At 65.4% G+C, this 57671-nt stretch carries 51 protein-coding genes and 1 pseudogene (2 of these 52 running past the window's edge); 26 read left to right on the top strand and 26 right to left on the bottom strand.

The window, feature by feature from the left end:
- Positions 1-1102, top strand: partial view of a methylenetetrahydrofolate--tRNA-(uracil(54)-C(5))-methyltransferase (FADH(2)-oxidizing) TrmFO gene (trmFO, locus tag U1707_RS01685; RefSeq protein ID WP_332798421.1) — the 3' portion only. Its footprint begins 266 nt before the window's first position; only the last 1102 of its 1368 coding nucleotides appear in the window; its start codon lies off the left edge, out of view; its stop codon occupies positions 1100-1102.
- Here trmFO and U1707_RS01690 read toward each other — a convergent pair.
- Positions 1038-1508, bottom strand: coding sequence for an EF-hand domain-containing protein (locus tag U1707_RS01690; protein ID WP_332798422.1), 471 nt, complete (start codon positions 1506-1508; stop codon positions 1038-1040). The genes trmFO and U1707_RS01690 overlap by 65 nt on opposite strands.
- A 65-nt stretch (positions 1509-1573) precedes the next feature.
- Complete coding sequence (locus U1707_RS01695) at positions 1574-2263, bottom strand: squalene/phytoene synthase family protein (RefSeq protein ID WP_332798423.1); 690 nt, start codon at positions 2261-2263, stop codon at positions 1574-1576.
- A gap of 69 nt (positions 2264-2332) precedes the next feature.
- Here U1707_RS01695 and U1707_RS01700 point away from each other — a divergent pair, with 69 nt between their 5' ends.
- From U1707_RS01700 to U1707_RS01710, 3 genes are read left to right on the top strand one after another with little or no spacing between them, the layout of a single operon-like run.
- Positions 2333-4387: a pilus assembly protein gene (locus tag U1707_RS01700; protein WP_332798424.1), complete on the top strand. Its 2055-nt coding sequence runs from the start codon at positions 2333-2335 to the stop codon at positions 4385-4387.
- On the top strand, positions 4384-5034 hold the full coding sequence (locus U1707_RS01705) for a TadE/TadG family type IV pilus assembly protein (protein WP_332798425.1): 651 nt from the start codon (positions 4384-4386) through the stop codon (positions 5032-5034). Before U1707_RS01700 ends, U1707_RS01705 begins: the two co-directional genes overlap by 4 nt.
- A gap of 32 nt (positions 5035-5066) precedes the next feature.
- Positions 5067-5681 (top strand): TadE/TadG family type IV pilus assembly protein, encoded by a 615-nt coding sequence (locus tag U1707_RS01710; RefSeq protein WP_332798426.1) that lies wholly within the window; start codon positions 5067-5069, stop codon positions 5679-5681.
- A 22-nt stretch (positions 5682-5703) separates the two neighbouring features.
- Here the strand turns inward: U1707_RS01710 and U1707_RS01715 are convergent, their stop codons facing one another.
- Positions 5704-7131, bottom strand: a complete 1428-nt coding sequence (locus U1707_RS01715) for a pyruvate dehydrogenase complex E1 component subunit beta (RefSeq protein ID WP_332798427.1) — start codon at positions 7129-7131, stop codon at positions 5704-5706.
- Positions 7131-8183: a pyruvate dehydrogenase (acetyl-transferring) E1 component subunit alpha gene (gene pdhA / locus U1707_RS01720; RefSeq protein ID WP_443025631.1), complete on the bottom strand. Its 1053-nt coding sequence runs from the start codon at positions 8181-8183 to the stop codon at positions 7131-7133. Before pdhA ends, U1707_RS01715 begins: the two co-directional genes overlap by 1 nt.
- A 336-nt stretch (positions 8184-8519) precedes the next feature.
- Between pdhA and U1707_RS01725 the strand changes: the two genes are divergently transcribed.
- The 3 genes from U1707_RS01725 to U1707_RS01735 are packed head-to-tail and all read left to right on the top strand — an operon-like array spanning position 8520 to position 12135.
- Positions 8520-9872 carry an MFS transporter gene (locus U1707_RS01725; protein ID WP_332798428.1) on the top strand — a complete coding sequence of 451 codons (1353 nt, stop codon included), beginning with the start codon at positions 8520-8522 and terminating at the stop codon, positions 9870-9872.
- Positions 9869-10789: a cysteine synthase A gene (gene cysK / locus U1707_RS01730; RefSeq protein WP_332798429.1), complete on the top strand. Its 921-nt coding sequence runs from the start codon at positions 9869-9871 to the stop codon at positions 10787-10789. Before U1707_RS01725 ends, cysK begins: the two co-directional genes overlap by 4 nt.
- Positions 10786-12135: a cell wall hydrolase gene (locus U1707_RS01735; RefSeq protein ID WP_332798430.1), complete on the top strand. Its 1350-nt coding sequence runs from the start codon at positions 10786-10788 to the stop codon at positions 12133-12135. Before cysK ends, U1707_RS01735 begins: the two co-directional genes overlap by 4 nt.
- Before the next feature lie 81 nt (positions 12136-12216).
- On the opposite strand, the gene U1707_RS01740 is transcribed toward U1707_RS01735, so the two are convergent.
- Genes U1707_RS01740 through U1707_RS01750 form a run of 3 tightly spaced genes read right to left on the bottom strand, consistent with a single transcriptional unit; the run spans position 12217 to position 17825 of the window.
- Entirely contained in the window at positions 12217-14325 is a 2109-nt protein-coding gene (locus tag U1707_RS01740) for a S9 family peptidase (RefSeq protein ID WP_332798431.1), read from the bottom strand.
- The gene (locus U1707_RS01745; protein WP_443025632.1) at positions 14322-16412 is read right to left on the bottom strand and encodes a prolyl oligopeptidase family serine peptidase; all 2091 of its coding nucleotides are present in this window, start codon (positions 16410-16412) and stop codon (positions 14322-14324) included. Before U1707_RS01745 ends, U1707_RS01740 begins: the two co-directional genes overlap by 4 nt.
- Positions 16413-16454: 42 nt before the next feature.
- Positions 16455-17825: a cytochrome P450 gene (locus U1707_RS01750; RefSeq protein WP_332798432.1), complete on the bottom strand. Its 1371-nt coding sequence runs from the start codon at positions 17823-17825 to the stop codon at positions 16455-16457.
- 103 nt (positions 17826-17928) lie between these two features.
- Between U1707_RS01750 and U1707_RS01755 the strand changes: the two genes are divergently transcribed.
- A complete protein-coding gene (locus U1707_RS01755; protein WP_332798433.1) occupies positions 17929-18708 on the top strand; it encodes an SDR family NAD(P)-dependent oxidoreductase in 780 nt (259 codons plus the stop codon).
- Between the two features lie 237 nt (positions 18709-18945).
- On the opposite strand, the gene U1707_RS01760 is transcribed toward U1707_RS01755, so the two are convergent.
- Both U1707_RS01760 and U1707_RS01765 read right to left on the bottom strand, forming a co-directional pair.
- Complete coding sequence (locus U1707_RS01760) at positions 18946-20565, bottom strand: choline dehydrogenase (protein ID WP_332798434.1); 1620 nt, start codon at positions 20563-20565, stop codon at positions 18946-18948.
- 56 nt (positions 20566-20621) lie between these two features.
- The gene (locus tag U1707_RS01765; protein ID WP_332798435.1) at positions 20622-21176 is read right to left on the bottom strand and encodes a TetR/AcrR family transcriptional regulator; all 555 of its coding nucleotides are present in this window, start codon (positions 21174-21176) and stop codon (positions 20622-20624) included.
- A 117-nt stretch (positions 21177-21293) separates the two neighbouring features.
- On the opposite strand from U1707_RS01765, the gene U1707_RS01770 reads away from it, so the two are divergent.
- The 8 genes and pseudogenes from U1707_RS01770 to U1707_RS01805 all read left to right on the top strand — a co-directional run bounded on the left by U1707_RS01770 (position 21294) and on the right by U1707_RS01805 (position 32043).
- Positions 21294-22547: an acetyl-CoA C-acetyltransferase gene (locus tag U1707_RS01770; RefSeq protein WP_332799024.1), complete on the top strand. Its 1254-nt coding sequence runs from the start codon at positions 21294-21296 to the stop codon at positions 22545-22547.
- Positions 22547-24085: an acyl-CoA synthetase gene (locus U1707_RS01775; RefSeq protein WP_332798436.1), complete on the top strand. Its 1539-nt coding sequence runs from the start codon at positions 22547-22549 to the stop codon at positions 24083-24085. Before U1707_RS01770 ends, U1707_RS01775 begins: the two co-directional genes overlap by 1 nt.
- Positions 24082-25179, top strand: a complete 1098-nt coding sequence (locus U1707_RS01780) for an acyl-CoA dehydrogenase family protein (protein WP_332798437.1) — start codon at positions 24082-24084, stop codon at positions 25177-25179. The genes U1707_RS01775 and U1707_RS01780 overlap by 4 nt, the downstream gene beginning before the upstream one ends.
- 10 nt (positions 25180-25189) lie before the next feature.
- Positions 25190-26395: an acyl-CoA dehydrogenase family protein gene (locus tag U1707_RS01785; RefSeq protein ID WP_332798438.1), complete on the top strand. Its 1206-nt coding sequence runs from the start codon at positions 25190-25192 to the stop codon at positions 26393-26395.
- 392 nt (positions 26396-26787) lie between these two features.
- Positions 26788-28215, top strand: a pseudogene (locus U1707_RS01790) (coniferyl aldehyde dehydrogenase); the annotation flags it as partial.
- A gap of 187 nt (positions 28216-28402) precedes the next feature.
- On the top strand, positions 28403-28762 hold the full coding sequence (locus tag U1707_RS01795) for a hypothetical protein (protein WP_332798439.1): 360 nt from the start codon (positions 28403-28405) through the stop codon (positions 28760-28762).
- Between the two features lie 87 nt (positions 28763-28849).
- Positions 28850-30898 (top strand): TonB-dependent receptor, encoded by a 2049-nt coding sequence (locus U1707_RS01800; protein WP_332798440.1) that lies wholly within the window; start codon positions 28850-28852, stop codon positions 30896-30898.
- On the top strand, positions 30898-32043 hold the full coding sequence (locus tag U1707_RS01805; protein ID WP_332798441.1) for a PepSY-associated TM helix domain-containing protein: 1146 nt from the start codon (positions 30898-30900) through the stop codon (positions 32041-32043). Before U1707_RS01800 ends, U1707_RS01805 begins: the two co-directional genes overlap by 1 nt.
- A 19-nt stretch (positions 32044-32062) precedes the next feature.
- On the opposite strand, the gene U1707_RS01810 is transcribed toward U1707_RS01805, so the two are convergent.
- Together U1707_RS01810 and U1707_RS01815 are read right to left on the bottom strand one after the other, a co-directional pair.
- Positions 32063-32923, bottom strand: coding sequence for an NAD(P)-dependent oxidoreductase (locus U1707_RS01810; RefSeq protein WP_332798442.1), 861 nt, complete (start codon positions 32921-32923; stop codon positions 32063-32065).
- Between the two features lie 90 nt (positions 32924-33013).
- Positions 33014-33274 (bottom strand): hypothetical protein, encoded by a 261-nt coding sequence (locus U1707_RS01815; RefSeq protein ID WP_332799025.1) that lies wholly within the window; start codon positions 33272-33274, stop codon positions 33014-33016.
- A gap of 204 nt (positions 33275-33478) precedes the next feature.
- On the opposite strand from U1707_RS01815, the gene U1707_RS01820 reads away from it, so the two are divergent.
- Positions 33479-34915, top strand: a complete 1437-nt coding sequence (locus tag U1707_RS01820; protein WP_332798443.1) for an NAD-dependent succinate-semialdehyde dehydrogenase — start codon at positions 33479-33481, stop codon at positions 34913-34915.
- A gap of 46 nt (positions 34916-34961) precedes the next feature.
- Here the strand turns inward: U1707_RS01820 and U1707_RS01825 are convergent, their stop codons facing one another.
- Positions 34962-35435, bottom strand: a complete 474-nt coding sequence (locus U1707_RS01825) for a DUF1465 family protein (RefSeq protein WP_332798444.1) — start codon at positions 35433-35435, stop codon at positions 34962-34964.
- Between the two features lie 129 nt (positions 35436-35564).
- A complete protein-coding gene (locus U1707_RS01830) occupies positions 35565-35726 on the bottom strand; it encodes a DUF465 domain-containing protein (protein WP_332799026.1) in 162 nt (53 codons plus the stop codon).
- A gap of 269 nt (positions 35727-35995) precedes the next feature.
- Here U1707_RS01830 and U1707_RS01835 point away from each other — a divergent pair, with 269 nt between their 5' ends.
- Positions 35996-36151, top strand: coding sequence for a DUF465 domain-containing protein (locus U1707_RS01835; RefSeq protein ID WP_332798445.1), 156 nt, complete (start codon positions 35996-35998; stop codon positions 36149-36151).
- Between the two features lie 97 nt (positions 36152-36248).
- Here the strand turns inward: U1707_RS01835 and U1707_RS01840 are convergent, their stop codons facing one another.
- The 4 genes from U1707_RS01840 to U1707_RS01855 form a co-directional block, all read right to left on the bottom strand.
- Entirely contained in the window at positions 36249-36773 is a 525-nt protein-coding gene (locus tag U1707_RS01840; RefSeq protein ID WP_332798446.1) for a PilZ domain-containing protein, read from the bottom strand.
- Positions 36770-37210, bottom strand: coding sequence for an RNA polymerase-binding protein DksA (dksA, locus tag U1707_RS01845; RefSeq protein WP_332799027.1), 441 nt, complete (start codon positions 37208-37210; stop codon positions 36770-36772). Before dksA ends, U1707_RS01840 begins: the two co-directional genes overlap by 4 nt.
- A 667-nt stretch (positions 37211-37877) precedes the next feature.
- The gene (locus tag U1707_RS01850) at positions 37878-38507 is read right to left on the bottom strand and encodes a hypothetical protein (protein WP_332798447.1); all 630 of its coding nucleotides are present in this window, start codon (positions 38505-38507) and stop codon (positions 37878-37880) included.
- Positions 38508-38615: 108 nt separating this feature from the next.
- Positions 38616-39056, bottom strand: coding sequence for a host attachment family protein (locus U1707_RS01855; RefSeq protein WP_332798448.1), 441 nt, complete (start codon positions 39054-39056; stop codon positions 38616-38618).
- A 115-nt stretch (positions 39057-39171) separates the two neighbouring features.
- On the opposite strand from U1707_RS01855, the gene serS reads away from it, so the two are divergent.
- The 5 genes from serS to U1707_RS01880 all read left to right on the top strand — a co-directional run bounded on the left by serS (position 39172) and on the right by U1707_RS01880 (position 44133).
- Positions 39172-40449, top strand: a complete 1278-nt coding sequence (gene serS, locus U1707_RS01860; RefSeq protein ID WP_332798449.1) for a serine--tRNA ligase — start codon at positions 39172-39174, stop codon at positions 40447-40449.
- Positions 40449-41213, top strand: coding sequence for a 5'/3'-nucleotidase SurE (gene surE, locus U1707_RS01865; protein WP_332798450.1), 765 nt, complete (start codon positions 40449-40451; stop codon positions 41211-41213). The genes serS and surE overlap by 1 nt, the downstream gene beginning before the upstream one ends.
- 2 nt (positions 41214-41215) lie before the next feature.
- On the top strand, positions 41216-42367 hold the full coding sequence (locus U1707_RS01870; RefSeq protein ID WP_443025633.1) for a peptidoglycan DD-metalloendopeptidase family protein: 1152 nt from the start codon (positions 41216-41218) through the stop codon (positions 42365-42367).
- 118 nt (positions 42368-42485) lie between these two features.
- On the top strand, positions 42486-43709 hold the full coding sequence (tyrS, locus tag U1707_RS01875; protein ID WP_332798452.1) for a tyrosine--tRNA ligase: 1224 nt from the start codon (positions 42486-42488) through the stop codon (positions 43707-43709).
- 106 nt (positions 43710-43815) lie between these two features.
- Positions 43816-44133 (top strand): PilZ domain-containing protein, encoded by a 318-nt coding sequence (locus tag U1707_RS01880; RefSeq protein WP_332798453.1) that lies wholly within the window; start codon positions 43816-43818, stop codon positions 44131-44133.
- A 2-nt stretch (positions 44134-44135) separates the two neighbouring features.
- Here U1707_RS01880 and U1707_RS01885 read toward each other — a convergent pair whose 3' ends face one another.
- Both U1707_RS01885 and recG read right to left on the bottom strand, forming a co-directional pair.
- Positions 44136-44576: a DMT family transporter gene (locus U1707_RS01885; RefSeq protein WP_332798454.1), complete on the bottom strand. Its 441-nt coding sequence runs from the start codon at positions 44574-44576 to the stop codon at positions 44136-44138.
- A 46-nt stretch (positions 44577-44622) separates the two neighbouring features.
- Positions 44623-46674 (bottom strand): ATP-dependent DNA helicase RecG, encoded by a 2052-nt coding sequence (recG, locus tag U1707_RS01890; protein ID WP_332798455.1) that lies wholly within the window; start codon positions 46672-46674, stop codon positions 44623-44625.
- Between the two features lie 108 nt (positions 46675-46782).
- Here recG and U1707_RS01895 point away from each other — a divergent pair, with 108 nt between their 5' ends.
- Together U1707_RS01895 and mfd are read left to right on the top strand one after the other, a co-directional pair.
- Positions 46783-47049 (top strand): FAD assembly factor SdhE, encoded by a 267-nt coding sequence (locus U1707_RS01895; protein WP_332798456.1) that lies wholly within the window; start codon positions 46783-46785, stop codon positions 47047-47049.
- A gap of 120 nt (positions 47050-47169) precedes the next feature.
- Positions 47170-50640 (top strand): transcription-repair coupling factor, encoded by a 3471-nt coding sequence (gene mfd, locus U1707_RS01900; RefSeq protein ID WP_332798457.1) that lies wholly within the window; start codon positions 47170-47172, stop codon positions 50638-50640.
- A gap of 168 nt (positions 50641-50808) precedes the next feature.
- Here the strand turns inward: mfd and U1707_RS01905 are convergent, their stop codons facing one another.
- From U1707_RS01905 to U1707_RS01925, 5 genes are all read right to left on the bottom strand, one after another.
- On the bottom strand, positions 50809-51429 hold the full coding sequence (locus U1707_RS01905) for a CC0125/CC1285 family lipoprotein (RefSeq protein WP_131586612.1): 621 nt from the start codon (positions 51427-51429) through the stop codon (positions 50809-50811).
- Between the two features lie 127 nt (positions 51430-51556).
- Positions 51557-51973 carry a secondary thiamine-phosphate synthase enzyme YjbQ gene (locus U1707_RS01910; RefSeq protein ID WP_332798458.1) on the bottom strand — a complete coding sequence of 139 codons (417 nt, stop codon included), beginning with the start codon at positions 51971-51973 and terminating at the stop codon, positions 51557-51559.
- 296 nt (positions 51974-52269) lie between these two features.
- Positions 52270-55008, bottom strand: coding sequence for a preprotein translocase subunit SecA (secA, locus tag U1707_RS01915; RefSeq protein ID WP_332798459.1), 2739 nt, complete (start codon positions 55006-55008; stop codon positions 52270-52272).
- 97 nt (positions 55009-55105) lie between these two features.
- Positions 55106-55357 (bottom strand): hypothetical protein, encoded by a 252-nt coding sequence (locus U1707_RS01920; protein ID WP_332798460.1) that lies wholly within the window; start codon positions 55355-55357, stop codon positions 55106-55108.
- 35 nt (positions 55358-55392) lie between these two features.
- Entirely contained in the window at positions 55393-55881 is a 489-nt protein-coding gene (locus tag U1707_RS01925; protein WP_332798461.1) for an energy transducer TonB, read from the bottom strand.
- 116 nt (positions 55882-55997) lie between these two features.
- Here U1707_RS01925 and argJ point away from each other — a divergent pair, with 116 nt between their 5' ends.
- The gene (argJ, locus tag U1707_RS01930; protein ID WP_332798462.1) at positions 55998-57218 is read left to right on the top strand and encodes a bifunctional glutamate N-acetyltransferase/amino-acid acetyltransferase ArgJ; all 1221 of its coding nucleotides are present in this window, start codon (positions 55998-56000) and stop codon (positions 57216-57218) included.
- Between the two features lie 53 nt (positions 57219-57271).
- Here the strand turns inward: argJ and trxA are convergent, their stop codons facing one another.
- Together trxA and addA are read right to left on the bottom strand one after the other, a co-directional pair.
- The gene (trxA, locus tag U1707_RS01935) at positions 57272-57595 is read right to left on the bottom strand and encodes a thioredoxin TrxA (RefSeq protein ID WP_055877560.1); all 324 of its coding nucleotides are present in this window, start codon (positions 57593-57595) and stop codon (positions 57272-57274) included.
- A gap of 64 nt (positions 57596-57659) precedes the next feature.
- On the bottom strand, positions 57660-57671 hold the end of the coding sequence (gene addA, locus U1707_RS01940) for a double-strand break repair helicase AddA (protein ID WP_332798463.1). Its footprint extends 3417 nt past the window's final position; the window shows 12 of its 3429 coding nt (coding positions 3418-3429); the start codon falls outside the window, past its right edge; its stop codon occupies positions 57660-57662.

A 57671-nucleotide genomic window follows, 5' to 3' on the forward strand; every position in this document is an offset into this window, starting at 1 on the left:
TGTCCCCGCGGGATCGGCGCTCGCGGTGGACCGCGACAATTTCTCCGCCAGCGTCACCGAGGCGATCGACCAGCATCCGAACATCACACTGGTCCGCGAACGCATCGACGCGCTTCCCGACGGCCCGACGATCATCGCCACCGGTCCGCTCACCGCTGCCTCGCTGGCCGCCGGGATTGGTGCCGAGACGGGACGCGAGGCGCTCGCCTTCTTCGATGCGCTCGCGCCGATCGTGCATCGCGACTCGATCGACATGGACACCGCGTGGTTCGCGTCGCGCTGGGACAAGGGTGAGGGCAAGGACTACATCAACTGCCCGATGGACAAGGACCAGTATCTGGCCTTCCACCAAGGCCTGATCGATGGCGAGAAGACCCCGTTTAAGGACTGGGAGAAGGACACGCCGTATTTCGATGGCTGCATGCCGATCGAGGTGATGGCCGAGCGCGGCGTCGACACGCTGCGTTATGGCCCGATGAAGCCGGTCGGGCTCGACAATCCCAAGACCGGGCGCTGGCCGCATGCAGTCGTCCAGCTTCGGCAGGACAATGCGCAGGGCACGCTGTGGAACATCGTCGGGTTCCAGACCAAGATGAAGCATGCCGATCAGGTCCGCCTGTTCCGCACTATCCCAGGCCTTGAGAATGCCGAATTCGCAAGGCTGGGCGGGCTCCACCGCAACACGTTCATTCGCTCGCCCGAGTTGCTCGACGAAACGCTTCGGCTGAAGTCGCGTCCGAACATTCGCTTCGCCGGCCAGATCACCGGCTGCGAGGGGTATATCGAGAGCTGCGGCATAGGCATGCTCGCAGGGCTGTTCGCCGCGGCCGAGCTGACGGGGAAGACGCTTGCTCCCCCGCCCTACGCCACCGCGCTCGGGGCGCTGCTGGGGCACATCACGGGTGGCGCCGAGGTCGAGACCTATCAGCCGATGAACGTGAATTTCGGCCTGTTCCCGCCGATCCCCGGCCGTACGAAGAAGACCGACCGCAAGAAGATGTACACCGATCGCGGCCGTGCGGCGCTGTCGGAATGGCTCAACTTTCCTCGGCAACAGCCTGAACCGGTGGACAATTCACCCGAGCTGGCCCCTTCCGCTTGACCGCCGTGGTTGCGAATTCCGGGGCGGTCATCGCCCCGGATTTGTCGCGATCCGCGTCCGCAAACTTGGTCGCTGCCTTCACCGCCCATTCGTCGAACGACAGCTTGCCGTCGCCATCGACATCCAGGCGCGCATACGCCTTGCGCCGTTGGACCAGATATTCCTCGCGCGTGATCTTCGCATCGCGATCCTTGTCGTAGCGATCGAACCGCTTCTGCTCGCGGGTCCGTTCCGTGGCTTCGGGCGCCACATCGGGTAAGGGATCGCCAGCGGCCGCCGTCCCGCCGACCTGCGTCACCGGTTGCGCTTGCAACAGAGGCCCGGGCCTCGCCTTGCCGCTGAAAAACATGAACCCCGCGACGATCAACGCGATCACCGCTGTCCCGCCTGTTAGATATCGCCACATCGCCGTCGCCTCCGCTGCCCTGGCAGTACGCTAGGCCTCGTGAGCGACGATCCCCGTGCGATTGATCAGTATCCGGTCAATCTATGCCAGGCCAACCGACCGACCCGCTTCGGACTACCCGGCGGCGTCGGCGATGCCGATAGATCGAACCGGGCCGATAGTGCCAAGGCGCCAAGCGTTCGCGTCTTGCCGGGCCAGCGGCCGCGTAATGCCGCGTCGAGCGTATCGCCCGCTCGCGTATGCGCGAGAGCACGGCTCGGCGCGTCGCTTAGCCGCTGCGAAAGATCGGCCAGCGCCCAGCCCTCGCCTGCGAGACCGATTCGATCATCGCTGACCGACAGCATCGTGCCGGCCAACTCGAACAACCGCCGCCCCCGGTCGCGCGCGAACCGTTCCGCGATTGCCGCATCGAACTCCGGCTCCAGCAGAGCCTCCCAACCATCGGTCATTCCCGCCAGCATCGCCCCCGACACGCCCGCCGGCAAGACGTGCGACTGAAGCGCCGTCAGTACCGGTTCGGCCGGCGCCGTTGCGATATCGAGCCGTCCCAGCGCTTCATACCACCAAGTCAGGCGCATCTGTCCGACCAAAGGTTCGCGCGTCGTCCGCAGGATCGCGGCCAACGTATTGTCGAGCGCGAACAGCGATTGAAGCGCAAGACGCATGGCTGGCGGCGCGTAAAGGATCATGAGCCGCCGTTCCGCTGATCGAGCGTGCTCACCAAGGCTTAGCGCTGTTTCGTCCGTATTAACCATATCGCTTGTACTGCCTTTATCGGTCGCGCGCGCAGGTGGGGCCATTAGCGAGTATCGGTGGGGTCCGTGGTGTCCAGTAAAGCGAAATGGGGAGGGAGCAACGGCAAGCCAAACCCGACGTGGTTTGCCTTTCTTTGCCGGTTCCTGCGACATACCGGCGGCAATACGCTGATGCTCACCGCCGCCGCAATGATTCCCCTCGCCGGAATGGTCGGCGGCGGCCTTGATATGGCGAGACTGTATATCGCCAAGACGAGATTGCAGCACGCGTGCGACGCTGGCGCGCTGGCAGGGCGCAAGTCGATGGGCGCCGGCACATGGGCGCAGAACAATAACGCCGCCAATGCGGCTGCCCTGCAGTTCTTCAGGGGCAATTTCACGCCGGGCCAATATGGCAGCACCGGCGCGCAGCAGTCCTTCACAGAAAACGCTGGCAAGGTCATAGGAACCGCTTCGGTCGACATGCCGATGACGCTGATGAAGATCTTTGGCTTCACCACCAAGACGCTGACCGTGACCTGTGACGCTGAAATGCGCCTGCCGAACACGGATGTGATGTTCGTGCTCGATACAACGGGGTCGATGGCGTCCCCAGCCGTGTCGACCGACACGGACACCAAGATCCAGGCGCTAAAGACCGCCGTCAAATGCTTCTACGAAATCGTTGCCCGCCTCGATACGAACGCCGTCTGCACGACCGGCATACCGAGTGGTGGTACGGGCGATCAGGTGCAGATCCGGTTTGGGTTCATGCCGTATTCGACGAACGTGAACGTCGGCAAATTGCTGCCGACGGCCTATTTCGCCGATACATGGAAATATCAGACCCGCACGCCGGAATGGACGACGACGACGACGACGACGTGGAGTCCGGTTACGGAGACCACCGGACCGCCGATCTCGGTCAGTGGGCCGTGGTCTCCGTGGGTCGGCCCGACATACATCTTTCTCTGCGGTAGAACCTCGGGTGAGTCGACATCGACATCGACGTCGACGGTGAACGGTGCCGAGCAGACCAATGGCTTGGTAAGAACATCGACGACGACGACGATCGTCACCACGACGACGACACAGACCGAAGTCACGGCTGCATTTCTCGGATGTAACGTCCGGACACGGACCAGATCCGATACGGTAACGACGGTGGTCACCCGCACCTCCATCGGGGCGCCGACGACGACAAAGACGTTCTTGCGATGGCGCTACGCGCAGTTGCCCGTCACCACCGGTTTGCTCAAGAACGGCACGGCGTGGAACGACAGCATGACGTTGCCGATCGGTACGAACGGTACAGACCGGTCGGTAGGTTGGGACGGCTGCATCGAAGAGCGAAAGACCGCAAAACAGTCGAGCTATGCCACCATCCCGTCCGACGCAAAGGACATGGACATCGATTTGGTACCGACGACGTCGGATCCGGATTCCCTGTGGGGCCAAGCATTGCCGAGCGCGACGTTCCTCCGCAAGATCGCTCAAGCACCCGGGCGAAACCCAAGTCAGGGGAGCCGGGACGAAGAACTGACGACCAACGACTATTGGAACGGCGTCTCCTATTTTTGCCCCACGGAAGCAAAGAAGCTGCAGCAATGGACAGACGCCATGGCCTTCCAGAACTATGTCGATGGGCTGGTCCCGTCCGGCAATACCTATCACGATATCGGCATGATCTGGGGCGCGCGTTTCATGTCGCCGACCGGTATATTCGCATCGGAGAACGCCACGACACCGCGCGGTGGCGAAATCCAGCGCAACATGATCTACATGACGGACGGTGACGCCGTGGCGCAGCCCTGTGATTATACTGCATACGGCGTGGCTTGGTGGGATCGTCGCACCACCGACGACGTCGGTGCCCAGTCGAATTGCAACGGCGTCGTTGACGGTCTGCCCTCACTGAACGCGCAAGTAAACGCGCGGCTGGACGGGCTTTGCACGGCGGTTAAGAACAAGGAGATAACCTTGTGGGTTATTTCGTTCGGCAGCGGCTCGAACACCGATACCGAAAACCGTCTCCGTGCCTGCGCGAGTAACGGTCGCTTCTTCACCGCGCGCAACTCGGCGACGCTCCAGGCGACGTTCAAAGCGATTGCCGATCAAATCTCGCAGTTGCGACTTACCTCATGACGTTGCGCACGGCGAGAGAACGCTTTGTCGCGACGGGCGTTCGACCATGCCTGCGTGACCAGCGAGCGGTAACGGTGGTTGAATTCGCGTTCGTCGCACCGGTGCTACTGCTGCTGCTGCTGGGCGGCCTTGATACGGCGCACACGCTTTACATGCGCGGCGTGTTGCAGGGCGCGGTACAGAAGAGCGCTCGCGACTCCGCGCTCGAATCCGGACTGAGCAGCGCCAGTCAAACGGCGATCGACAATCGTGTCCGGGCATCAGTCCTCACGTTAGCCAACAATGCAGACATCACGATCAAGCGCCGGTTTTACCGGACCTTCTCGCAGGCTGCGGCGGCGAAGGCAGAGCCGTTCCCCGGCGGTAATGATACCAATCGCAACGGCATCTGCGACAATAACGAGATATTCGAGGATCTGAACCGCAACGGCATCCGCGACCTGGACGGCGGAGACGGCGGACAAGGGGCTGCAGTCGACCGTACCGTCTACACGGTAACGGCGACCTATCCGCGCATGTTTCCTGTCATGAAGATGATCGGCGGGTCCGCGACGACCGTGGTCACTGCGACCACCGTGCTGGAAAACCAGCCCTATGCCAACCAAGCGAGCTATTCCGGTTCGACTGTCGGGCATTGCAATCCGTGACGTCGCGCCCGTCCTTCCGCACATCGCTTCGCATGGTTCGACAGGATCGGCGCGGCCTCGCGCTGGTCGAGTTCGCCTTCGCGCTCCCCATACTCATGCTGTTGTGTCTGACCGGCGCGGAAATCGTCAACTACATCACCACGCGGATGCGGGTCAGCCAGCTTGCGCTGCATATCGCCGACAACGCGGCGCGGATGGGGACCGGACCCGCCATCACCGCCAAATCCGTATCGGAAACGGATATAAACGACGTACTCACCGGTGGCGGTCTGCAGGCAGGGGACCTCAATCTCTATGCCAACGGCCGGGTCGTGCTGACCGACCTTGAGCCGGTCGCCAGCCCTAATACGACGGACAAGTACAAGGTAGGCTGGATGCGGTGTCGAGGGGCCAAGAGCTACACCTCGCCCTACGCCCGCGCGGGGCAGACGAACATGGTCGGGATCGGCCCCGCCGCCACGCAGGTCAAAGCCCAGGATTACAATGCGACGATGTTCGTCGAGGTGACGTTCACCTACACGCCGCTGGTGCTCGCCTCGATGGCGCCGTCGACTACCATAACCGAAATCGCGTCCATGGCGGTGCGCGATCGACGCGATTTGACCCAAATCTACAACAACGAGGGGGCGGCGGTATCGACCTGCTGAGGTCGATACCGCAACCAGCCGTCTACTTGTACGTCACCTTCTTCACCGCCGCGATCACCTTCGCGACGTCGACCAGCATCAGCTTTTCGAGGTTGGCCGCGTAAGGCATCGGCACGTCCTCGTTGGTCACGCGAAGCACCGGGGCATCGAGGTCGTCGAAGCCGTGTTCCATCACCACCGACACGATCTCCGAGGCGATCGAGCAGGTCGCCCAATTCTCTTCGACGATGATCATGCGGTTGGTCTTGGCGAGGCTCTTCAGGACCGTCTCGGTGTCGAGCGGGCGCAGCGTGCGCAGGTCGATGACCTCGGCGTCGATGCCCTCTTCGGCCAGCTTCTCGGCGGCTTCGAGCGAAATGCCGACGCCGATCGAGTAGCTGACGATCGTCACGTCCTTGCCCTCGCGGACGATCCGCGCCTTGCCGATCGGCAGGACGTGGTTGTCGAGCTTGGGAACGTCGAAGCTGCGGCCGTACATCAGCTCGTTCTCGAGGAACACGACAGGATCCTCGGTGCGGATCGCTGCCTTGAGAAGACCCTTCGCATCCGCCGCGTCATATGGCGCGATCACGATCAGGCCGGGGACGCTCGCATACCATGCCGCGAAATTGTGCGAATGCTGGGCACCCACACGCGACGCGGCGCCGTTCGGACCGCGGAACACGATAGGGCAGCGCATCTGGCCGCCCGACATGTAGTTGGTCTTGGCGGCCGAATTGATGATGTGGTCGATCGCCTGCAACGCGAAGTTGAAGGTCATGAACTCGACGATCGGGCGGAGGCCACCCATCGCCGCGCCCGCGCCGATGCCGGCAAAGCCGTATTCGGTGATCGGCGTGTCGATGACGCGACGGTCGCCGAATTCCTCGAGCAGCCCCTGCGTGACCTTGTACGCGCCCTGATACTGCGCGACTTCCTCGCCCATCACGAAGACGCGGTCGTCCTCGCGCATTTCCTCGGCCATCGCGTCGCGCAAGGCTTCGCGGACGGTCGTCTTGACCATCTCGGTGCCCTCGGGGATCGCGGGGTCGGAGATGCCGACCCTCTCGGCCGACGCGACGAGCTGTTGCGTGCCGCTCTCGGCGTTAGCGGGCGAGGCGCCTTCGGGAACCGGCGGTGCCTTGCCGTCCGACGGCGTTTCCTTGGGCGCGGCATTGGCAGAATCGCCCGAGCGTGCCTCGGTCGGCTTCTGGTCGCTCGCGCTCTCGCCCTCTTCGAGGATCGTCGCAATGACGGTGCCGACCTTCACGTTGTCGGTGCCTTCGGCGACGGCGATCGAACCGATCGTGCCTTCGTCGATCGCCTCGAACTCCATCGTCGCCTTGTCGGTCTCGATCTCGGCGAGGATGTCGCCCGACTTGACGCTGTCGCCTTCCTTGACGAGCCACTTGGCCAGCGTGCCCTCTTCCATCGTCGGGGAGAGCGCGGGCATCTTGATCTCGATCGCCATCAGTAGGACTCCACCAGAACGTCGGTATACAGCTCGGCGACATCCGGCTCGGGGGTCTGTTCGGCGAAATCAGCGGCTTCGTTCACGGTCTTCCTGATCTGCTGTTCGATGGACTTGAGGTCCGCCTCGGTCACGCCTTGCGCATCGAGCAGCGCCTTTATGTGATCGATCGGATCCGACTTGTCGCGGACCGCCTGGACCTCGTCACGCGTGCGGTATTTCGCCGGATCGGACATCGAGTGGCCACGATAGCGATAGGTCTTCATCTCGAGGATGATCGGCCCCTTACCCGCACGGACCCAGGCTAGCGCCTCCTCGGCAGCACCGCGGCAGGCGAGTACGTCCATGCCGTCGACCTGGATACCGGGGATGCGGAAGCTCTCGCCGCGGCGATACAGCTGGTCCTCGGCCGAGGCGCGATTGACGCTGGTGCCCATCGCGTACTGGTTGTTCTCGATCACGAAGATGATCGGCAGCTTCCACAGCTCGGCCATGTTGAAGCTCTCGTACACCTGGCCCTGGTTCGACGCGCCATCGCCGAAATAGGCCATGCAGACGCCGCCGTCATTCGAGTATTTGTGCTTGAACGCGAGGCCGGTGCCGAGCGACACCTGCGCGCCGACGATCCCGTGGCCGCCGTAGAATTTATGCTCGGTCGAGAACATGTGCATCGACCCGCCCTTGCCCTTCGAGATGCCGGAGCCACGCCCCGTCAGCTCGGCCATGATCGCCTTGGGATCGATTCCGTAGGCGAGCATGTGGCCGTGATCGCGGTAGCCGGTGATCACCGAATCGGTGTCGCCGTTAAGCGCAGACTGGAGGCCGACCGCGACCGCTTCCTGGCCGATGTACAGATGGCAGAAACCACCGATCAGGCCCAAGCCATAGAGTTGGCCCGCTTTTTCCTCGAAACGGCGGATCAGCAGCATCTGCCGATACATTTCGAGCAGTTCGTCCTTCGACGCCTCGTACGGCTTTGGTTCGGCCGGTCGTTCGCGGTTCGTAATCGGCGGTTCGGCGATTGCGCGTGCTGGTGGGGGGGTCTTGGCCACGATGTGGGAAACCTCGTTTTCCGTAGGGGAGTTGAGGGAGCCTATAGGCGCGGACGGGGCGGAACATCAATTCCCGTCTGGGGTATGTCGGTTTACGGGGTGTGGGATGGGGTCGAAGCGTGTCGCGCCGCGCGCTGCGTCGTCATCCCGCCCACCCCCGTCATCCTGACGAAAGTCAGGACCCAGAGTAACGAAACGCTGACCTTAGTAACCCTGGGTCCTGACTTTCGTCAGGATGACGGCGTACGGTGGCGACGGTTCCGTCACTTCACTATCCCCAGCCCAAGCAAAGCTCCGGTTGCCCTCGCCGCGCACGCGAGCCTAAAGCCAATCACAATGGACTCCACCGCAGACCCCCACCAGCATCCCTTACGGATCGCCAATTTCCGCGCCTATTGGCTGTCCCGTTTCACCGGCACGATCGCGGTCAGCGCGATGTCGATCGTCATCGGGTGGCAAGTCTACAACATCGCCCGCGAGACGATGGATATCCGCCAGGCCGCCTTCATGCTCGGCATGATCGGGTTCGCGCAGTTCGTGCCGCTGTTCCTGTTGACCCCGATCACCGGGCTGGTCGCGGACAGCTTCGACCGCCGCTGGATCGTCCGCGGCACGACCGCGTTGCTCGTGCTCACCGCCGCGACGTTGTGGTTGCTGACCTGGACGGGCCACCTCACGCTCGGCGTGTTGTTCGTTGCTGCGGTAGCCTTCGGGGTAGCGCGTGCCTTCTCAGGGCCCGCTTACTCTGCGCTGGCGCCCAACCTAGTTCCCCGCGCGGTTCTCCCGACCGCGATCGCGATCAGTTCGATCGCGTGGCAGGTCGGGACCATCGCCGGCCCGAGCGTCGGCGGCCTACTGTATGCGATCCACCCCGAGGTCGCATACGGCGTGGCAACGATCCTCTTCGTCGTTGCGCTCTTCTTCATGTTCCTGATCGGCCCGGTCCCGCAGCCTGCGTCGCAGACCGACCACCGTCCGCTTGCCCGCATCATCGAGGGCTTCACGTATGTGCGCCGCAACCGGCTCGTCCTGGCGACGATCACGCTCGACCTGTTCGCGGTACTGCTCGCCGGGGCCACGTCGCTGCTCCCGGTCTATTCGCGCGACATCCTCCATGTCGGTTCGCAAGGGCTGGGTGTGCTTGCGGCGGGCATGGGCATCGGCGCGGCAGTTACGGCCGTGTGGTTCTCGATCCGGCCTATGAGCACCAACGTCGGCGTGAAGATGCTGATCGCCGTCGTCGTGTTCGGCCTCGCGATCCTCACCTTCGGCATCGCCACGCCGATCGTGACTCTGCTCGGCATCGCACCCGGGACCATCGCCGGCATCCCCGTCCAGCCCGCCTTCGTTCTCAGCCTCGTCGCGCTGATCGTCGCGGGCGGCGCGGACATGATCTCGGTCTATGTCCGCCAGTCGCTGATCCAGCTGCACACGCCCGACGCGATGCGCGGCCGGGTCAGCGCGGTGTCGCAGCTCACGATCTCGGCCTCGAACGAACTCGGCGAATTCGAGAGCGGCGTGATGGCATCCCTGCTCGGCCCTGTCGGCGCGGTGGTGTTCGGCGGCGTCGGTGCTATTGCGATCACGATCGGCTGGGCGCGACTGTTCCCGGAACTTGGCCGCGCGAAAACCTTTGATCCCCCAGAGATCCTAGAGACCGAACCCGAACACGGAGAAGCCAAGCCATGAAGGCCAACTCGATCCTCGATACGATCGGCAACACGCCGCACGTCCGCCTGTCGAAGCTGTTCCCCGAATCCGAAGTCTGGGTGAAGTCCGAGCGCTCGAACCCCGGCGGCTCGATCAAGGACCGCATCGCGCTCGCGATGATCGAGGCTGCCGAGAAGGACGGCCATCTCCAGCCAGGCGGTACGATCATCGAGCCGACCAGCGGCAATACCGGCATCGGCCTCGCGCTCGTCGCTGCCGTTAAAGGCTACAAGATCGTCCTCGTCATGCCGGAGAGCATGTCTATCGAACGCCGCCGCCTGATGCTCGCCTATGGCGCAACGTTCGACCTGACGCCGCGCGAAAAGGGCATGAAGGGCGCGATCGAGCGTGCGCTCGAACTCGTCCAGCAGACCCCCGGCGCGTGGATGCCGCAACAGTTCGAAAATCCTGCCAACATCGCCGTGCATGTCACGACGACCGCACAGGAAATCCTTGCCGACTTCCGCGATACGCCGATCGACGTGATCGTCACCGGGGTCGGAACCGGCGGCCACATCACCGGCGTCGCGGAGGCGTTGAAGAAGGAGTGGCCGTCGCTGAAGGTCTATGCGGTCGAGCCCGCCGCATCGCCCGTGATCGCCGGCGGCCAGCCCGGCCCGCACCCGATTCAGGGCATCGGTGCGGGGTTCATCCCGGTCAATCTCCACACCCAGGCGCTCGACGGCGTGATCGAGGTCGATGCCGCGGTCGCCAAGGACATGGCGCGTCGTTCGGCGACCGAAGAAGGCATGCTGGTCGGCATCAGCTCGGGCGCGACGCTGGCGGCGATTCTCCAGAAGTTGCCCGACCTGCCCGATGACGTTCGCGTGCTGGGCTTCAACTACGACACCGGCGAGCGCTATCTGTCGGTCCCGGACTTCCTGCCCGAACAGTGACACATCCTACGTCCGCGCGCGGCGCGTCCTCCTCTTCCGCGCGCGGTTCGACCGCGTTGCATGCCGTTCTTACCGGAATCGCCGGGCTGGCGATCGTCGGTCCGGCGCTGGTCGTTGCCAATGCGCCCGTCATCGTTCCGACTAAGCGCGTGGCGCTACCGCCGCAGCGAGTCGTGCCGAAGGCCGAAGTTCCACAAGTCGAACCGATGAAGTTCGTCGACCTGACGCCGACCGACGCGAAGGCGTTCAACGCGACCATCCCATTCTCGACGGAACCCAATCCGGCGGCTAGACCGTTCCACTTCGTCGGTGCGCCGGAGGACCGGGCGCGGGCGACCGACTGCATGGCCGCGGGCATCGTGTACGAAGCGGGCGACGACACGTTGGGCGAGCGGGCGGTGGCGCAGGTCGTGCTGAACCGCCTGCGCCATCCGGCCTTCCCGAAGACGGTCTGCGGCGTCGTGTTCGAGGGGCAGGCTCGTACCACCGGCTGCCAGTTCAGCTTCAGCTGTGACGGCGCGATCACGCGCTGGCATCCGACGGACGACGCCTGGCGGCGCGCGCGCGAGGTCGCGACAGCCGCGCTTAGCGGTGCGGTGTTCAACCAGGTCGGCTACGCGACGCATTACCATACCGACTGGGTCGTGCCGTACTGGCAGTCCAGCCTCGACAAGATTACCGCGGTGCACACGCACCTGTTCTTCCGCTGGTCGGGCTGGTGGGGAACACCGGCTGCGTTCGGTCGTCATCCCGACCCCATCGAACCGGTCATCGCACAACTCGCCAGCCTGTCCGACGCGCACAAGACCGGTGCTGCGTATGACGAAGCCCAGGCGGCGTTGGCCGAAGCATCCGCGGCGATGGGGTTCGTCAACGCGGCGGACTCGATCGATGCGGGCCTCGATGGGGCCTCTGCGCCACGTATCGACAATGACACGATCGTCGTTGTGTTCCCGCGGGGGCAATCGCCGGACACGCTGGCGACCACCGCGGTACAGGCGTGCGGAAGCCGGCCGTTCTGTCGGTATATGGCGTGGCTCGACGGAACCAAGGTGCCCACATCGCTGCCGCTCGACACCGCGCAGATGGCGTCGCTGACGTTCAGTTATCTGCGCGATCGGTCGAACGGCTATGAACGCGCGTTGTGGAACTGCCGCGAGTACAAGCGTCCAGATCCCTCGCAATGTCTTCAGCCCCCTGGAACCAAAGCGCCGGGTCCGCCGCCTGTCGCGGCGGACCCGGCGGTCAAGCCACCCGCGACTGCCGATCTGAACGGCGTTCGCCGGAAGCCTGCGATACCTTCGGGTCCGGTACAACCAGCATCTAAGGTCGTTACCGGCCAGTGACGTAAACAGGCGTGGAATTGCCTTCAGCGTCGAGGGACACGGGCATGCTGCGTGCCCCTCGACATGGTTTCGCAAAGCTGCCTATTTCGCCAAACCGAGCTGTTGCAGCATGAACGCCTGCCATTCGGAATTCTGGCGATAGCGTTCGAAGCGACCCGACTTGCCGCCATGCCCCGCCTCCATGTTGACGCGAAACAGCAGCGGGTTCTTGTCGGTCTTGAGCTCGCGGAGCTTGGCGACCCACTTGGTCGGCTCGTAATATTGCACTTGGCTATCCCATAGGCCGGTGCCGACATACATTGCCGGATACGCCTTGGCCTTGACGTTGTCGTACGGCGAGTAGCTCAGCATGTAGTCGTAGAACGGCTTCTTTGCGGGGTTGCCCCATTCGTCGTACTCGAACGTCGTCAGCGGGATCGAGGCATCGAGCATCGTCGTCACGACGTCGACGAACGGGACCTGCGCGATGATCAGCCTGTAGTCCGCCGGCGCCATGTTCGCGACGCCGCCCATCAGCAGCCCGCCCGCACTGCCGCCTATCGCGGCTACGCGGTCCTTCGCCGCGTATTTCTGAGCGACGAGATAGCGCGTGACGTCGATGAAGTCGGTGAAGCTGTTCTTCTTGTTGAGCAGATGCCCGTCGTCATACCAGCCGCGCCCCATCTCCTGCCCGCCGCGGATATGCGCGATCGCATAGACCACGCCGCGATCGAGCAGCCCGATCCGGCCCGGATCGACCGCCGGGTCGCTCGAAATGCCGTAGCTGCCATAGGCGTATTGGAAGAGTGGCGCGGTGCCTTCTCGCTTGGTGCCCTTGGCATAGACCAGCGACACGGGGATCCGCGTACCGTCTCGTGCGGGTGCCCATACGCGTTCGGTGACGTACTTCGCGGGGTCGTAGCCCGGCACCGGCGCGACCTTCAGCACGCGGCGTTCACCGGTCTTCGCATTGACCTCGTACGTCGTGGTCGGCGTGGCGAGCGAACCGTATGTGTAGCGCACCCACGGCGTGGACGTCTCCTCGTTGACGTCGAGCGACATGCGATAGGCGGGTTCGTCGGCGGTGACGGGGGTGGACTTGCCCGCGTCGTTCAGCACGCGGATCATGCGATTGCCGCCCTCGCGCTGGTCGATCGCGACGAAGCCGTCGAACGGTTTGAAGCCTTCGATGAAGACAGTGTCGCTGGCTGGCGTCAGGTCACGCCACGCGGCCGTGCCCTTGGCCAGATCGGCGTCGGCAACGGTCACCAGCTTGTAGTTTTTTGCGGCCTTGTTGGTGCGGATGATCCAGCGATTGCCGATATGATCCGCGCTGTAGCGGAACTCGCGTGCGCGTGGTGCGACGATCGTAAAATTTGTCGGCGCAGCGGCCGGTGCGCAACGTTGCTCGTCGCTGACCGTGCTGCTCACGCCGATGCAGACGAACTTGTCGTCTGCCGTGCGCGAGACACCCATCGAATAGGTGTCGTCCTTCTCCTCGTACAGCAGCCGATCGCTGGCGACGGACGTGCCGAGGACGTGCGCCTTCACGCGGTAGCCCCGGAGCGTGACCGGGTCCTTCTCGACGTACAGCAAGGTCTTGTTGTCGTCCGCCCAGACGACGTTCGGCTCGATGTTCGAGAGCGTGTCGGCGATCGTCGCGCCGGTCGCGAGGTCCTTTACCTTGAGGACATACTGGCGACGGCCGACGGTATCTTCCGCCCAGGCGACGCGGGCGTTGTCGGGGCTCACCGCCCAGTCGCTCAGCGCGAAGAAGCTGTGTCCCTTTGCCATCGCCGGCTCGTCGAACAGCGTTTCGGCAGGCGCGGTGCGGCTTCCCTTCCGGCGTTCGAGGATCGGGTAATCCGCGCCGGTCTGGAACCGCGATCCGTAATAATAACCGTTCTTCGCATACGGCACGGAGCTGTCGTCCTGCTTGATGTGCGAAAGGGTCTCTTTGTACAGTTTCGCCTGGAGCGGCTTCAGCGACGCGAGTTGCGCATCGGCATAGGCGTTCTCCGCGGCGAGATAGGCGAGCATCGCCGGGTTCTTCCGCGTGTCGTCGCGCAGCCAGTAATAATCGTCCTCGCGCGCGCCGTTGGGCGACGTCACCTGGAACGGCTTCTTCGCGACACGCGGCGGCTGGACCTGTGCGACCGCCGCGGTCGAGACCAGCGCCACGCCGGCCAGCATCATGTATCGTATCGTCATTGTGCTGCTCCCTGTGCCGGCGTCGTTGCGCCTGCCGGCTTCCGGTATCGATCGAACCAGGCGATGATCGCCGACGCTTTCGCCGCCGATTGCGATGGGCGAGCGGCCAGGCCGCCGTGACTAGCCCCCGGCACCTTCACCAGCGCGGTCGGCACGCCGCGAATCTGGAGCGCCGCGTAATATTGCTCGGACTCGCTGACCGGCGTCCGGTAATCGTCACCCCCTACCACCACCAGCGTCGGCGTCTTGACGTTGCCGACCAGGCTCAGCGGTGAGCGGTTCCAATAGCTCATCGGATCCTGCCACGGCAGCTTGGTGAACCAGTAGCGCGAGGTGAACAGCGTGTTGTCCATCGTCAGCGCCTCGCTGATCCAGTTGATCACCGGCTTCTGCGTCGCGGCGGCCTTGAACCGGTCGGTCTTGCCGACGATCCACGCGGTCAGCAGCCCGCCTCCAGAACCGCCGGTCACGAACAGATTGTCGGGATCGGCGGTCCCGTCCTTGATCGCCGCGTCGACCGAGGCGATCAGATCGTCGTAATCGGCAGCTGGGTAGGTCTTGTCGATCAGGTTGGCGAACTCGGCGCCGTAGGAGGTCGAGCCGCGCGGGTTGGTCCACAGCACCGCATAGCCGGCGGCGGCGTAGAGCTGCACGTCCGTCGCGAAGCCGGGGCCGTAGGCGGCGTTCGGGCCACCGTGGATCTCGAGGATCAGCGGCACGCGCTGGCCCGCGACACGGCCCGGCGGGGTCGCGAGCCAGGCGTCGATCGGCCGACCATCGGGCGCGGTCACCGCGATCTTCCGGACCTGTGCGAGCGCCTTCGATCCGGTCAGCACCGCGTTGAGCGTCGTCAGGCGTCGCGGTTTGCCGCCCGCCAGCACCCAGACGTCGGCGGGGGCGCTCGCATCGCCGCCGGTATAGGCGATCGTGCCGCCCTTCGAGACCGAGAACTCGCCGCCGGTATAGGGCCGGTCGAGCCCGCCGCCCGCGACGTTGTCGATCAGCGGCGTGACGCGACCATCGACCCCAACGCGCGCGACGCGACGCTGGCCGTGATCGTCGTAGCTCGCATACAGGCTGCGGCCGTCGGCGGACCACACCGCGTCCTCGATCGCGCGGTCGAGTGTCGCGGTGAGCGAGCGCGGCGAGGCGGCATCGCGGTCGCCGACATAGAGCTGCGTGTTCTCGTAGCTGCGGCGCTTGTCGTCGAAGCCGAGCCAAGCGATCTTCGAGCCATCCGGCGAGACACGTGGCTGCGCGTCGGGGCCATCGCGGGTCGTCAGCGTCCGGATCGTGCCGCCGCTCGTATCGACCGCGATCACGTCGGAGTTCATCACTTGGCGGTCGGCGGCTGGTCCACGGATCGCGGCGAAGACGATGCTGCGACCATCGGGCGTCCAAGACAGCGGCCCGCCGTCGTCGAACTTGCCATATGTCAGTTGCCGGGCGGCGCCCCCATCCGCGCCGACCACGAAGAGGTGGTCGTAGCCCGGCTTCACATAGCCCGGCCCGTCGTTGCGGTAGTTGACCCGGTCGATGATCGTCAGCGGCTCGGCCCATTTCGCGCCCTCTGGCTTGGGCGGCTGCGTGCCGAGCTTGGTGCCCTCGCCTGCTACCGTGGCGATGTAGGCGAGCTTGGTGCCGTCCGGCGACCAGGCGAGCGCCTGCGGATCGCCGGGGAAACTTGTCACGCGCGCACTCGTCGAACCACTTAGCCAGCGGACGAACAATTGCGATCCCTCGCCGTCGCGCGCAGCGTAAGCGATCCTTGCCCCGTCGGGCGACCAGCGCGGGCTGCTGCCGTCAGTGGCGAAGGGCGTCTGCCGTCCGCTCGCGACGTCGATCAGCCAGAGCGAGGATTGCATCTTGTCGGTCATCACGTCGCCGGTGCGGCGGACATAGACGATCGTCTTGCCGTCCGGGCTGATCTGCGGGTCCGCCGCGATCGTCAGGCCGAACAGGTCGCTCCCCGTGAAGCTACGCGTCGGACCATCGGGGACGGGGGCAGGCACTGGGGCGGTCGGCTGTTGCTGGGCAAAGGCCGGCGTCGCCGCGAGCAGTAGGAGGAGAGCAATGGTCAAGCGCAACGGGCGGCTCCTTCGAATGAACCGCAGTACGATGACACATTATCACGTGGAGGCAAGCGGTACGAACGTGACCGGCAAACCATCCTTCGGCCGCGGAATCGGGAAGACCTGCCACGCGTCGCCGCTGCCCGCCGCCGCCTCGATCCGATAGCGCATGAGCAGGTGCGCGATCAGCAGCCGCATCTGCATCGTCGCGAAGTGCAGCCCGATGCACATGTGCGCGCCGCCGCCGAACGGCACCCACGCAAACCGGTGCCGCCCCTTGGATGCCTCGGGCGTGAAGCGCAGCGGGTCGAACCGGTCGGGATCGGGCCAATGCTCGGCCATGCGGTGCGTGTAGGTGATGGCGGTGCCGACGCTGGTGCCCGCAGGGATATCATACCCGCCGAAGCTGAAATCCTTCAGCGCGCGGCGCGGGATCGACGGGACCGGCGGCATCATCCGCAGCGATTCCTTGAACGCGTATTCGGTGAGGACGAGGCGGTCGAGTTGCTCGGTCAGCGGCACCGCCGGGTCGAGCGCGACGACCTCCTCGCGCAAACGCTCCTGCCACTCCGGGTTGCGCGCCAGCAACATGACCAAGCTGGTGGCCGACGAGGTGATCGTGTCGTGCGCGGCCATCATCAGGAAATTCATATGGTCGGCAATCGCCAGCGCGGTCAGCGGCGCACCGTCGTCATCGGTCGCGCGGCAGAATTGCGAGAAGAAGTCCTGGCCGTCGCCGTTGCGTCGCGCGGGGATTTCGCGCTCGAAAAAGTCGACCAGATAGGCGCGGGCCTTCACCCCCTTGCGCATCTGCGTGCCCGGCCACGGCTTGCGGATCGGCGAGACGCTCGCCTGCACCTCGTCGACGAACGCTTGATTGATCCGGTCCGCCTCCGCGCCGAGCGGCACCCCGAGGAAGCTGGTCGCGGCAAGGTCGAGCGTGAGCTTCTTGACCACGTCGTAGAAGCGCACCGTCTGGCCGCTCCAGTTTCCGACCGCAGCCTTGATCCCTGCGTCGAGTTCGCGCGTATAATGCCGCATCGGTTCGGGCTTGAACGCCACCGACAGCGTCTTCCGGTCGGCGCGATGCTTGTCGAAATCCATCAGCATCAAGCCGCGCGGGAACAGCAGGTTGAGGATCGGCCCCCAGCCCTGTTCGGACGAAAATATCTTGTCGCGGTCGAACAGGACCAGCTCGTTCGCGTCGGGTCCGAGCAGGGTCACGCCAATGCCGCCCAGTGCGCGATTACGATAGACCGGGCCGTACTGCGCCGCCATGTTTTCCGAGAACGCGATCGGGTCGGCGAGCAACTTGAAGGTGTTGCCGACCAACGGCAGGCCGTAGCTGCCGGGGATGTGATCGAGCGCGCCCTTGGACTGACGCGGCAGCCAATGCGGGCTGGCGTTTTGCAACACGGCGTGGCTCATCGTCGGATCCTCAGCGACATGCCGGCTTGGCAAGCCTCGAATACGGGCATAACTAATGTTCTGCAACCGGGACGGGGATTCCGGGCTTTGACAGGAGAGATGCATGGACCTCGCAAACAGTGCTGCCGTTGTGACCGGCGGCGCGTCGGGTTTGGGCGCAGCGACTGCGCGTGCGCTGGCCGCCAAAGGCGCGAAGGTGGCGATCTTCGACCTTCAGGCGGACAAGGGCGAAGCGCTGGCGGCGGAGATCGGCGGCGTGTTCTGCAAGGTCGACGTGACGTCGGACGACAGCGTCGATGCCGGGTTCGCGGCGGCCCGCGCGGCGCATGGTCAGGAGCGGATCCTCGTCAATTGCGCGGGCACCGGCAACGCGGTGAAGACCGCGGGTCGATCGAAGCAGGACGGCTCGATCAAGCATTTCCCGCTCGATGCGTTCGACCGGATCATTCAGATCAACCTCGTCGGCACGTTCCGCTGCCTCGCCAAGTCGGCGGCGGGGATGCTGACGCTCGAACCCGGCGAGGACGGCGAGCGGGGGGCTATCGTCAATACGGCAAGCGCGGCGGCGGAGGACGGCCAGATGGGCCAGGCCGCCTATTCCGCGTCGAAGGCGGGCGTGGTCGGCATGACGCTGCCGATCGCGCGCGATCTGATGAGCGAGGGGATCCGCGTGAACACGATCCTGCCGGGGATTTTCGACACACCGTTGCTGGCCGCCGCGCCGCAGCCAGTGCGCGATGCGCTGGCGGCATCGGTGCCGTTTCCGAAGCGGCTCGGGCGGCCGGAGGAGTTTGCGGCGCTCGCGCTGACGATGATCGAGTGCGGGTATTTTAACGGGGAGGACGTGCGGCTGGACGGCGCGATCCGGATGGCGCCTCGGTAAAATCGTCCTCACCCTTCCTATAACGAGCGGTGATGGCTCCTTCCCTCTACCGCTTGGAAGATGGTGAGGCGGCGATGGGTGCGCTTGGTAACAACATCCACCCCGGCGAAGGCCGGGGCCCAATTGGGGTGACATCAGTGACAAAGGGCCGTGCTTCGTTACTGCGACCTTTCCAATTGGGCCCCGGCCTCTGCCGGGGTGGTGCCTCGTCGCCGAGGTGGTGCTTGGTAGCGGTCCTTAAGCCGCGCGCGCCAACTGCCGCCCCTTGATCATGTCCGCCGCCTTCTCCGCGATCATGATGGTCGGTGCGTTGGTGTTCGACCCGATCAGCGTCGGCATTACCGACGCGTCCACCACCCGCAGCCCTTGCAAGCCGCGCACAGCCAGGGTCGCATCGACCACCGCCAGCGCATCGTCGGCCGTTCCCATCTTGCACGTGCCGACTGGGTGATAGATCGTCTCGGCCGTCCGCCGCACCCAGGCGTCGATCTCGTCGTCGGTGCGGACATCCTCGCCCGGCGACAACTCCCCCGCCCGGTACGGATCGAGCGCCGCCTGCCGTGCGACATCGCGACCGATCCCGACGCAGGCGCGCATCACTCGGCGATCCTCCGCGGTCGCGAGATAGTTCGCGACGATCGTTGGATCGGCAAACGGATCGGCAGAGCGCAGCCCGATCCGTCCGCGACTCTGCGGCCGCAACTGGCAGAGATGCAGCGTGAAGCCGTCCTCGATCGCCTTGGTCTTGCCGTGATCCTGCATGATCGCGAGCACCGCGTGAATCTGCACGTCCGGCCGCGACAGCCCCTCCCGCGACGACACGAACGCCCCCGCCTCCAGAAACTGCTGACGCCCCGCTCCCTTGCCGCGCAACAGGTAATTGAGCCCGACGCCGATCATCCCCACGCCCTTGGTCATCGCGTACCCGGTTCGCAGCCCGCGCGATTTCCAGTTCATCACGACGTCGAGGTGATCCTGAAGGTTCTCGCCAACACCGGGCAGCGCGTGCACCACGCCGACCCCCGCGGCGGTCAGCCGATCCGGATCGCCGATACCCGACAGCTGGAGGATGTGTGGCGACTGCACCGCGCCCGCGCACAACAGCACTTCACGCGTCGCCGTCACGCTCTCCCCGCGCGCGCCCTTGTCGAGCACGTAATCGACGCCGGTCGCACGTCCCTTGTCGATCCGGATCCGCGTCGTCCGCGCGCCCGTGACGCAAGTCAGGTTGCGCCGCGACAGCACCGGCCGCAGATACGCCGCCGCCGTGCTCCAGCGCTTCCCGTCCGCCACCGTCAGGTCGTAGCGGCCGAACCCCTCCTGGCTCGTCCCATTAAAATCCTCGGTCACCGGATACCCAGCCTGTCGCCCAGCCTCGACCAGCGCGTCATAGAACGGACTGTCGGACTCCCCGCCCGAGATCGTCAGCGGCCCGCCGCCACCATGCAGCACGCACTCACCGCGATGATGCCCTTCGAGCCGCTTGAAATAGGGCAGCACGTCGTCGAACGACCAACCCGGCAGCCCCATCTGACGCCATTCGTCGTAATCCTGCGGGTGCCCCCGCGTGTAGACCATGCCGTTGATCGACGAACTGCCGCCCAGCCCCTTGCCACGCGGCCACCACAGCCGACGGTTGTCGAGATGCGGCTCGGGCTCGGTCGAAAAGCCCCAGTTGCTCGCATTCTTGCTCTTGATCAGTTCGCCGACCCCCGCGGGCATCCGCACCAACACGCCGTCGTTGCGCCCGCCCGCCTCGAGCAGCAGCACCGACACGTCGGGGTCCTCGGTCAGCCGCGCAGACAGCACACAGCCGGCCGAGCCCGCGCCGATAATCACGTAGTCATACGTTTGCATGCCCGCATCCTCCCCATAACGCTCCGCTTTTTACGGAGTCGCTTCACCTCGATACGCTAGCGCTCGCACAGCAGGGTCAGCAATCCCTCGCGTAACACGCCGCGCTCGATCCCTTCGGCCGCATGCACCTGGCTGAGACCTATCGCCAGCAGCGCATAGCTGCGGATCGCGGCCTCTTTCGGGTCGAACCCATGTGCCGCCAGTTGCGTCGTCAGGAACGCCACCACCTTGTCGTCATGATCGCGGATCGCGGCCGCCGCACGGGCGTCGCTTTTCGCCCAGGCCCGCATCGCCAGCGCCAGCTGTGCCATATCGTGATCGCGCACATGGTCCGCGAACGCCCGGATCCGCTCGACCGGCGGCAGGTCAGCCGCGGACAACGCTGCGACGAGCGGGTCGATATGCGCCTCCACGAAATATCGCGCGAGCGCCGCGTGATACCCGTCGAAATCCTTGAAGTGATGATAGAAGCTTCCGGTCGATGCGCCGAGCGTCTGCGCGAGACCGCGAAGTTTCAGCGCGCGCAGGCCGCCATCCTTCAACAGCTGCAGCCCGATCTCAAGCCAGTCGCGCGGCGCCAAATCCACGCGTGGTGCTGTCACAGCTTCCATTACCGTACTTGACAAGCCATTTCCCATAACGAATGTTACGTCGGAACGAAGCCGGACGCAATCCGGCATCAGGCACCACGACCGCACCATAGCGGCGGGTGCAAGAGGAGAGCGATGTTGGCCGAGGCACTGATCATCGACGCCGTCCGTACCCCGCGCGGGATCGGCAAGACGGGTAAGGGCGCGCTCGCGCACATGCATCCGCAACACCTCGCAGCGACGGTGCTCAAGGCGATCGCCGAACGCAACCATCTCGACACCGCCGACGTCGACGACATCATCTGGTCGACCTCGACGCAGCGCGGCGAGCAGAGCGGTGATCTTGGGCGGATGGCGGCACTCGATGCGGGCTATGACGTGAAGGCGAGCGGAACGACGCTCGACAGGTTCTGCGGCGGCGGAATTACGGCCGTGAACTTTGCCGCGGCGCAGATTATGAGCGGCATGGAAGACCTCGTCATCGCCGGCGGCACCGAGATGATGTCGCTGACCACGACGATGATGCAGGACGACATGGCGGCGGGCAAGCGGCCGCTCGGGATCGGATCGGGCAACGCCAGGCTCGACGCGGCGCATCCGCAATCGAACCAGGGCATCTGCGCCGACGCGATCGCCAGCATCGAGGGGATCGACCGTAAAACGCTCGAAGCGCTCGGGCTCGAAAGCCAGCGCCGCGCCGCGGTGGCGATCGCCGAAGGGCGGTTCGATCGCAGCATCGTCCCCGTTACCGACGATACCGGCGCGCTGGTGCTTGAAAAGGACGAATATCCGCGGCCAGACACCACCGCCGAGGGCCTCGCCGCGCTCCGCCCCTCATTCGCGGGGATCGCCGACGTGCCGCTCGACGACAAGGGCACGACATATCGCAAGCAGATCAACCGCCGCTATCCCGGCCTGGAGATCGCGCATGTCCATCACGCCGGCAATTCGTCGGGCGTGGTCGATGGCGCCGCCGCCGTACTGCTCGCCAGCGCCGACTATGCGGCCAAGCACGGGTTAAAGCCCCGCGCGCGGATCGTCGCGATGGCGAACATGGGCGACGACCCGACGCTGATGCTCAACGCCCCCGTCCCCGCCGCGCGGAAAGTGCTGGCGAAAGCCGGGCTGACGGTCGACGACATCGACCTGTGGGAGATCAACGAGGCGTTCGCGGTGGTCGCGGAGAAGTTCATCCGCGACCTGAAGCTCGACCGCGACAAGGTGAACGTCAACGGCGGATCGATCGCGCTCGGCCACCCGATCGGCGCGACCGGGGCTATCCTGATCGGCACGATCCTCGACGAGCTCGAACGCCGCGACCTGAAGCGCGGGCTCGTGACGATGTGCGCGGGCGGCGGGATGGCGCCGGCGATCATCATCGAGCGCGTCTGATGCACCCCGTCGCGCATGCGCTGACGTCGCCCGACAAACCCGCCTACATCATGGCGGCGACGGGCGAGACGGTGACGTATCGCGACTTGGACGAACGGGCGAACCGGGGTGCGCACCTGCTCCGCTCGCTCGGGCTGAAGCGCGGCGATGGGATTGCGGTGCTGATGGACAATTCGCCGCGCTATCTGGAGGTGATGTGGGCGGCCGAACGCACCGGCGTCTACTGCACCTGCCTTTCGTCGAAACTGACTGCGGTCGAGGCCGCGTACATCATCCGCGACGGCGATTGCCGGGCGCTGATCGTGAGCAAGGGATGCGCCGAGGTTGCCGCCGCGCTGGTACCGATGCTTGACGACGTGCGCCGCTACGTCGTCGACGGCCCAATCGACGGGTACGCGGCCTACGAAGCCGCACGCGATGCGATGCCCGCTACGCCTATCGCCGATCCGTCGCCCGGCGGCATCCTGCTCTATTCGTCGGGCACCACTGGCAAGCCGAAGGGCGTCAAGCACGCACTGTCGGAGGAGGCGTTCGGCACCAACGTCTCGCCGCTCGTGATGCTCGGCAAGGGGCTGTACGGGTTCACGCCAGAGATGATCTACCTCTCGCCCGCCCCGCTCTATCACGCAGCGCCTTTGCGCTGGTCGATGGCAGTGCATCAGGTCGGCGGCACCGTCGTCGTAATGGAACATTTCGATCCCGAAGCCGCGCTCGCCGCGATCGAGCGCTATCGGATCACGCACGCGCAATGGGTGCCGACGCACTTCATCCGCCTGCTCAAACTCCCGCCTGAGGTCCGCGCTCGCTACGACGTGTCGTCGCTCAAGGCGGTGTGGCACGCCGCCGCCCCATGCCCGCTCCCAGTCAAGCAGGCGATGATCGACTGGTGGGGACCGATCATCGGCGAGTATTACGCCGGTACCGAAGGCAACGGGTTCTGCGCGATCTCCAGCGCGGAATGGCTGACGCACAGGGGCTCGGTCGGCCGCAACCTGACCGCGCAGACGATGATCTGCGACGAGGACGGCAATGCACTGCCACCGCGCGCGGAAGGCGACGTGTATTTCGCGGGCGGCGGCGCATTCGAATACCACAACGATCCCGCCAAGACCGCGGAGGCCGCCAACGGGCATGGCTGGACGACGCTCGGCGACGTCGGCTGGCTCGACGAGGAGGGCTATCTCTATCTCACCGACCGCAAGAGCTTCATGATCATCTCGGGCGGCGTGAACATCTATCCTGCCGAGATCGAGAACCTTCTCGTCACCCACCCGAAAGTCGCCGACGTCGCGGTGATCGGGGCGCCCGACGACGAAATGGGCGAGCAGGTCGTGGCGATAATTTGCCCCGCCGACCCGACCGAGGATCGTGTGCAACTCGCCGCCGAACTCAGCGCCTTCGCCCGGGCGAACCTAAGCCACGTCAAGGCGCCGCGCCGGATCGATTTTCGCGAGACCTTGCCGCGGCATGAGACGGGCAAGCTCTACAAGCGCCTGCTCCGCGACGAATATTGGGCGCATTCGAAGGAGTCCGCATGAACTTCGATTATTCCGACGACCAGAAATTTCTCAAGGGCGAAGCGCGCAAGTTCCTGTCCGCGCACGGCGGCAGCGACCGCGTCCGAGCCGTGCTCGACGATCCCGCCAAAGCGTATGATGCGGACCTGTGGAAAGCAGTCGGTGCACAAGGCTGGCTCGGCGCGGCGATCCCCGAAGAGTTCGGTGGACTGGGGCTCGGCCATATCGAACTCTGCGCGATCGCAGAGGAACTCGGGCGAGCTTGCGCCCCGATCCCGTTCGCCTCGACAGTCTATTTCGTTGCCGAAGCGCTGATGCTGTACGGCAGCGACACCCAGAAAGTCCGATGGCTGCCGAGGATCGCAGCGGGTGACGTCATCGGCGCCTTCGCGACCTCGGAAGGCGCGGGCCCGGTCACTGCACGATCGGTCCGCACCACCGTCTCCGACGGCAAAATCACCGGCGAAAAGATCCCCGTCACTGATGGCGACGTCGCCGACCTGATCGTCGTCCTTGCGCGCGACGGCCTCTACCTCGTCGAGAAGGGGTCGGGCGTCACTGCGGAAGTCCTCGAAACGCTCGACCCGACGCGGAGCGCCGCCCGCCTCACCTTCACGGACGCGCCTTGCGAAAAACTGGGCAGCGACGACGGCATTGCCGCGATGCAGGCCGTGTTCGACCGCGCCGCCGTGCTCCTCGCGTTCGAGCAACTCGGGGGCGCGGATCGGTGCCTTGAGATGGCGAAGGGCTACGCGCTCGATCGCTACGCCTTCGGCCGGCAGATCGGCGGGTATCAGGCGATCAAGCACAAGCTCGCCGACATGTACGTGAAGAACGAACTCGCGCGCTCGAACGCCTATTATGGTGCGTGGGCGCTGAACGCGGGCGCCGCCGAACTCCCGCTCGCCGCCGCCACGGCGTGCGTGGGCGCTTCCGACGCCTATTGGTTCGCGTCGAAGGAGAACATCCAGACGCATGGCGGGATGGGCTTCACCTGGGAGTCCGACTGCCACCTCTATTACCGGCGCTCGCGCCAGCTCGCACTCGTCGCCGGCAGCCCCGCGGCGTGGCGCGAACGCCTCGTCGGCCAACTCGAAATGCGCAACGCCGCCTGAAAGGACGAGCATGGACTTCAAGGACAGCGACGCCGAAGCCACCTACCGCACCGCCGCGCGCGCTTGGCTCGACGCGAACATCGTTGAGCATGACGCGGGCCATTACGCCGACGACATGGCCAAGGCGAAGGCTTGGCAGGCGCGGAAAGCGGCCGGCGGCTATGCGTGCATCACGTGGCCGCAGGAATGGGGCGGCGGCGGTGGCACGCCGATCGAAAGCGTCATCTTCGGGCAGGAAGAAGCGCGCCACGCGGTCGATGGCAGCTATTTCACGATCGGCCTCGGCATGTGCGTGCCGACCGTGATGGCCTATGCGGACGACGCGACCAAGCGGCGCTTCGTCGGCCCGGCGGTATGCGGCGACGAGATCTGGTCGCAGCTCTTCTCCGAACCCGCTGGCGGTTCCGACGTCGCGGCGATCCGCACGCGCGCCGTCCGCGACGGCGACGACTGGGTGATCAACGGCCAGAAGGTCTGGACCTCGGGCGCGCATTACAGCGACTATGGCATCGTCCTGGTCCGCACCAACCCCGACGTGTCCAAGCACCAGGGCCTGACGATGTTCTGGCTCGACCTGAAGGCGCCGGGGATCGAGATCCGGCCGATCCACCAGATGTCCGGCGGGTCGAGCTTCAACGAGGTCTGGTTCGAGGACGTCAGTATATCCGACGCGCAGCGCCTTGGCCCAGTCGACGGCGGCTGGAAGGTCGCGCTCTTCACGCTGATGAACGAGCGCCTCGCGATCGGCACGAGCGGCGGCGTCGGCCCGGAAGACATCCTCGCCTTCGCTGCCCAGGCCAATGGCGCAGACGGCCCGCTGCTGAAGGACGCTGCGTTCCGCCAGACTCTCGCCGACTGGTGGGTCCAATCGGAGGGCCTGCGCAACACCCGGATGCGGACGATCACCGCGCTGTCGAAGGGCCAAGTGCCCGGCCCCGAAAGCTCGATCGGCAAGATCGTCGCCGCCAACCAGTTGCAGGCGATCGGCAACACCGCAGTCGAGGCCGGCGATCAATACGGCATCATATCCGACCCCGCGCTGACCCCGCTCAAAGGCGCGTTCCACGCTGCCACGATGTGGGCGCCGGGCTTGAGGATCGCCGGCGGCACCGACGAGATCCTCAAGAACATCATCGCCGAACGCGTCCTCGGCCTTCCTGGCGAGATCCGCGTCGACAAGGATCAGGCGTTCCGGGACCTGCCGGTCGGCGCGTGAGCAGGACCACCGGTCAGGGCCCACCGCTGTCAAAGGGGGGGCTTGCGGGAACACCGTCGGAGGTCCAGCTTTGGCTTATGAAACATAAGGATATGCTCGAACGAAGCGTGGTCAGTGATGGCCATGCCGCCGCAGTCTCGATCAGGATAGGCGCTCGGACACGGTTCGATGCGGGCGTGACCAGCAAAGGCTTGTTGTCGGTTGGCATTCTCGTGTCCAGCATCCTGCTGTCGAGCGCGGTGATCGTCGCGACAAGCAGGAGGCCTATCGGAAGGTTGCCGACATCTTCTCCCGGCGAGCGATCCGTCTAGTCGCCGCGAGTGGTCGCGAACGACGACCGTTAGTCGTGTGCCTCACCCACCTGCTTCGGATGCAGGCCCTTCGCCCCCTTCGAGGATGCTCAGATGACCGATATGCACACCATCCTCACTATCCAGCGTGACGCGTTCATGGCGGAGCTTCCGGTCACCAAGGCCGTCCGGCTCGATCGCCTGAAGCGCGCGGCGGCGATGGTGCGGGATAACGCCGCGCGGTTCTGCGACGCGATGTCGGAGGATTTCGGCCACCGCAGCGCCGAGCAGACGATGATGACCGATATCGGTGCCTCGCTCGCCCCGATCGCGCATGCCGCCAAGCATCTCGATCGCTGGATGAAGCGCGAACGCCGGCCGGTCCAGTTTCCGCTTGGCCTGCTCCGTGCGAAGGCTTGGGTCGAATATCAACCCAAGGGCGTGGTCGGCATCATCGCGCCGTGGAATTTCCCCGTGAACCTGTTGATCGCGCCGCTGGCGGGCGTGTTCGCCGCGGGCAATCGCGCGATGGCCAAGACGAGCGAGTATACGCCGGCGACCGCCGCGCTGTTCGCGGAGATCGTGCCCAAATATTTCGCGCAGGACGAACTCGCGATCATCACCGGTGGCCCGGATGTGGGGAAGGATTTCGCCGCGCTGCCGTTCGACCATCTCATTTTTACCGGTGCGACCGCGATCGGTCGGCACATCCTCCACGCCGCCGCCGACAACCTCACCCCCGTCACGCTCGAACTCGGTGGCAAGTCGCCCGTCATCCTAGGCAAGTCGGCGGATATCGCGCGGGCGACCGAACGCGTGACGCTCGGCAAGATGATGAATGCGGGCCAGATCTGTCTCGCGCCCGATTACATGCTCGTGCCCTCGGCGGACGAAGCCAAGGTCGTCGATGGTATCAAGGCGGCGGCCAGCGCGATGTATCCAACCCTGCTTGCCAACGCCGACTACACGTCGGTGATCAACGATCGCCACCACCAGCGCCTTACCGACTGGATCGCCGATGCCAGGGCCAAGGGGGCAACCGTCGAAATCGTGAACCCCGCGAACGAGGATTTCGCCGCCGCCAATTCGCGGAAAATGCCGCTGCACATCGTCCGCGACGCGACCGACGACATGATCGTGATGCAGGAGGAGATTTTCGGCCCCGTGCTGCCGATCCGCCGCTACGACGGCATCGACGACGCGATCGCGCAGGTGAACCGCCGCGACCGGCCGCTGGGGCTGTATTATTTCGGCAGCGACGAGGTGGAGCGCCGCCGCGTGCTCGACCGGACGATCTCGGGCGGGGTGACGCTCGACGACGTGATTTTCCACATCTCGATGGAGGACCTGCCGTTCGGCGGCAGCGGTCCCTCGGGGATGGGCGCTTATCACGGTATCGACGGCTTCCGCACGTTCAGCCACGCCCGCGCCGTCTACAAGCAATCGCGACTCGACGTCGCCAAGCTGGCGGGATTGAAGCCGCCTTATGGCGCGGCCGCGGCCAAGACGATCGCCCGTATGATCCGCTGATCGTCCGTCGGAGTGGGCGATGGCGAGCGCTCGTTCGGATCGCCGCAGCTTCATTTGCGGGGTGGACAGGATGGCCAAGTGACAGTCCGCCCACGCCCCGCTACCCCTCCTGATCGTGCACCGCCTTCGCCGACTTTCCCTGTCCCATCGATACCTGGCGGCGTTGCTCTGCGTGGCGGCGCTGGCGATGAAGCTGCTGGTTCCCTCAGGGTACATGGTGTCGAGCGACCATGGCGGGATCGCGATCACGCTCTGCCCGGGCATGGTCCCGCAGGCTCAGACAGCGCAGGCGATGGCGATGCCGGGCATGCACGACGACGCGGGATCGTCGGCGACCAATGATCCATCGGCCAAGCACGGCAAGGCAGAGATGCCCTGCGCATTCGCCAGCCTGACGGGACACGCGCTCGAAAGCGTCGATCTTGTTCTGCTCGTCGCCGCGATCGCCTTCGTCATGGCGCTTGCGCGGCGATATGCCACGGTCCTCCCTCCCGGTCTGACACGGTATCTGCGGCCACCGCTACGAGGTCCACCGATCGCCCTGTGATCCTTCGAACTGCGCATCCTCGAACGACGATGCGCACCGATTCATGACGCGCATCCTGGGGTTGCGCGTCGATCACGGGAATTGCCGATGTTTCGATTCACGCCTCTCCACGAGGCGGCGATGACGCTAGCCGTCGCTGGGCCGCTGCTTGCCTGCGCGAGCCCAACCGCCGCGCAGACCGCCAATACCCCGCCTTCCGAAAGCGACACGCGCTTCACCATTGGCGATATCGTCGTGACCGCACCGAGCATGGCGCGCTCGACCGGGAACGTTCTGACCTCGGTGGACGTGCTGGGCGGCGATGTCGCGCAACGCCAGTCGGTCGACAACGCCTGGGAGGTGTTCGCACGCTTGCCGGGCGTCGTGCTTACCGACTTCAACCAAGGCACGACTTCGGGACGCTTCTCGATCCGCGGGTTCAACGGCGAGGGTGAGATCAACGCGGTCAAACTGATGATCGACGGGATCCCGACCAACGACAATGCCGGCGGGATGACCGGTATCGACATGATCGCACCCCTCGACATCGCCGGGATCGAACTGGTCCGCGGCACGTCCGACCCACGCTGGGGCCTTAACAACATCGCCGGCAACGCCAACATCCTGACCCGGATCGGCGGCACCTATCTCGACGCGCGGGTCATCGGCGGCGCGTTCGGGACGACCGACGGTCAGGTCTCGGCGGGGCTCGAACGCGGCAAGTTCAGCCAGAACTACCTGGTGAGCTATCGCCGCACCGATGGCTACCGGGACCATGCCGATCTCGATCGTCTCAATCTCGCGGGTAAGTGGTTCTACGATTTCGGCACCACCCGGCTCGGCGCGATCGTCCGCTATTCGACAGCGACTGCGCAGGAACCCGGTTACCTCACCGATACCGACGCCTATACCGACCGGCGGCGATCCTACGCCGTGTCGCAAACCGATGGCGGCAAGCGCCGGATCGGCCAGTACAGCCTCCACCTCGATTCCGACCTCGCCGACACGCTGGCGCTTACAGCGAAGGGCTATGCGAACAGCCTGACGGACGACCGCTACGTCCGCTTCTCGGCAAGCGTCGCGCAGCAGCGACGGCTGACCGACGAATGGCAATATGGCGGCACGGTCGCGCTCCATTATCACCCGAAGGTCGACTTTCTCCACGCGCTGATGATCGAGGCCGGTGGCGACGTCCAGGTGCAGGACAACAGGAGCCTGCGCTGGCTGACCGATCGTCGCGTCATCACCAGCCAGACGCGCGATCAGCAATTCGGCCTGACGGTCTATGGCGGCTATCTGCAGGCGGTGATCGAGCCGACCGCCTGGCTCAAGATCACGCCGGCATGGCGGGTCGACCGGGTCGACGGGCATTTCGCCAACCGACTTGCCGGCACCACCGCGCCGATCAACGACTATGGCACGATCAGCCAGCCCAAGCTCAGCGTGGCGATCACCCCGGTCCGCGACGTTACGCTCTATGCGAACTATGGCCGGACGTTCCAGATCGGCGCGGGTTCGGGGGCCTATCTGGTGCCGCCACGCACGACGGACGTCGCCCCCTCGATCAACGACGGGTTCGAGGGCGGCGTGAAAGTCACGCACGGTCGCTGGCTCGAGGGACGCATCGCGCTGTGGCAGCAGACCGCGAGCGGCGAACTGAAGCGGCGCCTGAACGACCCGTCCGGCGATTTCGACAATCTCGGCAAGACCCGGCGACGCGGGATCGACCTTCAATTCGACGTCAAACCGGTGCGCGGCGTCGACCTGTGGGGCAGCTATTCGCACCAGACCGCGACGATTGTCACGCCCGACCCGGCAACGCCTTCGCAGGCCGGCAATGCGATCGATCATGTGCCGCAGAACGTCGTCTCCGGCGGCCTCGACGTCACGGCAATCGACCGGTTGCGGCTATCGCTTTGGGGCAATGGTCAGTCGAGTTACGAACTTACCCCAGCCAACACGCAGGGACGCTATGGCGGCTATGTCGTGCTCAACGCCGAAGTCGCCTATGCCGTCACGCCGAACGTCGAGGTGTCGCTGCAGGTCAAGAACTTCGCCAACGAGCACTACGAATATGTCTGGTACGACGGGACGCAACGGCTCCACGCCCCCGCCGATCCGCGCGCGCTGTTCGGCGCGGTGCGGCTGCGGCTCTGATGCCCGCCCAGATCACCGCCCGGCCTCGATCGGTGCGCGTCGTCGTTCGTCACATCCATCTCTGGCTTGGTCTATCGGTAGGGCTGGTGTTCGCGTTCGCCGGCCTGACCGGTAGCGCGCTCGTCTTCTATCCGGAGATCGACGCGGCGTTCAGCCCGGCGTTGCGCGCAGTGCCGGACGGTACGCGCCCGCCATCGTGGCAGGCGGTCGTGGATACGCTGCACCGCGAGCATCCTTCGCGGACCGGAGCCTGGCGGATCGAGATCGACCCGGAGGGCGGCGCAATCCCGGTCCGCTACTACACGCCCAAGGAAACTGCTGGGCGCGCCTTCGCGCCGATGCTGCTGTGGATCGACCCGGTCCGCCTGACGACGATCCGGACCGGGTTCTGGGGCGATACGGTCGTAACCTGGATCTACGACTTGCATTATCGCCTGTTGCTAGGCGAACCGGGCGGGATCGCGATGGGGATAGCGGGCATCGCGATGCTCATCCTGATCGCCAGCGGCATCTGGGCATGGTGGCCGAGACCGGGTGGATGGTGGCGGGCGCTGCGCTTCAAGCGCCCCGCCGCGGCGATTCGTCGGCTCTACGACCTCCACAAGCTGACCGGACTGATCGGGCTGGTCCCACTACTCGCGGTCACCGCGACCGGCGTCCTGCTCGACCTGCCCGACCAGACCCGGCCGTTGATCGCCCGCGCGTCGCCGCTCTTTCATCTCCCCGCGCTCGTCGTGGTGCCGACTGGCCCTGCGCTTCCAACGGATCGTTTAATTGCGATCGCCCAGCGCAGATTTCCGGATGGCGCCCTCGCCTGGATCGAAACGCCAGCAAATGCCACGGCGCCGATCCGGATCAACCTGGCGCGCCCCGGCGAACCGAGCCGTCGGTTCCCGCGCACCAATGTCTGGCTCGATCCCTATACCGGCCAAGTTCTCGCCGTCCGGGACGGGCTCGCCGATACCAGCGGCGATACGGTGCTGAGTTGGCTCCACCCGCTGCACGGCGGCGAAGCGTTCGGATTAGCGGGCCGGTGGCTGGCGTTCGTGACAGGGCTGATGCCTAGCGTCATGCTCGGCACCGGCCTGTTGCGTTGGCGACGACGCTTGCAGTCCCACCATGCCTATCCCCGCCGCAAAGCCTAGTCGCACGGCGGGGCTCAGCTCAGGCGATCCCCGCGCCGCGCCGAACCGCCAGGGCGACGCCCGCCCAGTCTACATCCTCGCCTTCGCTGGCGATCACGGATCGCAGATGGTCGCGCACGATTCCGAGGATCGGCATCGGTGCGCGCAGGCTGGTCGCGGCGGTATCGGCCAGCGTCATGTCCTTCAGGCCAAGCGGCGCAGCGAACCCCGCCGGGTGGAACCGGTCCTCGACGAGGATGTCACCGTACGTCTGGTAGATCGGAGCATTGAACAGCGTGCCGGTCAGCACGTCCAGCAAGGTCCGCCGGTCGACGCCCCCTTTTTCGGCCAGCGTCATCGCCTCCGCCATCGCCTCGATCGCGGCCATGATCATGAAATTGCCACTGAGCTTGACGAGATTGGCGGCCGAAGGCGTGTCGCCGATCCGGAACGTCCGCTGCCCGATCGCGGCGAACAGCGGTTCGCACCGATCGAGGTCGGCGAGCGCACCGGCCGCGATCACGAACAGTTTGGCCGCCTCCGCTGCGACGGGCCGGCCGAACACCGGTGCCGAGACGAAGCCGTTTTGCGCGTCAGCAGCCAAGCGATCCGCGAGCGCGATCCCGACCGTGCTGTGCGACACATGGAGCGCGGGGGCGCCCTGGATACCTCCCTCGCCATACACTACCGTCTCGACCGCGGCATCGTCCGCGAGCATGGTCATCACGACCTCGCCTCGCGCCGCGTCCGCCGGAGTCTCAGCCAACCGCGCGCCTGCACTCACGAGTGCCGCAGCCTTCTCTGCCGACCTGTTCCATACCGTCACGTCGTGCCCGGCCTTGAGCAGATTGGCCGCCATTGCGCTGCCCATCTGGCCCAGGCCGATAAAACCGATCTTCATGTCATCAATCCTGTCTTGGTATGCCACAACACAGCGCAGGGAACGCGCGCTCGTTCCGATATTCAGACCAAGGCCTAGTCGACGCTCGGTCTATTCCGCGGATCGAACGAGTTCGACGATGTCGAAATCATACCGATCCCAGCCGCGCGCGATGCCCGGATCGCTGGCGGCCGCGCGCTTGCGGCGCGCCTCGGCGAGCGACTTGGTATGGCCCCAGAATACTTCGGTCCGCGCGCCGCCGAGGTGCGCGACCAGCCGCCAGTAATGCGTGAACGGTGTCGCCGTCGGTCCGATCGTCTTCACATACCCGTCGGGTAGGGTCGCGGTCAGCAGATACTTCTTCTTCGCCATGGCCCGGCAAGCATGCACCAATCGGACGGGCACCGCCATCGGTCGCACGACAGCCCGCATCCAGCCGCAAGCCGCGATGTGACAGTGGCCTGCGGGGTTGAACCCCGGCGATACCCCGACGATGTAGTCGAGGCTTAGCGGCAAACCGCCGTGCACCGGCATGCGCGGCCTGGACCATGCCCGGAACAGAAATGGAGACGATCGATGACGACGGCCTATGACACGAGCCTCGGCCTGTACATCGCTGGCGAATGGGTGAGCGGCGGCGGGCGCGATACACGCGACGTACTCAATCCCGCGACCGGCGCAGGCCAGGCGGCGTTGCCGTTGGCGACCGCCGCCGATCTCGACCGCGCGCTGGAGGCGACCCAGCGCGGGTTCGTCGCATGGCGCGCGACCCCGCCCGAAAAGCGCGCGGCTATCCTGATACGCACCGCGCAATTGCTCCGCGAGCGCGCCGACCACATCGCGCGGATCGCGACGCTCGAACAGGGCAAGATCCAGGCCGAAGCGAAGGGCGAGGTCGCGTTCGCCGCGGCGCTGCTCGATTTCCACGCCGGCGAAGCACTTCGCATCTATGGCCGCGTCCTGCCCCGTCCGTCGGGCGCGCGCAGCATGGTCCTGCACCAGCCGGTCGGTCCGGTCGCCGCCTTCTGCGCATGGAACTTCCCGGTCATGAATGTCGTCCGCAAGATCGCGCCGGCGCTTGCGGCAGGCTGTTCGATCATCATCAAGCCGTCCGAGGAGACCGCCGGCAGCGCGGTCGAGGTGCTGCGGTGCTTCCAGGATGCCGGCCTTCCCGGCGACGTCGCGCAGTGCGTCTTCGGCGTTCCCGACATGGTGTCCCGCCATCTGCTCGCCTCGCCGATTACGCGCAAGCTGAGCTTCACCGGATCGGTGCCGGTCGGCAAAGCATTGATGAAGCTTGCCGCCGACACGATGATGCGGACCACGATGGAGCTCGGCGGCCATGGTCCGGTGCTGGTGTTCGACGATTGCGACCTGGACAAGACGCTCGACACGCTGGTCGCGCACAAGTTTCGCAACGCGGGCCAGGTTTGCGTCGCGCCGACGCGCTTCCATGTGCAGGACGGAATTTACGACCGTTTCGCGGCGGGCTTTGCCGAACGGACGCGTGCGCTGAAGGTCGGCGACGGGATGGCCGCGACGAGCCAGATGGGCCCGATGGCCAATGCCCGCCGGCCCGAGGCGATCGCCGAACTGGTCGGCGATGCGACGGATCATGGCGCAAAGCTGCTCGCCGGGGGCGACTATGGTGGCAGCAACGGGTTCTTCTTCCAGCCGACCGTGTTGTCGGACGTACCCTTGTCGGCGCGCGCGATGAACGAGGAGCCGTTCGGGCCGATCGCTCTGCTCAGCCGCTTCGCGACCGACGAGGACGCGGTCGGCGAGGCGAACCGCCTCCCATTCGGTCTGGCGGCGTATTGCTTCACTGAAAACGGTCGTCGGCAGAACATGCTTGGCGACGCGATCGAGGCCGGCATGATCGCGATCAACACCGTCCGGCTCAGCTATCCCGACAGCCCGTTCGGCGGGATCAAGGACAGCGGCCACGGATCAGAAGACGGTCCCGAAGGTGTCGCAGCGCACCTCATCACCAAGGCCGTCCACATTAGCTGATACTAAAGGGACGGCGGCCGACGCGGGTTACCCTGTGTATCGGCCGCTACCCTGCCGCCCAGAACGACTGGGCAAGCCGTCGATGCATCGAACGCACCGCGCTGGGCTCGGTGTCGGACAGCGATTGTGCCACGTCCAGCAGCGCAACCCGGCGATGCAGGTCCATACTCGCATCGATCAATGTCCGCGCACGACCGGGCAGCGATTCGAGCAGGACACGGTCGGTAACCGGGCCGGCACCGAGTCGACGCGCCGGATCGAGCGCATCGTCGACGTCGAGTTCGCCCGCCTGGATCGCGCGTTGCGTCAACAGCCAGGCGATCACATGCATCAGGCGCGTCGTGACTTTCAGCGATTCGCAGCTGAAACCGACCCGAACGAAGGGATCCAGCCCGTCGCGTTCGCTACGCCCCACTTCGTCGAAATACGCGCGCGCCTCGTCCGCGAGCAGCATCGACTCGCTGTACAGCGCATCGATCAGCCGCCGATGCATGCGCGATCCGTCTCGAATATCAGTCATGATCGGTCGAATGGCATAGCGTGCGACCTACGCACACTATCGCAAACGCCGCATTAACCCAAACCTGTCCCGAAACGCGTCGATTACGGAATACGCCGGACACGCATGCAGGCGTAAGCCCGACGCTGATCAGGCTATGATGTCGGGAATGAGCATGTCCTCGCGCGCGACGATCTCATCACGCAGCCGCAGCTTGCGCTTCTTCAATCGCGCCATTTGCAATTGGTCGGGCACGGGTTTGGCCGCCAACGCGGCGATCGCGTCGTCGAGATCACGATGCTCGATACGCATGCCGTCGAGTTGAGCCCTGGTTTGCGCCTCGTCCACCTCGTCCCCCGGTATTGCTGGCTGCCGGTGTGCCCCTTAGCAAATCGACCGGTTTGCGCGAGCCATAAACCGACCATTTCGCCGATACGCGACGGTCTGAGCATTACGCGTCCACATCACCGGTCGTCGCGGAAAACCGCTCACCCAATCGATTAGGTCGGTTTCCGATGAAGACATTTTCGTGACGTAGTGGTTTACTGCACGTCCCACCCGAATGCAGGAGGTATCCTATCGTGCAGACGACGCATCAGACAGCTCTGGAAACCAAGCACGCCGTGCTCGATCAGCGTATTGCGGCCGAAGCGCACCGGCCGATGCCCGATGCTACCATCCTCGCAGACTTGAAGAAAAAGAAACTGAAGCTGAAGGAGGAAATCGTCAGCCTCTGACTGCTATGTCCTCTGATGGCAGCGCTCCCCGGACTCGTTCGGGGAGATACTTGGATGCAACTATCGCCGAATGCACTTTCAGCGTCTCGGCGCGCCGTCAGGATCTGGACGAAGCCTTCGCTTGAAACGGCATGGTATCCGGTTTCGCTACACCGACCGACTTTCGCGCCTTCTTCGGGTCGATCGGCAAGTCCAGCGCGACGCCTATCCGGCCTTCGGTGCACCATGCGACTTTCCCGGAGACGTCGCCGATACCGCGAAGGCACAACTGCACCGGGGTCGCGATCGCGACCACCTTGTCCAGTTCGAGCATCAATCCGCGTTCGGACAGGTTACGCACCCGGACTTCGCGCATCCCCGCCTCGTCGCCAAGCCTGAGTTGCGCCATGAGAAACAGGCTGTCGCGGCTGCCGACACGATTGCCGGACGGATCGCTTGCGAGCGGAGAGGTTGACGACGATGTGGGGCCACCCGCGGTAGCGATCACCGTTAGCGAATCAAAACTGTCTACCACTGATTTCACCTCGTCTGTCGCCGCCCAGTGGTAGCATGATGCTGCGGCAAAAGACCTAGGCATTGCCGCGCCGCCGGCGATTGCACGCGAGCGGCGCCTGTCGATCAATCTTCGCGGGACACCTTCTCGTGACGCTCGTGCCGTTCTTGCGCTTCGACGGTCATGGTAGCGATCGGTCGTGCTTCCAGCCGGGCCAGACTGATCGGCTCGCCGGTTACTTCGCAATAGCCATATTCGCCCTCGTCGATCCGGCGAATCGCGGATTCAATCTTGGAGACGAGCTTGCGTTGCCGATCACGTGTCCGCAGTTCAATCGACCAATCGGTCTCGCTCGACGCGCGATCCGTCAGATCGGCCTCGCGCAGCGAATCGACCTGCAACTGCGACAGCGTTTCCAGCGACTCCCGCAGGATCGCCTCTTTCCACGCCTGCAGCTTGCGTCGGAAATACGCTTGCTGCCTCAGGTTCATGAAGGGTTCGTCGGCGTCGGGCGTATACCCCTCGCCGCCGTCCACGCCGCCATTATCGGCGCCATGCGCGTTCATATCGCTTCCGTCCGTCCCACGGTCGTTCGCAGCATTGCGATCGGATTTGCCGGTATCGTCCATACGATTCATAACGGTCGCCATACCACTCTCCCTATGACTCCATCGGATCAGCCACGCCGACCTCCAGAAGCCCCCCCCAAATGGTGAAAGCGCCTATAGGCGCAGCCGCCCGGCACCACAAGCGACCGGACTTGCGCATCCGAGACCAAGAATGACATTTTATTGCGGCTGTTAATGAAGTGATGCTGCGGACGTCAAACCCCGATCAAAATGGGCCTTTTTGCGGCGCCGGGGAGATCAACTCGACGGCGACATCTGACATACTGATGCTGTTATGTCCCAGCCCGGCACGTTAACGTCGAATCACTCGACTATGGACATGTAAATAGTTCGTTAGGTATCGCAGACTTGGTTTAGGTAGTTGCACTTAATGGTTTGTTGGGCAGTTAGTCGGATAGCAGTATGCGAGCTGCGGCGGTGTCCGGCATGAGAGCGAATGCCGAAAATGAAAGAATGACGATATGTCGGTGAGGATGGCTCTGGCGAAACTGTGCGCATGCGCGTGTGGCGGTGCCTTGATCGGCGGCGGCGCGGTTCATGTCGCCGAACGTCCGGCGCGAACGGCGAACACCAAGCGCATTCTGGCGAAGCGGGTCGTGCATCGTCAGGTTGCGTCCGCCCCCCGCCCGCGCCTCCGTCGTCGGGTCACGACGACGACCAGCGCCGCCTGTACGCCGACGATCGTCACGGTTGCCAACGCGCCGCGTGATCCGGCGATCGCACCGGTCGGCAGTGGGTTCATCGGCGGCGGTGGCGCGGTCCCGGTCGTCGTCGGCGGCAGCGGCGGATTCTTCGGCGGCTCAGGCGGCTTCGGGGGTGGTTTTGGCGGCGGTGGCGGTTTCGGCGGCAGCGGCTCCGGCGGCAGCATCGTGGTCTCGTCGACCTCCAGCGGTGGCTCGTCGTCGACGTCGACAGGCGGCGTGAGCAGCACGTCCGCTTCCGGTGGTTCGAGCGGCGACGTGTCGTCTTCATCAAGCGGTAATGTCTCGTCGTCGTCCAGCGGGAACGTCTCCTCCTCGTCCAGCGGGAACGTCTCGTCCGCGTCGAGCAGCAGCACGTCGTCTGCGTCGTCGACATCGTCGGCAAGCAGCACGTCCACCAGCAGCAGCACGAGTTCGGGCGGGACGCCGCCAGGATCCAGCGATGGCCCACCGGCACCTGTCCCGGCGCCACCGATGGTGCTGCTCTTCGGAGCAGCGGCAGCGGCCCTTGTTGCAAGAAAGCGCTTTACCAAGTCGGCAAAAGCCGAGGCGTAAAGCGGATTTGGCACTCCCTGAGACACGCAAAAGGCCCCGCTGGATCGATCCGGCGGGGCCTTTTTCTTGCCGATCGGCGTCGCGCGTCAGGCGTTCTTGAGCGCTTTCTCGATATCGGGGATCGGATGACCGGTCAGATCCTTGTCGAGCTCGCCGGCAAGCCGACTGCTCACTTCCTTGTGATAGTGCTTGCGCATCTCTCCCAGTGTCTTGGGCGGTGCGACGATGATCAGCGACTCGAAATCATTCTTCAGCGCACGGACCTTCAGAAAGTCGGCGGCCTCTGCCGCAAACCGATCCTCTTCGAGCTGGTGGAAATCGGTCGGCTCGACCGAGCTCTGCACGCCGCCGCGTGGCGACGATGCGCGCCCGGCGGCATCGGTCGCCTGATCGCGGGTCGCAGGATTGATGCGCTCCTGCGCCTTTTCAACGACCAAGTTGGGGGCTGCGTTGTCGCCCTCGTTTCGCAGGAACAGCATCTTGCGGCCATCCGCCACCAGGACGACGGAGTTGTGGGGAAGCTGCATGCGGTATCTCCTTTTCGCGTTGCGTCTGTCGGGTTGAACGCGTCGCAGCGTCTCCAGGTTGCGCAGACGGTGCGCCCGCCTTGCGCGCACGCGGTCGTCTCGGCATAGCCTAGCCATGCACGACATACGCCTGATCCGCGACGATCCCGCCACCTTCGACGCCACCCTCGCCAAGCGCGGTGTCGCACCACAGTCTGCATCGCTGGTGGCGCTCGACGAACAGCGCCGCGCGACGATCGCGGAGTCGCAGACCGCACAGACCCGCCGCAATGAACTGTCGAAGGCGATCGGCCAGGCCAAGGCGCAGAAGGACGAAGACAAGGCGCAGGCGCTGATGGCCGAAGTCGCCGCTTTGAAGGATGCGCTTCCTGCGCTCGAAGCCGAGGAAGCGCGGCTCGGTGGCGAACTCCAGGCGATGCTCGCGGCAATCCCAAACCTGCCGGCGGCGGACGTTCCCAAGGGCGGCGGCGAGGACGACAATGCGCTGGTCCACACCCGCGGGACCCCGACGACCTTCGCTTTCACGGCCCGCGAACACGACGCGATCGGCCCTGCCCTCGGTCTAGATTTCGAGACCGGCGCGGCGATGTCCGGCGCCCGCTTCACGCTGGTCCGCGGGCCTGCCGCCAAGCTGCAACGTGCGCTTGGCCAGTTCATGCTCGATCATGTCGCCGAGGCGGGCTTCGAGCAGGTCTCGCCACCGTTGCTGGTCCGCGACGAAGCCGTGTTCGGCACCGGCCAGTTGCCGAAGTTCGCGGAGGATCTGTTCCGCACCACCGACGGTCGCTGGCTGATCCCGACCGCGGAGGTGAGCCTCACCAACATCGTCCGCGAACAGATCCTGACCGAGGGGGAACTGCCGCTGCGCTTCACCGCGCTGACGCCGTGCTTCCGTTCTGAAGCGGGCGCGGCGGGCCGCGATACGCGCGGTTATATCCGCCAGCATCAGTTCGACAAGGTCGAGATGGTCTCGATCGTCACGCCCGACATGTCGGAGGCAGAACATGAGCGGATGACGGCGTGCGCGGAGGGAGTGCTCGACGCGTTGCAGCTACCGTTCAGGCGGATGCTCCTATGCACCGGCGATATGGGTTTCACCGCAGCACGCACCTATGATCTGGAAGTCTGGCTGCCGGGTCAGGCGCGCTACCGTGAGATCAGCAGCGTCTCGACCTGCACCGATTTCCAGGCGCGCCGGATGAACGCGCGCTATCGGCCAGAGGGCGAGAAGGGTACCCGGTTCGTCCACACGCTCAACGGTTCGGCGCTCGCAGTGGGCCGGACGCTGGTCGCGGTGCTGGAGAATTACCAGCAGGACGACGGCGCGGTCGCGGTGCCGGCGGTGCTTCAGCCGTATCTGGGCGGGCTGACCCTGTTGGAACCGAAGCGCTGATGCGGATCCTGCTCACCAACGACGACGGCTATCACGCCCCCGGCCTCAAGGTACTGGAGGCGATCGCCCGGACGCTGTCCGACGATATCTGGATCGTCGCGCCGGCAGAGGAACAGTCGGGCGCCGGCCATTCGCTAACCTTGTCGCGTCCAATTCGTGTGCGAAAGCATGGCGAGCAGCGCTACGCGGTCGCGGGTACGCCGACCGATGCGGTGATGATGGCGCTTGCCAAGATCATGAAGGACGGCCCGCCCGACCTGATCCTGTCCGGCGTAAACCGGGGCGCGAACCTTGCCGAGGACGTGACCTATTCAGGGACCGTCTCGGCGGCGATGGAGGGCGCGCTGGGTGGCATCCGTTCGATCGCGCTGAGCCAGATTTACAGCCGAGAGGGCATGGGCGACAGCGTGCCGTTCGAGGCGGCCGCGGCATGGGGCGAACGCGTATTGCGGCCGTTGCTCGACGCACCGATGGCGCCGGGGACGCTGGTCAACGTCAACTTTCCCGCCGGCCCCGCCGATGCGGTGAAGGGCGTGCGCGTCGTCAGCCAAGGCCTGCGGGACTACGGGCGGCTGGAAATCGTCACCAACACCGATCCGCGCGGCTACGAATATCACTGGTTCGCGCTAGGTCGGACCGTCGAGACGCCCGCGCATGCGACCGATCTCGAAGCGACCGCGGACGGATTCGTCTCGGTGACGCCTCTGCATCTCGACCTGACCCACACCGAATCGCTGGACGTGCTTACCCAGGCCTATCGGTGATGGTGCGCGCGCGGTCCCTGCTGGCGGCGGCCTCGCTGCCGTTGCTCGGGCTCGCCGCGTGCATTCCGCAGGTCGAACGCCCCGCCGGTTATGGCCAGCCTGTCCAGGATGATCGTCCGCCGCGTCCGTACCGCGATCCGCCTCCCCGGCGCGACGATCCGCCGCCCCGGCAGGTCGAGCCCGCGTCGCAGGACAGGTCCGACGATCGCTACGGCCGCGATATCGGCGAGGTGACCACCCTGCCCGCACCGCGTCCTGCATGGGAGGCACGGCCGGTCAGCGCAGACGCGAAGACGATTTCCGAAACGACCTATCTCGTGCAGCCCGGCGATACGCTGAACCGCGTCGCCAACCGCAGTGGCGCGAGCCTCGAAGCGATCGCCCGCGCGAACGATCTCGACTCGCCCTACACGATCGAGGCTGGCGAGCGTCTGACGATCCCGGGCGGCCGCTATCATCAGGTCCGGCGCGGCGAGACGGGTATAGCGATCGCCCGCGCGTACGGTGTCGAATGGTCACGGATCGTCGCGGCGAACGCTCTGGTCGAACCCTATGTGCTACGCGCCGACCAGCGGATCCTGATCCCCGGCGCGCCCGACGGCGGCACGCCCAGTGCCTCCGAACGCGCACGGGCGTTCACGCTCGACATCGATGACATCCTGACCGGCGGCGAGCCTGCGCTCGCCAGCAATCAGGCACCGGCGAAACCGATCGCGACGCCGCGTCGCGTGCTGCCGTCGAACGCCGTCGTCACCGCACCGGCGCGGCTCGCGAGCGGTGGGTTCCTCTGGCCGGTCGACGGCCGGGTGGTGAAACGCTTCGGCCCAGGCGCCAGCGGCGAGCGCAACGACGGCATCAAGATCGCGGTGCCGATGTCGACCCCGATCCACGCGGCGGCGGACGGCGTGGTCGCCTATGTCGGCGACGGCATCGCGGCGCTCGGCGGACTGGTCATCATCAAGCATGGCGGCGGCTGGACGAGCGTCTACGGGCACGCATCGAAGCTGCTGGTCCAGCGCGGCCAGAGCGTGAAGCGGGGGCAGACGGTCGCATTATCGGGCGATACGGGCTTTGCAGACCGGCCGGAACTGCACTTCGAACTCCGCAAGGGCCGCACGCCGGTGGACCCGACGTCCCAGTTGCCGCGAACGTGAAACTCCCCTCCCGCTTGCGGGAGGGGTCGGGGGAGGGCATGGGTGCGACATCGACATCCCCCGCGGATGTGTCCCCTCCCCTAGCCCCTCCCGCACGCGGGAGGGGGACGAGATGCCCATGACCTACCAGTCCGACCTGCTCACCACGCTGACCTCGCGCGGCTATGTCCACCAGATGACCGACGCGGCCGCGCTCGATGCGCTCGCCGGCAGGCAGGTCGTTCCCGGCTATATCGGTTTCGATCCGACCGCGCCGTCGCTCCACGTCGGCAGCCTCGTCCAGATCATGCTGCTGCGACGCCTCCAGCAGACCGGCCACAAGCCGATCGTCCTGATGGGCGGCGGGACCGGCAAGATCGGCGACCCAAGCTTCAAGGACGAAGCGAGGAAGCTCCTCGGCGAGGACGGGATCAAGGCCAATGTCGCCTCGATCCGCCGTATCTTCGAACGCTTCCTGACGTTCGGTGACGGTCCGACCGACGCAGTGATGCTCGACAATGCCGAGTGGCTCGACGCGCTCGAATACATCCCGTTCCTGCGCGACGTCGGCCAGCATTTCTCGGTCAACCGGATGCTCGCGTTCGACTCGGTTAAGCTCCGGCTCGACCGCGAACAGTCGCTGAGCTTCCTCGAATTCAACTACATGATCCTCCAGGCGTACGACTTTCTCGAACTGTCGCGCCGGGCCGAATGCCGGTTGCAGATGGGTGGCTCGGATCAATGGGGCAACATCGTCAACGGCATCGAACTGTCGCGCCGGATGGACGGTACCGAGGTCTACGGCGTCACGACCCCGCTGATCACGACCGCGGACGGCGGCAAGATGGGCAAGACGATGTCGGGCGCAGTGTGGCTGCACGAGGACCAGTTGCCGACGTTCGACTATTGGCAGTTCTGGCGCAACACCGACGACCGCGACGTCGGCCGCTTCCTGCGCCTGTTCACCGATCTGCCGCTCGACGAGATCGCCCGGCTGGAGGCGTTGGAAGGCTCCGAGATCAACGCTGCGAAGATCGTCCTGGCGAACGAAGCGACCGCGATGTGTCGGGGACGGGAAGCCGCCGAGCAGGCTGCTGAGACTGCCCGGAAAACGTTCGAAGAGGGAGCGTCGGGGGACTCGCTGCCGAGCTTTGCCGTAGCGGCTGGCACGATCGGTGTCGTCGAGGCGCTCGTCGGGCTGGGCTTCGTCGCCTCGAATGGCGAAGCACGCCGCAAGATCGCCGAGGGCGCGGTGCGTATCGACGGCGATGTCGTCGAAGCGGCAACCGCCTCGATCGACGTCGCAGCACCGGTCCGCCTCAGCCTCGGGAAAAAGCGGCACGGGATGCTAACTCCCTCGTAACCCGCCACATTCTTTGACGGCAAACACGGCGTTAAGCATCCCCGTTCGCAAGGGGTTCATTGCGACACCGCTAGGTTTGGCATAGTCGTGAACCGGGGAACGTTTGATGCGAAACTATGCCACGGCTGTTCGAGATCATCGCGGCGAACCGCGTGACGAGGTGATGCACCGCACCCACGCGATCGACGGCGACGGTTGCCGCATGAAGCTGGTGCTGGTCAACATGTCCGCGAACGGCCTGATGGCGCGCTGCGAGGGCTCGCCGGAGGCTGGCGACCGGTTGCGCCTCGCCCTGCCGATCCTGGGGGACGTGGATGCGATCGTCCGTTGGTCGCTGGGTGGCCGGATCGGCTGCGAACTCGAACGGACGATCCCGCTGTCCGACTATTACGGCATGCTGTCGGTGATGGTCCGCAACAGCTGACGTCAGCCGGCGCGGACGAGCAACACGCCGCCGATCACCAGCACGACCCCCGCGATCCGCGCGAGGCTGAGAGGTTGGGCACTCAGTCCAAGCAGTCCGAACCGGTCGAGGATCAGCGCGGTCACTAGCTGACTCCCTACCGCGATCGTCAGCGCCGAGGCCAACCCGAGGCGCGGCGTTGCATAGGCCAGCGCCGCGACGAAACACGCGCCATAGAATCCCCCGAGCCAGGCCCAGCTCGGCGCCCCCTTCAGGGTTGCCGGCATCGTCCGATCGGTCGCCGCCCAGATCGCGAACAGAACCGCCGTCCCTATCGCGAACGACACGAGCGATGCGAGCCAGACCGAGCCCGAAACCTTCGCCAGTGCAGCGTTGGTCGGCGGTTGGACCGCAAGCCCTATGCCGGCGAGCAGAACGATGAGGATCGGGAAAAACGCAGCCATGGGTGACCCGTGTCGTCATGCGCGGACTAAAGCAACGGGGTAGACCTTATCCCGATCGCAGAAGCGCGACACCGGCATCGCGGTCGAACAGATAGAGCGCCGTCCTCGCCGCCTGCCCCCTGGGGCCCTCCAACCCGCCGTCGCGATCGATCAGCAGGCGTGCGTCGTCGTGCGCGCATTGCAGCAGGTCGGCCATCATCTCCGGCGTCGCGAGCCGGAACGCCATCTCACCCGACTGCTTGGTGCCGAGCAATTCGCCTGCGCCACGCAACCGAAGGTCTTCTTCGGCGATCCGGAAACCGTCGTTCGTCTCCCGCATCAGCGCAAGCCGCGCGCGCGAGGTCTCGCTGAGCGACGCCCCGCGCATCAGCAGGCAGATCGACCGCCCGGTGCCGCGCCCTACCCGCCCGCGGAGCTGGTGCAGCTGGGCGAGACCGAAGCGGTCGGCGTGTTCGATCACGATCAGCGTCGCGTTGGGGACGTCGACGCCGACCTCGATCACCGTCGTCGCGACGAGGACGGACGTGCGCGCGGCTGAGAATTCGGCCATCACCGCGTCCTTCTCGGCCGGCTTCATCCGGCCGTGGACGAGTGCAACCTTTTCGCCGAAGCGAGCGCGCAGCGTCTCAGCGCGCATCTCGGCGGCGGCGAGGTCGCTCTTCTCACTCTCCTCGACCAGCGGACACACCCAATAGGCCTGCCCGCCATCCGCCAGATGCCGACCAAGCGCGTTGACCACATCGTCGAGACGATCCTCCGAGATCACTCGCGTCTCGATCGGCTGGCGGCCAGGCGGCATCTCGTCGAGGCGGCTGACGTCCATCTCGCCATACTGGGCGAGCGTCAGGGTGCGCGGGATCGGCGTCGCGGTCATCGCCAGCAGATGCGGCGGCGCGACGCCCTTGGCCTGCAACGTCATCCGCTGCGCGACGCCGAAGCGATGCTGCTCGTCGACCACCACGAGCCCCAGGTCCTTGTAGCCGACCGCATCCTGAAAGATCGCGTGCGTGCCGATCAGGATGTCGATCTCGCCGCTCGCCAGCGCCATCAGCGTCGCTTCGCGCAAGCGTCCCTTGTCGCGACCCGTCAGCACGCCGACCTCGATCGGCAGCCCGGCAAGCGTCTTTCGCAACGTCTCGTAATGCTGGCGCGCGAGGATTTCGGTCGGCGCGAGCATTGCCGCCTGCGCGCCGGCCTCGACCGCAATCAACATCGCCATCGCCGCCACGAGCGTCTTGCCCGAGCCGACATCGCCTTGCAGCAGCCGCAGCATCGGCGCGGTCTGCGCGAGGTCGCCCTCGATCTCGGCCACGGTTCGCGATTGCGCGCCGGTCAGCGTGTAGGGCAGCTTCAACAGATCACGCAGTCGCCCGTCGCCCTGCAACGCCCGCCCGCGGCGTTTCCGGGTGTCGGCTCGAACTATCGTCATCGCCAACTGGTTCGCGAACACCTCGTCATACGCCAGCCGCTCGCGCGCCTTTGCGTCCGACGGGTCAGCGTGGATGCGCTCCAGCGACTCATGCCAGCCGGGCCATTCGCGTTTCGCCTTCAGGCCCGGCTCGATCCACTCGGGCAGGTCCGGTGCGCGTGCCACTGCCTGCGCGGTCAAGGCCGCCAGCCGCCGCGACGTCAGCCCTTCCGACAGCGGGTAGATCGGCTCTCGTTCGCGAATCTCCTCGTCCGACTCGACGATGTCGGGATGCACGATCTGCAATTCCTGGCCGTATTCGTCGAGCCGGCCCGACACGCGCTTGGCCTCCCCGATCGGCAGCAGCTTCTTCGCCCAGCCCGAACTTCCGCCAAAGAAGACGAGGCTGACGTAATTGCCGTGCACGTCGGTCGCCTGCACCCGCGTTGGCCCGCGCCCCGAACTCAAGCGGTGCTCGCGCGCGGTTAGCGTGATCGTGATGATCCGCCCCGCATCGCTCGACATCAGCTCGGTCCGCGGCAGGCGATCGACATAGCCGGTCGGCAGATGGAAGGCGAGGTCGACGACGCGCGCGAGCCCGAGCCGGTCGAGCGGCTTGGCGATTGCGGGCCCCACCCCCTTCAGGACGAGGGTTTCGGCGAACAGCGGATTGAGGATTTCGGGTCGCATGACTATCTGGCTTCTATAGCCTAGCCGACGTCCGCTGCTACGGGTCCCTGCAAGTGTTTTGCCGGATGGCCGCCAGCGGTCGCCGGCTGTTCGTGTTTGGAGTTCGAAATGGACCACGAGACCCGCCTCAAGCGCCTGGGCTTTCGCAGCTCGCACCGCGGCACGCGCGAAGCCGACATGATGATCGGCGGCTTCTTCGAAACATATGGCCGGACATGGATGCCCGAGCAGCTCGACTGGTTCGAGGCGCTGCTGGAGGAACAGGACGTCGACATCATGGGCTGGGCAATCGGCTCGATTCCCTGCCCGCCCGAGTGGGACGGGCCAATGATGCAGGCAATGCGCGACATAAATTACGTGACGGTCGTGAAGTAACCTTCTGCGCCCCTCCCTGGAAGGGAGGGGTCGGGGGTGGGTCGGCCGCTTGGCGGTCGTGACACGCGCCTCATACCAAACCACCCCCAGCCCCTCCCTTCCAGGGAGGGGGGAGTTCGAATGCCAGATCTCAAGACGATCCTTTCCGCGACAAGCCCGCTGATCCTCTCCGGCGTGCCATCCGGCTTCCAGCCGTCGCTGCTCGCCGACCTCGCGCGCGCCGCGAAGACCCGCGCGGTGTTCATCGCGCCGGACGATGCGGCGATGCGCGCGATCGCCTCGACCGCGGCGTATTTCGCGCCCGATCTCGAAGTGCTGAGCTTTCCGGCCTGGGACTGCCTCCCCTACGACCGCGCCTCGCCAACCTTGCGCATCATGGCCGAGCGCGTCGCCGCCCTCCAACGCCTGCAAGGCAAGCCCAAGGGTCCGCAGCTCCTCCTCACGACCGCCAACGCCGCGACGCAGCGTGTCCTCACCCCGTTCCGCATCCGCCAGCTCGTCGCGCGGCTCGCCCCCGGCGAGCGGATCGGCCGCGACAAGCTCGCTATGCTGCTCCAGGCGAACGGTTATGTCCGCACCGACACCGTCCACGACCAGGGCGAATATGCGGTGCGCGGCGGGATCGTCGATCTCTACCCGTCGGGCGAAGACCACGCGCTGCGCCTCGATTTCTTCGGCGACGAGATAGAGAGCGTCCGCACGTTCGACGCGGCGGATCAGCGCACCACCGGGCGGATCGATGGTTTCGTCCTGCTCCCCGCCTCCGAAGCACTGCTCGACGAGGATTCGATCAAGCGCTTCCGCACCCGCTACCGCGACGCGTTCGGCGCGACCGCGACCGGCGATCCGATGTACCAAGCGATCTCCGAAGGCCGGCGGATCGCGGGCATGGAGCATTGGCTGCCGCTGTTCGAGGAGAAGATGGCGACGCTGTTCGACCATCTCGGCGCCGACGACGTGGTGGTGCGCGACAACGGCGTCGCCGCAGCGGTCGAAAGCCGGCTCGAATCGATCGCCGACTATTACGAGAACCGCAAGCGCGCCGAGGCCGCCCAGCCCGGCAGCTATCGGCCGACGCCCGCCAAGGCGCTCTATCTCGACGCGCAGGAATGGTCCGGCGGAGTCGAGGCGTTCGCCGCGCACATCACCTCGCCGTTCCACGAACCGCCGAGCGACACAGTCCTCGACTTCGACGTCGACGGCCCGCGCGATTTCGGCCCTGAGCGCGCGGCGCAGGTGAACATCTACGAAGCCGTCGCCGACCACGTCGAGAAACTGCGCAAGCAGGGCCGCAAACCGATCCTCGCCAGCTATTCGATCGGCGCACGCGAACGCCTGGGGAGCCTGCTCGCCGACCATGGGATGAAAGGCGGCAAGCACGCCGAGACCTGGCAGGAGGCGCTCGGCATCGCCGACACCGCGCGCAGTTTCGGCGTCGCGCTGATCGTCCTGCCGCTCGATCACGGCTTCACCGCGCCGGGGATCGCGGTCCTCACCGAGCAGGACATGCTCGGCGACCGCCTCGTCCACCGCAAGAAGCGCAAGAAATCCGCCGACGCATTCCTCGCCGAACTCGCGACGCTGACCCCCGGCGATCTGGTCGTTCACACCGAGCACGGCATCGGGCGGTACGAGGGACTGACCTCGATTCCCGTGGGCCAGAGCCCGCACGATTGCGTCGCGCTGAGCTATGCTGGCGGCGACAAATTGTACGTGCCGGTCGAGAATATCGACGTCCTCTCGCGCTACGGCTCGTCCGAGGAGGGCGCGACGCTCGACCGTCTCGGCGGCGAAGGCTGGCAGCGTCGCAAGTCGAAGATGAAGGAGCGGATCCGCGAGATCGCGGGCGAACTCATCGCGACCGCCGCCGAACGCGCGTTGCACCCCGGCGACGTGCTCGAACCCGATGCGAGCGGCTATCCCAGCTTCGTCGATCGCTTCCCGTACGAGGAAACCGAGGACCAGGACCGCGCTATCGAGGACGTGCTCGGCGATCTCGCCGCGGGCAAACCGATGGACCGGCTGGTCGTCGGCGACGTCGGCTTCGGCAAGACCGAGGTCGCGTTGCGTGCGGCGTTCGTCGCGGCGATGGGCGGCAAGCAGGTCGCGATCGTCTGCCCGACGACATTGCTCGCACGCCAGCATTACAACAATTTCGTCGCCCGCTTCGAAGGCTTCCCGATGAACATGGGCCGCCTCTCGCGGCTCGTCACCGCAGGCGAGGCGAAGGCGACCAAGGAGGGTCTCGCGAACGGCACGATCGACGTCGTCATCGGCACGCATGCGCTGCTCGCGAAGAATATCGACTTCAAGCGGCTCGGGCTGGTGGTGGTCGACGAGGAACAGCGGTTCGGCGTCACGCACAAGGAGCGGCTGAAGGCGCTGAGGGCGGACGTCCACATGCTGACGCTGACCGCGACGCCGATCCCGCGCACGCTGCAGATGGCGATGTCGGGGATCCGCGAGCTGTCGGTGATCCAGACCCCGCCGGTCGATCGCCTAGCCGTGCGGACGTACATCATGCCGTTCGACCCGGTCGTGCTGCGCGAGGCGCTGCTGCGCGAGCATTACCGTGGCGGGCAGAGCTTCGTCGTCACGCCCCGCGTCGCCGACCTTCCCGAGATCGAGGACTTCCTGCGCGAACAAGTGCCCGAAATCCGTTTCGTCGTGGCGCACGGCCAGATGTCGCCGACCGAAGTCGAGGAGCGCATGTCGGCGTTCTACGACAAGAAGTTCGAGGTTCTGGTCTCGACCACGATCATCGAGAGCGGGATCGACATCGCGTCCGCCAACACGATGATCGTCCACCGCGCCGACCGCTTCGGCCTCGCCCAGCTGTACCAGTTGCGCGGGCGCGTCGGGCGATCGAAGACTCGCGCATACGCGTACCTGGTGACGCCGCCCGAGCGGCAGATGACGGTGACGGCGGAGAAGCGCCTGAAGGTCCTGTCCGATCTCGATTCGCTCGGGGCGGGCTTCCAGCTGGCGAGCCACGATCTCGACATCCGTGGTGCCGGCAACATGCTCGGCGACGAGCAGACCGGGCACATCAAGGAGGTTGGTTTCGAACTCTACCAGGCGATGCTGGAGGAGGCGATCATGGACGCCAAGGCCGGCGGCATGACTTCGTCCCGGCCGCGCGATTTCTCGCCGCAGATCACGGTCGATGCGCCGATCCTCATTCCGGAGGATTACGTGCCCGATCTCGACCTGCGGATGGGGCTGTACCGCCGCCTCAACGACCTCGACGAGAGCCAGGAGATCGAGGCGTTCGCCGCCGAGATGATCGACCGCTTCGGGCCGCTACCGGACGCGACCGAGAATCTGATCAAGGTCATCGAGATCAAGCTGAACGCCAAGCGCGCCTGCGTGTCGAAGATCGATGTCGGGCCGAAGGGCGTGCTGGTCTCGTTCCACGACGACAAACCGCCGAACATCGACAAGTTGCTGGCCTATGTCGAGCGCTTGAACGGGGTCGCGCGGTTGCGGCCGGACAGCAAGTTGGTCCTGCAACGCGCCTGGGGCGACCCGAAGGCGCGGCTGCACGGCGCGCTGCAGCTGTCGAAGGGCTTGGCGAAGGCTGCTTCTTAAGCCCTCTCCCCTCCGGGGAGAGGGTTGGGTGAGGGGCGCCGCGAGCGCTGCCCTTCCCAACAGCCCCTCACCCCGGCCCTCTCCCCGGAGGGGAGAGGGAGCAACGTAACAAAAAGGCCGGAATACCCATGGGTAGCCCGGCCTTTTTATCGTCTTGAAAGCCTAAGCTTACTTCGGCAATACGACGCTCGGTCCGATGCTGTCGACGACCTTGCGCGCATCGAACGCGCGGATGTTGTCGCGCGGGATCGGGCCCTTGCGCATCACGATCTCGGCGGTCGCCTCATAGCGATCGATCGTGCGGACATCGAAGTCGTTGCCCCATGGGCCACCACCGAAACCGCCATAGCCGCCGCCGAAACCACCACCGAAGCCGCCATAGGGGCTCCAGTTGCGCCAGCCGAAGCCGCGGCCGTAATAGCGCCACGACGGACCCCAATAGCCGCCGAAGCCGCCATACCCGAACCCGCCACCGATGCCCGGCGTCGAGTAGGTCCGCGACTGCAGGTTGGTGTCGCGGTCGGCCATCAGGTAATAATCATAGCCGTTCTGCAACGTCAGTTCGGCGGCGCGGAAGAACAGGTAGCGTTCAACGGTATCGCGCGACGTGACACTGTTGCCGGCAAAGCTGACGAGGAAGCGGCCCGGCTCAATCTGGCGGTCGCTGTAGCCGGTACGGCTGAATCCCTGGCCCGTGGCGGGGCGATAGGTCGTCTCGGTCGCGCAACCGGCCAGCAACAGAGCGCCCGTACCGAGCGCTGCCAATGCAACCTTGCGACCAGGTTTCATGAACATGGTATGTCTCCGTTCGCGGCGAGTGCGGCGAAACGCCTCTTAATAGCCGTCAGTGGTGGAACGGTTGATGAACGGGTTCGCTCCAATGCGCCACCAACCTGACTCATTTTTCACGTTTCGCCTAAACCCCGATCACGTGCAGCGCCAAGGTGCGACGATGCGGTCGGCGGCGATGTTCGAACAGGTAGATGCCCTGCCACGTCCCGAGCGCGAGTCGGCCGTCGATCAGCGGGATCGAGAGTTGGACCTGGGTGAGTGCGGTGCGGAGATGGGCCGGCATATCGTCCGGACCTTCGTCATCGTGCAGATACGCACGTGATTCCGGAGCGATGCGGGCGAAATAGTCTTCGATGTCGGTGCGAACTTCCGGTGCCGCGTTTTCCTGGATCAGGAGCGAGGCGGAGGTGTGGCGGCAGAAGATCGTAAGCAGGCCTTCGGTGAGGCGTTGCTCCCGGGTCCAGCGGGCGATCTGGTCAGTAACCTCGACCAAGCCTTGGCGGGTTGTCTCGATGGTTAGGACGGTGGTGGCTTGGCGCATGGGGGCCTAACGATCGTTTGGGAGGGTTGCTCCACGCTACCGTCTCCTTGCGAACAGCCGTTCCCCCGCGAAAGCGGGGGTCCAGGAATCCCATACGCCATCGCCGGTAGCCTGGGCTCCCGCCTCCGCGGGAGAACTGGAGGCGCGGGCTCACCCCACCAAACCCACTCCGTCATGCCGGGCCTGTTCCGGCATCCACCGTTCCGCGCGCTCGACCTTGTGGGGCATGCGGGACGGTGGACCCCGGAACTAGTCCGGGGTGACGGAGTGGGTGGTGCGTGTGTCCGACTGAATGCTCAAACAGCGCCGTGGCACTGCTTGTACTTCCGCCCCGACCCGCAAGGGCACGGCGCGTTGCGGCTGACCACCCCCTCCCAGTTCGCCGGATCCTCGCCGATATCGGCCTCCTGCGGCTGAGGGATCTGCAACGGCGGCATCGTCGACGTGATATGGCCCCGCGTCCCGGCATCGAAATCGTTCGAGTTGTCCTCGCCCGTGAACGGGTCGAAATGCGTCGTGATGAAGTCCGGCAGCTCGGGCAGCCCGACCGGCGCCTGCATCTGGAACTGGGCGTGCGCGATCGTCTTCGTCACGTCCTCGCGGATCGTTTCGAGCATCCGCTGGAACAGCGAGAACGCCTCCTGCTTATACTCGTTGATCGGCGTCTTCTGCGCGTACGCGCGAAGATGGACGACCTGGCGCAGCGCATCGAGCGTCGCCAGATGCTCCTTCCAGTGATGGTCGAGGTTCTGCAACAGGATCGACTTCTCGACCGACGTCCACGTCTCCGTATCGAGATCGGCGGACTTCTGCGCGATCGCCTCGTCGGCCATCGTGCGAATCCGCTCCTCGAGCACTTCGGGATCCACGGACTCTTCCAACAGCCACGCGTCGATCTGCGGCTCGAGGTTCAGCACCTCGGCGAGCCGCGTCTTCATCCCCGCGACGTCCCACTGCTCGGGATACGAATTGGGCGGGCACGCGTCACCGACGATCACGTTGACCGTCTCGGCGCGCATGTCAGTCACCACGTCGCCGACCGTATCGGCATCCATGATGTCGGCACGCTGCTCGTAGATGACTTTGCGCTGCTCGTTCATCACGTCGTCATATTCGACGACCTGTTTGCGGATGTCGTAGTTGCGCGCCTCGACCTTCTTCTGCGCAGTCTCGATCGCCTTGCTCAGCCACTTGCTGCCGATCGCCTCGCCATCCTCGATATTGTTGCGCATCATCTTGGCGAACAGCGTGTCCGGCCCGAAGATGCGCAGCAGATCGTCGTCGAGGCTGAGATAGAAGCGCGACAGGCCCGGATCACCCTGACGACCGGAACGCCCGCGCAGCTGGTTGTCGATACGCCGGCTCTCGTGACGCTCAGTGCCGAGCACGAACAGACCGCCCGCAGCGAGCACCGCCTGCTTCTCCGCCTCGATCTCGATCGTGATCCGCGCCGCCGCCTCGTCATACTCAGGCGTGCCCTCGACCATTTCGGGATGCTCGTCGAGCATGCGGAATTCGAGGTTACCGCCGAGTTTGATGTCGGTGCCACGGCCCGCCATGTTGGTCGCGATCGTCACCGCGGACTTGCGCCCGGCCTGCGCGACGATGTGCGCCTCCATCTCGTGGAAGCGCGCATTCAGCACCTTGTGCTCGACCTTCTCGCCGACCAGGAACTCGCTCAGCATCTCGGACTTCTCGATCGACACCGTGCCGACCAGCACTGGTTGGCCCAGGTCCGCATGATGCTTGATCTTCTTGGCGATCGCGGCGAACTTGTCCTTGGTATCCTTGTAGAACTCGTCTTCCTCGTCGACGCGCTTGACCTCGACGTTGGTCGGGATGCTGACGACGTTGATCTTGTAGATGTCGTAGAATTCGGCCGCCTCGGTCGCCGCGGTGCCGGTCATGCCGCCGATCTTGGGGTACATGCGGAAGTAATTCTGGAACGTGATCGAGGCCATCGTCTGGTTCTCGGGCTCGATCTGGACGCCCTCCTTCGCCTCGACCGCCTGGTGCAGGCCGTCCGACCAGCGTCGGCCGTCCATCATGCGACCGGTGAACTCGTCGATGATGATGACCTTGCCGTCCTTGACGATGTAGTCGATGTCCGACTTGAACATCACGATCGCACGCAACGCCTGGTTGAGGTGATGCACGACCTGCGTGTTCTCGAAGTCGTACAGGTTCTGCCCCTCGAGCAGTCCGGCCGCCTCGAGCATCCGCTCGACCTTCTCGGTGCCGTCCTCGGTGAGGATGATCGTCTTCTGCTTCTCGTCCTTGTCGTAATCGATCGGATCGAGCTGCTTCACGACCGCGTCGACCTGCATGTACAGCTCGGACTTGTCGTCGGTCGGGCCGGAGATGATCAATGGCGTGCGCGCCTCATCGATCAGCACCGAATCGACCTCGTCGACCACCGCGAAGTTGAACGCGCGCTGCGTCATCGCGCTGCGCTCGTACTTCATGTTGTCGCGCAGATAGTCGAACCCGAACTCGTTGTTGGTGCCGTAGGTGATGTCGGCTGCGTAGGCGGCGCGGCGTTCCTCGTCGGACAGGTTCGGGATGATGACGCCGATCGTCATGCCGAGGAAGGTGTAGACCTGGCCCATCCACTCGGCGTCGCGCGCCGCGAGGTAGTCGTTGACGGTGACGACGTGGACGCCGTCACCCGGGAGCGCATTGAGATAGGTCGCGAGCGTGGCGACGAGCGTCTTGCCCTCGCCGGTCCGCATCTCGGCGATCTCGCCGCGGTGGAGGACGATGCCGCCGACCATCTGGACATCGTAGTGGCGCTGGCCAAGCACGCGGTGCGCCGCTTCACGGACCGTCGCGAACGCCTCGGGGAGCAGGTCGTCGAGCTTCTCGCCCTCTGCGAGCCGCGCGCGGAACTTGACGGTCTGCGCCGAGAGCTCCTCGTCCGACATCGCCTGGAGCGACGGCTCGAACGAGGCGATCTTGGCGAGAATTGGGTTGAGCGACTTGACGTAGCGGTCGTTGGACGAACCGAACAAGGATTTGGCGAGGCCACCGAACATGGGCTGATTTCCTGAATTTGAGACGCGGCGGCACGCGGTGGGCGCACGCGGATTTGGATCACGCGGATCCAAAGGTTACGAAGGTGTCACCCAGACGCTACTCGCGGCGACGCTCGGCCCATAGCGGAAGCGAGACGATTGCGATGGTCCGCAGCGCGCTGGCGACCGCGACCTGAGGCAGCGTGACGATGCCGGATACCGGCCTTATCAAGATCTTGGCCGGCGTTGCTGCTACCGACTGCGAGCAGACGCTGCCCTGCGCTACGGCCTGCGCGGACTGACCACGCACGCCCGGCACCGCGCCAGTCAGCGCAGACAGGAGGGCAGAGAGGAGCAGCAGCAGGTTCATGCGAGACCGGCTGTATGCGAGCCCGTGCGATAAATCTACCGTTCGTCTCGCGGCAGCGCCCATCGAACGCGCGGCATGTCGACGCGCGAGGCGATAGCACGGCCTTTTGCGTCGCGCGCGGGGGTGAACTCTCCGTGCCGAACCGCCGCGCGGCAGGTTCCGCGATCGAGCGAGCTGGTCCCACTTCCAGTGACCACCTCGCAGGCCTCGACCAACCCATCCGAGGCCACCAGCAATGCGACCTTCACGGCGCCTTCCTTGCCGTTTCGCAGAGCGGACCGGGGGTAATCGTCGGGGCCGAACCAGTCCGCATAGCGCCCGACCGCTCGCGCCGGCTTAGCGACAACGGGCAGATCGCGCGGGATCGTCGTCGGGATCGGGCCACGCCACAAGCGATAGCCGCTACTGGCGATCAGCAGGATGCATGCGGCCAAGGCTATGCTGAGCGCTGCGATCACCGCGACGACGCCAATCATCACGCGGGTGTTGCCGCCGTCAAACCGCGCAACAGGTGCTGCACTCATATCCTCGTCTATCATACTGCGTCCGCCCCCTTACGACATTGGACACCAGCGAACGTCAGCGGGTCAAGCGCAACCCGCGATCTTGCCGACCGGAACGCAGAGACTATGAAGGTGTCATGCAGACCTCGCCCCTCGCCTTGCCCTTCCCCGCCGCCCCTTCGATCGACGGAGTTGTGCTGCATGTCGCGCGGGCGCAGTACAAGACCTGGGATCGGTGCGACCTGACGTTCGTGACGCTGGAGCCGGGAACTGTGGTTGCGGGCGTGCTGACGACGAGCAAATGTCCCTCCCCCGAAGTCGAGTGGTGCCGTGCGGCGCTGACGCTTGGTCAGGCGCGTGCGCTGGTCGTGAATGCAGGCAACTCGAACGCGTTCACCGGGTCGCGCGGACGGGCGGCGGTCGAGGCGATCGCGGCGCGGACGGCGGCGCATCTCGGGTGCCAGCCTTCGGACGTGTTCGTGTCCTCGACCGGCGTGATCGGCGTGCCGTTGCCGATCGTCAAGGCCGAGGCCGGGTTGGACGCCGCGTTCGCGGCGGAACCCTGCGGCTGGGAGGATGCCGCCGCGACGATCATGACGACCGACACCTTCACCAAGGGCGCGGTGACGACCGCGGTGATCGGCGATCGCACTGTGTCGCTGGTGGGCATCATCAAGGGCTCGGGAATGATCGCGCCGGACATGGCGACGATGCTCGGCTTCATCTTCACCGACGCCGCGGTCGAGCCGGAATTCCTGCAGGCAGCGTTGTCGAAGGCGAACGCACCGAGCTTCTCGTGCATCACCGTCGACAGCGATACATCGACCAGCGACACGGTGCTTGCCTTCGCGACGGGCAAGGCTGGTAACGTCCCGCTGGCGGATGACGACAGCGTGGGTGCAGACGCGTTCCGCGCTGCCCTGGCCGACCTGTGCCACCAACTCGCCATGCTAGTCGTCCGCGATGGCGAAGGCGCGCAAAAATTGATCGAGATCCAGGTGACCGGCGCGGAGAGCGACCGCAGCGCACACCGCATCGCGATGAGCATCGCCAACTCACCGCTAGTAAAGACCGCGATCGCCGGCGAGGATGCGAACTGGGGCCGCGTCGTGATGGCCGTCGGCAAGGCCGGCGAACCTGCCGATCGCGACACGCTGTCGATCCGGTTCGGGAATACGCAGGTTGCTGAAGGCGGTCTGGCGCTGAGCGGCTACGACGAGGCGCCGGTCGCCGCGCACCTCAAGAGCCACGAGATCGAAATCGGCGTTGATCTAGCGCTCGGTGAGGGCAAGGCCACGGTTTGGACCTGCGACCTGACGCACGGTTATATCTCGATCAACGCCGACTATCGGAGCTGACACCTCTTACGCCGTCACCCCAGCTTGCGCCGGGATGACGGAGGGAGTTTAGCTTAAGCGAGCTCACCTTCGAGCCAGGCCTTCAGCCGGCCCTTGGGCTCTGCGCCAACCTTGGTCGCGGCCGGTGCGCCACCCTTGAACAGGATCATCGTCGGGATGCCGCGGACGCCGTACTTGCCCGGCGCGTCGGGGTTCTCGTCGATGTTGAGCTTGGCGATCGTCACCTTCTCACCGAGCTCTTCAGAAATTTCCTCGAGCGACGGCCCGATCATCTTGCACGGGCCGCACCATTCCGCCCAGAAATCGACGAGCACGGGGCCGTCGGCGTTCAGTACGTCCGCATCGAAGCTGGCATCGGTGATCTGCTTGGTCGCCATCGTGAATTCTCCTTGGTTGAGTCGTATCTAAGGTCGCTCGCGTGTGCGCTCAACCACCGGGGCGCTAGCTTTGCTC

This window comes from Sphingomonas sandaracina (assembly GCF_036663695.1).
GTDB lineage: Bacteria > Pseudomonadota > Alphaproteobacteria > Sphingomonadales > Sphingomonadaceae > Sphingomonas.

What these genes read in the sequence shown, in the direction of transcription:
- secA (WP_332798459.1), bottom strand. Translation starts at nt 55,008, where the DNA reads ATGTTCGGTGGCCTCGCCAAATCCTTGTTCGGTTCGTCCAACGACCGC.
- U1707_RS01925 (WP_332798461.1), bottom strand. Translation starts at nt 55,881, where the DNA reads ATGAGTGCAGCACCTGTTGCGCGGTTTGACGGCGGCAACACCCGCGTG.
- U1707_RS01785 (WP_332798438.1), top strand. Translation starts at nt 25,190, where the DNA reads ATGGACTTCAAGGACAGCGACGCCGAAGCCACCTACCGCACCGCCGCG.
- dksA (WP_332799027.1), bottom strand. Translation starts at nt 37,210, where the DNA reads ATGAACGCGCATGGCGCCGATAATGGCGGCGTGGACGGCGGCGAGGGG.
- U1707_RS01710 (WP_332798426.1), top strand. Translation starts at nt 5,067, where the DNA reads ATGGTTCGACAGGATCGGCGCGGCCTCGCGCTGGTCGAGTTCGCCTTC.
- serS (WP_332798449.1), top strand. Translation starts at nt 39,172, where the DNA reads ATGCACGACATACGCCTGATCCGCGACGATCCCGCCACCTTCGACGCC.
- U1707_RS01895 (WP_332798456.1), top strand. Translation starts at nt 46,783, where the DNA reads ATGGACCACGAGACCCGCCTCAAGCGCCTGGGCTTTCGCAGCTCGCAC.
- cysK (WP_332798429.1), top strand. Translation starts at nt 9,869, where the DNA reads ATGAAGGCCAACTCGATCCTCGATACGATCGGCAACACGCCGCACGTC.
- U1707_RS01805 (WP_332798441.1), top strand. Translation starts at nt 30,898, where the DNA reads ATGCCCGCCCAGATCACCGCCCGGCCTCGATCGGTGCGCGTCGTCGTT.
- U1707_RS01855 (WP_332798448.1), bottom strand. Translation starts at nt 39,056, where the DNA reads ATGCAGCTTCCCCACAACTCCGTCGTCCTGGTGGCGGATGGCCGCAAG.
- U1707_RS01765 (WP_332798435.1), bottom strand. Translation starts at nt 21,176, where the DNA reads ATGGAAGCTGTGACAGCACCACGCGTGGATTTGGCGCCGCGCGACTGG.
- U1707_RS01780 (WP_332798437.1), top strand. Translation starts at nt 24,082, where the DNA reads ATGAACTTCGATTATTCCGACGACCAGAAATTTCTCAAGGGCGAAGCG.
- U1707_RS01820 (WP_332798443.1), top strand. Translation starts at nt 33,479, where the DNA reads ATGACGACGGCCTATGACACGAGCCTCGGCCTGTACATCGCTGGCGAA.
- U1707_RS01830 (WP_332799026.1), bottom strand. Translation starts at nt 35,726, where the DNA reads ATGCGTATCGAGCATCGTGATCTCGACGACGCGATCGCCGCGTTGGCG.
- U1707_RS01885 (WP_332798454.1), bottom strand. Translation starts at nt 44,576, where the DNA reads ATGGCTGCGTTTTTCCCGATCCTCATCGTTCTGCTCGCCGGCATAGGG.
- U1707_RS01910 (WP_332798458.1), bottom strand. Translation starts at nt 51,973, where the DNA reads ATGCGCCAAGCCACCACCGTCCTAACCATCGAGACAACCCGCCAAGGC.
- mfd (WP_332798457.1), top strand. Translation starts at nt 47,170, where the DNA reads ATGCCAGATCTCAAGACGATCCTTTCCGCGACAAGCCCGCTGATCCTC.
- U1707_RS01715 (WP_332798427.1), bottom strand. Translation starts at nt 7,131, where the DNA reads ATGGCGATCGAGATCAAGATGCCCGCGCTCTCCCCGACGATGGAAGAG.
- U1707_RS01795 (WP_332798439.1), top strand. Translation starts at nt 28,403, where the DNA reads ATGAAGCTGCTGGTTCCCTCAGGGTACATGGTGTCGAGCGACCATGGC.
- U1707_RS01800 (WP_332798440.1), top strand. Translation starts at nt 28,850, where the DNA reads ATGTTTCGATTCACGCCTCTCCACGAGGCGGCGATGACGCTAGCCGTC.
- U1707_RS01920 (WP_332798460.1), bottom strand. Translation starts at nt 55,357, where the DNA reads ATGAACCTGCTGCTGCTCCTCTCTGCCCTCCTGTCTGCGCTGACTGGC.
- tyrS (WP_332798452.1), top strand. Translation starts at nt 42,486, where the DNA reads ATGACCTACCAGTCCGACCTGCTCACCACGCTGACCTCGCGCGGCTAT.
- U1707_RS01750 (WP_332798432.1), bottom strand. Translation starts at nt 17,825, where the DNA reads ATGAGCCACGCCGTGTTGCAAAACGCCAGCCCGCATTGGCTGCCGCGT.
- U1707_RS01725 (WP_332798428.1), top strand. Translation starts at nt 8,520, where the DNA reads ATGGACTCCACCGCAGACCCCCACCAGCATCCCTTACGGATCGCCAAT.
- U1707_RS01775 (WP_332798436.1), top strand. Translation starts at nt 22,547, where the DNA reads ATGCACCCCGTCGCGCATGCGCTGACGTCGCCCGACAAACCCGCCTAC.
- recG (WP_332798455.1), bottom strand. Translation starts at nt 46,674, where the DNA reads ATGCGACCCGAAATCCTCAATCCGCTGTTCGCCGAAACCCTCGTCCTG.
- U1707_RS01755 (WP_332798433.1), top strand. Translation starts at nt 17,929, where the DNA reads ATGGACCTCGCAAACAGTGCTGCCGTTGTGACCGGCGGCGCGTCGGGT.
- U1707_RS01740 (WP_332798431.1), bottom strand. Translation starts at nt 14,325, where the DNA reads ATGACGATACGATACATGATGCTGGCCGGCGTGGCGCTGGTCTCGACC.
- trxA (WP_055877560.1), bottom strand. Translation starts at nt 57,595, where the DNA reads ATGGCGACCAAGCAGATCACCGATGCCAGCTTCGATGCGGACGTACTG.
- U1707_RS01810 (WP_332798442.1), bottom strand. Translation starts at nt 32,923, where the DNA reads ATGAAGATCGGTTTTATCGGCCTGGGCCAGATGGGCAGCGCAATGGCG.
- U1707_RS01905 (WP_131586612.1), bottom strand. Translation starts at nt 51,429, where the DNA reads ATGAAACCTGGTCGCAAGGTTGCATTGGCAGCGCTCGGTACGGGCGCT.
- argJ (WP_332798462.1), top strand. Translation starts at nt 55,998, where the DNA reads ATGCAGACCTCGCCCCTCGCCTTGCCCTTCCCCGCCGCCCCTTCGATC.
- U1707_RS01760 (WP_332798434.1), bottom strand. Translation starts at nt 20,565, where the DNA reads ATGCAAACGTATGACTACGTGATTATCGGCGCGGGCTCGGCCGGCTGT.
- surE (WP_332798450.1), top strand. Translation starts at nt 40,449, where the DNA reads ATGCGGATCCTGCTCACCAACGACGACGGCTATCACGCCCCCGGCCTC.
- U1707_RS01825 (WP_332798444.1), bottom strand. Translation starts at nt 35,435, where the DNA reads ATGACTGATATTCGAGACGGATCGCGCATGCATCGGCGGCTGATCGAT.
- U1707_RS01690 (WP_332798422.1), bottom strand. Translation starts at nt 1,508, where the DNA reads ATGTGGCGATATCTAACAGGCGGGACAGCGGTGATCGCGTTGATCGTC.
- U1707_RS01695 (WP_332798423.1), bottom strand. Translation starts at nt 2,263, where the DNA reads ATGGTTAATACGGACGAAACAGCGCTAAGCCTTGGTGAGCACGCTCGA.
- U1707_RS01815 (WP_332799025.1), bottom strand. Translation starts at nt 33,274, where the DNA reads ATGGCGAAGAAGAAGTATCTGCTGACCGCGACCCTACCCGACGGGTAT.
- U1707_RS01705 (WP_332798425.1), top strand. Translation starts at nt 4,384, where the DNA reads ATGACGTTGCGCACGGCGAGAGAACGCTTTGTCGCGACGGGCGTTCGA.
- U1707_RS01880 (WP_332798453.1), top strand. Translation starts at nt 43,816, where the DNA reads ATGCGAAACTATGCCACGGCTGTTCGAGATCATCGCGGCGAACCGCGT.